The organism is Xenorhabdus stockiae, assembly GCF_002632825.1.
Taxonomy (GTDB): Bacteria; Pseudomonadota; Gammaproteobacteria; order Enterobacterales; family Enterobacteriaceae; genus Xenorhabdus; species Xenorhabdus stockiae.
In genome coordinates this window covers 115343-166549 of the sequence record NZ_NJAJ01000007.1, presented here as the reverse complement: position 1 = coordinate 166549, position 51207 = coordinate 115343, and the positions used below count along the sequence as shown (strand labels likewise).

9 protein-coding genes (1 of these 9 running past the window's edge) are annotated in these 51207 nt (G+C 48.3%); 8 read left to right on the top strand and 1 reads right to left on the bottom strand.

Annotated elements, in window-relative coordinates:
- Positions 1-312 precede the first annotated feature (312 nt).
- From fliD to Xsto_RS05065, 5 genes are all read left to right on the top strand, one after another.
- Positions 313-1776 (top strand): flagellar filament capping protein FliD, encoded by a 1464-nt coding sequence (gene fliD, locus Xsto_RS05085; protein ID WP_099124280.1) that lies wholly within the window; start codon positions 313-315, stop codon positions 1774-1776.
- A 12-nt stretch (positions 1777-1788) separates the two neighbouring features.
- On the top strand, positions 1789-2199 hold the full coding sequence (fliS, locus tag Xsto_RS05080) for a flagellar export chaperone FliS (RefSeq protein WP_086956342.1): 411 nt from the start codon (positions 1789-1791) through the stop codon (positions 2197-2199).
- Positions 2199-2576 carry a flagella biosynthesis regulatory protein FliT gene (gene fliT / locus Xsto_RS05075; protein WP_099108240.1) on the top strand — a complete coding sequence of 126 codons (378 nt, stop codon included), beginning with the start codon at positions 2199-2201 and terminating at the stop codon, positions 2574-2576. The genes fliS and fliT overlap by 1 nt, the downstream gene beginning before the upstream one ends.
- Positions 2577-2861: 285 nt before the next feature.
- A complete protein-coding gene (locus Xsto_RS05070; RefSeq protein ID WP_099124279.1) occupies positions 2862-3242 on the top strand; it encodes a hypothetical protein in 381 nt (126 codons plus the stop codon).
- Positions 3243-3338: 96 nt separating this feature from the next.
- Positions 3339-4076: a cyclase family protein gene (locus Xsto_RS05065; RefSeq protein ID WP_099124278.1), complete on the top strand. Its 738-nt coding sequence runs from the start codon at positions 3339-3341 to the stop codon at positions 4074-4076.
- Positions 4077-4157: 81 nt separating this feature from the next.
- Here the strand turns inward: Xsto_RS05065 and Xsto_RS05060 are convergent, their stop codons facing one another.
- On the bottom strand, positions 4158-6164 hold the full coding sequence (locus Xsto_RS05060) for an autotransporter outer membrane beta-barrel domain-containing protein (RefSeq protein WP_099124277.1): 2007 nt from the start codon (positions 6162-6164) through the stop codon (positions 4158-4160).
- 839 nt (positions 6165-7003) lie between these two features.
- On the opposite strand from Xsto_RS05060, the gene Xsto_RS05055 reads away from it, so the two are divergent.
- The 3 genes in view from Xsto_RS05055 to Xsto_RS05045 are tightly spaced (each overlapping or abutting the next) and all read left to right on the top strand, a layout consistent with a single transcriptional unit that may run on beyond the window.
- On the top strand, positions 7004-29953 hold the full coding sequence (locus tag Xsto_RS05055; RefSeq protein ID WP_342210364.1) for a non-ribosomal peptide synthase/polyketide synthase: 22950 nt from the start codon (positions 7004-7006) through the stop codon (positions 29951-29953).
- Positions 29953-36684 carry a non-ribosomal peptide synthetase gene (locus tag Xsto_RS05050; protein WP_099124275.1) on the top strand — a complete coding sequence of 2244 codons (6732 nt, stop codon included), beginning with the start codon at positions 29953-29955 and terminating at the stop codon, positions 36682-36684. Before Xsto_RS05055 ends, Xsto_RS05050 begins: the two co-directional genes overlap by 1 nt.
- Positions 36681-51207, top strand: the 5' portion of a protein-coding gene (locus tag Xsto_RS05045; protein ID WP_099124274.1) for a non-ribosomal peptide synthetase. Its footprint extends 293 nt past the window's final position; the window shows 14527 of its 14820 coding nt (coding positions 1-14527); it begins with the start codon at positions 36681-36683; its stop codon lies beyond the right edge, outside the window. The genes Xsto_RS05050 and Xsto_RS05045 overlap by 4 nt, the downstream gene beginning before the upstream one ends.

The following is a 51207-nucleotide window of genomic DNA, read 5'->3' as shown; positions in this document are numbered from 1 at the left end:
AACTGCTCAGTAATGTGAAAAAATTCTTGAAAAAATCTGCAAATAGACTCTTTCAGAGAAAGTAAATCGAGTGTCTCACTATTATGAAAAGTTATTTAGGAACATAGATAACCGTATATTTATAAAATCGCTGACTGGAGTGAGCGCAGCCAATAAATAAACAACCTGAAAGACGAAGAATATACCGATAACCCAAACAGCGCCTGTTCTCATCAACTATTCCATCCATCAAAAAAATCGTTTTCTCAGTAAACTTTTCGCAAATTAATCCGATAACAACTCCAGTGATGCTTTACAAATAAAGGAGTCAATATGGCTAGCATTTCCTCATTAGGGGCCGGGTCCGGGATGGATTTGGGTTCTTTGCTGGATAAACTTCAGGCAGCAGAAAGAAAACGTTTAGAACCATTAGCACAGCAACAAACAAGCTATAAAGCAAAGCTGACCGGTTTTGGCACATTAAAAGGCAGTCTGGAAAAACTTCAGACCGCTTCGGAAGAACTAAAAAAATTCGATAAGCTTAATACAACTAAAACAAGCGAAGACCATAAATTATTTACTCCAAGCACGGATTCCAAAGCCAGCCCGGGTAACTATAAGATTGAAGTTGAGCAGCTTGCCGTAGCGCAATCTTTGCAAACCGCATCTGTTCCCAGTGTAAAAGAACAGTTGGGAGAAACTTCGGCAATAAGCCGTACTATCGTTATTGAGCAGGAAGGTAAAGACGGTAAAACAGAACTCATGAAGATTGCTCTGACCGATGAGCAAACTTCTCTGGTTGAGATCCGTGATGCAATTAATAAGCAGGAAGGTAATGTTAACGCCAGCATTATTAAAGCCGACGATAAAAATAATTATCTGATTCTGACCGCTAAAAAAGCGGGTACAAAATCGATGATGAAAATCAAGGTCGAAGGTGATAATAAACTGAACGAATTGCTGGAATACCCACCAAGCGATAAAAATCGCACAGGTGTAATGCAAGAAAAAGTTCCCGCAAAAAATGCAATATTACACGTTAATGGTGTCAAAATTGAGCGCCAGACTAACGAAATAAAAGATGCGCCGGAAGGTATTACCCTGAATCTGAAAAAAGTTTCAGAAAAAGAAACTGTAAAAGTTAAAGGGGACGATGGCGAACTGAAAGAAGTAGAACAGTTCAAATCCGAAACACTGGTTGTTTCCCGTGATATTGAACCAATGCAGGAAGCAATTAAAAAGTGGGTTGATGCTTATAATGACTTACAGTCTACTTTTGATTCGCTGACCAAATTCAAAGCGGTCGGAAAAGGTGAAGCGGCGTCAAAAGATAATGGTGCTTTGCTGGGTGACGGAACACTGAAAAATATCCAGAACCAATTAAGACACCAATTATTTGCTGCCCAGAATGTTGCTGATATCGCTACCTTAAATAAATTGGGTATTAAACAGAAATTGGATGGCACACTGGAAATCAATAAAGATAAACTGGAAAAGAACCTGAAAGAGAAACCGGCCAACGTGAAGGCTTTCTTTATGGGCGATGGTGAAAAAACCGGCTTTGCAACCCAGACTTACAACCTATTAAAGAAAACGTTGGATAGCCATGAAGGGACTATCGCAACCGCAACCGAAGGCATTAATAAAAGTCTTAAAACCCTTGAGAAACAAGTGGAGCGGACAAATGACACTATTGATGCCACAATGGAGCGGTATAAACGTCAATTCACAGAATTGGATAAACTGATGAATTCCCTGAATAACACAAGTTCATCCCTATTCCAGCTTTTAAGATAATTAAAGGATAATATGTATCAACGTTCGGCAAGCCAGTTATACGCTCAGGTAGATCTTGAGAGCGAAATTATGAATGCTTCTCCCTATCAGTTGATTCAGATATTGTTCAATGGGGCGCTCAGCGCCCTACGTCGTGCAATTATTCTGATGCAACAGGGAAATATCCCGGAAAAAGGTTTAGCTATTTCAAAGGCGATAAATATCATTGATAATGGTCTGAAAGAAGGACTTGATTTCGAAAAAGGCGGAGAGATTGCTCAGAATCTTTCTGCTTTATATGATTATATGAGTCGTCGTTTACTCCATGCTAATTTACGCAACGATGAGAAGGCTATTACCGAAGTGATTGATTTACTTACCGAGATTTCAGATTCTTGGCGGCAGATAGGTCCTCATTACAACGCCAGTCAGGATATTGTTTGATGAAAAATGATCTGGATCTTTTGTCAGCTTACCAGCAGATCCTTAGTTTAAGTGAGCAGATGCTTGATTTAGCTAAAAATGAAAAATGGGATGTACTTGTCGATATGGAAATCACCTATCTGAAAGCAGTAGAAGTGGTTACCTTAATATCAGAAGATTCAGATGCGCCTATTTCATTGCAGCAGAAATTAACCAAAATTTTGCAGACTGTCTTGGATAATGAAAATGAAACTAAGCGGTTATTACAAAAACGCTTAGATGAACTCAGCGACCTGATTAAACAGGAAAGCTGCAAACAATTATTGCATGATACTTATGGGCAATTCCCTGTCAGTGATTATGAAATGGAGTTAACGCCTACGACAGAGAAAACATAAAAATAACAGCGGCACCATAATATTTTATTAATATAATAATAATGAGTGGTATCGTTTATTGATCTTATTTCAGGTGGTGTCATTTAGTCACCATCCCTTTTTCGGGGATCCTGATTCGGCATTATATTTTATGCATAATTTGCAAACAATCAATATAAAAACACAAACATTTTCAACACAAAAAATTAACGCAAAGATGATAATAACGGCTGTTTCTCGCAAAGAGAATACGGAAGAACAATCAAATTTTATTATTATTTAAAATAATATATTCAATGGAATGATATGAAAAAACTTCTCACTTTTACGATGTTATTTATCCCAGCGATAAGCATCGCTTCGACAAATGAAAATTTAGATTACTGCGCTACGACAGAATCGTGGGCAGCTTATCAGGTTATAAATGCCGCGGTCAGGAAAAATAACCAACTGGATAAGCATCAGGCAAATTCAATATTAATTAACAGACACCTTCTGGAAAAAAATAAGTTACCGATAACTTATTCAGCCTGGGGCGAACTTTATTCCCAGACAATAGAAGTTACCATTCCTTATATTGACAAGAATAAATCACCGGTGATTATTATTGCTTCATCGATTATTTCTGAAGAGGAATGTTCTTTTTCCGATCCCACCTATGTTGATATCACCCCAAAAAGTTATTAATATCCACTAACAAACGAATCTCGGTGGCTGCCCCAGTCACCGACGATTGAATATATCACCTGTCATCCTCAAAAAATTAAAAAAGATGAGGTTTTTATGACGAATAATATTTTACAGGCACTCACTTTATTAAAATCTAAAAAATGGATCGATCTGACTCACAGCTTTGATCAACATTCTCCTCATTTTTCTATGTTTCCCCCTGCTCAAATTAAAACATTATTTAGTTATCAGGATGGCTTTTTCACCCAACAATTTACTTTTGTCGGGCAATATGGCACGCATATTGATGCTCCCTGCCATTTTATTCCTGATGGTCGTTTCCTGAATGGGATTGAATTAAAAGAACTAGTATTACCATTAATAGTTATTGACAAATCAGAACGGACAGAAAAAGAACCCGATTTTTCGTTGTCCAAAGAAGATATTCTTTGTTTTGAAGCCGAGCATGGCATTATTGAAGCTGATACTTTTGTTGCATTAAGAACAGACTGGAGTAAACGCTGGCCTTCTCAGGAAAAAATGGAAAATAAAGATATTAACGGAAATAATCAGACACCCGGCTGGGGATTAGATGCACTCAAGTTTCTGTTTGAGGAAAGGAAAATAAAAGCCATCGGGCACGAAACATTTGATACTGACTCCTCGAAAGAGGCCAAAAATAATAATGGACTCCTCGGCGAACATTACGTTTTGGCACAGGATACGTATCAAATAGAAATAATGAAAAATTTAGATAAGGTTCCTACTCGTGGCGCAATTATTTTTAATATTGTCGCTAAACCAGAAAAGGCAACAGGGTTCCCGGTACGTTCATTTGCGATAATCCCGTAAGTTACAATAGGTAGTTCAAGCATAACTGACAAAAGAATGCACTAAGCTTGAACTACTTTCCTGACAAAAACTATTTAATGCTTAGAACAATACCTTAAACCCTGCTGTTGTATGTATCGGAGTTTCGATTTTATTGCCATGAAGGTAATTTACCTCAGCGTAAACAGAGATATTTTTATTCACATTAGTATTTATACCCAAACCATATTTACCGGTATTACCGGAGTAATTATTATCAAAAGTCACTTTGTTAATATTGACTTTATTGCTGCCACTAAATTCATGGGAAACAGCCAACTTAGCATATGGCATAATCTCCATACTACCTAATGTCAGATGAGTACCAAAACGTGCACCGGCTTCACTTTGTAAGCTATTTGTTCCGTGAATGTCAGTCTGCATACCATTACTGAGTGTATAATCAGCACTGCTGATGTGAGAATAACTGACTCTTACATAGGGATCAAAAGTAACACGTTGAGATATTGGCAAGGTATAGCCCGTTTCCAATGAAGCAGTGAAAGCACTCTGATTATAATCAGCCCGTCCGATATCACCGCTATTCATTCTGGTTCTAATTTGGTTTTTCAGACGATTACCTTTCAGCACTGTATCAAAATACAAACCTGATTGATCCAGATAGGTCGCATACAGACCACTACTGTAACTCTCAACATCGCCATTACCACCGATATTGAATTTAACATTAGATTTGCTGTATGACGTGAAGGCACCTGCTAATAATTTACCTCTTTCCAGCTCAAATTGTTTACCTACCCCGATTTGCAGCCCATTCATGGTATTTTTAAATGCTGCATAGTGATGAGTATTCAGGCGGCTATTATCGCTAAGATGGCGTACCCAAACCTCCATTTCACCATCATTGCTACGCAAATTGCCCTGCCGCTGGTGTAAAGTATTTAACTCAGTGTTCAGAATATGTTGTGAAGAAGCAGACATGCTCATTATATTTCGGGCACTGGAACTAAAACCAATTGGAACAAGTATACTCTTATTATCAGTCTTAGTCGGATTAGTCATTTCTGTCGGATCTTTTTTTGGTTCCTGAGGGGACGCTTTTTCCTCATTTACCAGATACCATTCCGTATGTTCGCCATCTTTTTTACTCTCTAACCGATAACGATATTTATGAATACCAATATCTACGATGCCATCTTTGTTCAGTAAATCAAACTGAGCATCACCTGCATTGATATATACAAGACGGATATTTTCTGGATGAACAATTTCCCGCCCCCTATCTTGGACTAAGATGCCAAAATTACCAGACGCATGGCCTGTTACATAAATCAGATCACCAATATTATCAGCAAGACTGGTAGATAATTCAAAATTACCTGTGCCTGATAAGCTATTTATCTCCAATTTATTATATTGTGCCCCTGACTCATACCCATCCATTATTATTTTACTACCTGGCAGCATTTCGAGATTATGGATCTGCGTCACTAAATATGGCCCAGGCTTATCAGGGAATGGGGCATCACCATCTTCTCCATCATCTTCATTCCATGTTGGAGTAATATCTACGAGTCCCGCTAATTTCAAATTTTCAATTGAAACATTAGCTGCTGGTACGGGTGTATTGAACTTCACGTTGACAAAATTCCCATCAACATTGTCAATCGTTAATACTGCATCTTTGGCTACATAGAGCCCCCCTTTTGATACAGCGTGTGCTTCCATATTAAGATATCCTCCAGGATTAATAATGGTATCCTGAACGGTTGGGGCCCCCGGCGTGTTTAATTTAGATTTAATAAGAAATATCACCGAATCCTGATTAACAATCGTGTTAATAGCAGTCCCACCTCCATCTATTTTCAATGTTGAGTCCTGATTCAATGTTACATTTTTTATTTCTTCTGAATCATGCAGATATAGCATTGATTTATTATCAAATACCGTATCTGAAGGGATATTTTTAAAATGAGGTATCCCACCATCATCACGGGAATAATCAAAAAATTTATCACCAAAAATACCAGAAATAGGATCAGCAACAGACATGCCTGAAATACCGAAAACAAACGCAGATATAGCTAAAGACAAATAGGTTCTTTTCACTCTACAACCTCTATATTACATTCTCTTTCTTTAGCACTCGATACAACTGACATAAAAAGTGCCGTAACTTAATAATGTTACATTATTTTTATTTTACCCATTCACCATTAATCAACTATTCCCACGCCATATTCACTTAATAAAAAACACGGAATATACATTAATTAACTCAATGATTCATTTAAATAATTCAATTAGAAATAATCTAGCATCATCCACGATAGCATTAACAATAAAACAGAAAATCAATATTTATAACCATCAAAATAACAATTTTTATAATTTCATAATGGGATAATCAATATAAATGGCCCATCATCAAATTTAATAACGCCTGTATTTACGAATAGTTCATCAGTAATTTTAATACTGCCTATCAAAAAATAGATAAGCCTTACCCCTTTTAGAAAGGGGATTAAAAAAATAAAGTATCTACCTTATAAAGGTTATCTGTTCAATTTCCTTCCCGAGAAACTGTATCGAATAAAAAGTATTTAATATTTGACTCATTATTAGTCTAACAAGCAGGAGTTAAGTAATGTTTATGTCGCGCTCTCGTCTCAATAACGAAAATCAGCCTGCATATGAGGTAAATTACGTATTCCTATCTTCTGATTGCAAATTTTTGATCAATTCTCTTCAGCAGATTATCTGGTTTGGCTCAAATCCTCCATCCCATCCCCATTCTACAGCCCCAGTTTAATTGCCCTCGCTCAGAGAGTATTGAAAGAAGTTTAACTATAACACATTAATTTTTATTCATTATTTTGGGTTAAATAAATCATATTCAATCATTAGGCTAATCAATAAGCCTAACAAGCAGGAGTTAAGTAATGCCTATGTCGTGCAATCGTATCAATAACGAAGCCCAGCCTTCATATGAGAATACTTCTGAATCTTCCTCTTGCACATTCTCACTCAGTTCTCCACAACAAGTTGTCTGGCTTGATCAAATCCTTCGCCCTGATAATACCTGTTACAATATCGGTTCAGTGATTCTCATTGAGGGAGAATTAGATGAAGCGCTGTTAATTCAGGCTTTTAAAAATGTTGTTGAGCGTCATGATGCACTCCGTTTACGATTGATTGATACACAAGAATTACCCCTGCAAAAAATTGATAATACTTTACCTGTTTCCATAACAGTGGATGATTTTTCCGGGTATGCCAACCCAGAAGAGCTGGCTGAACAACATTTCCGCACAACCTTTTTACGCCCGTTCGATTTAAATAATGAGTTATTCCGTTTTGAGCTGTTCCGGCTGGGTAACAAACGCTGGAACTGGCAGTTCTTCTGTCACCATCTTATCGGGGATGGAACCACTTTGGGGCTGATTACTGAAGAAATAGCCAACACTTACAGTCAATTGACCAGAGGTGAAGCAATCACTGAAAGTGCCCCCTCTTATATCGACTTTGTGGATGAAGACATCGCCTATCTGAATTCAAAACGCTATATACAGGATCTGCAATTCTGGTTGGAACGCTATGAAAATTTTCCCCCTGCATTACTCAAACCATCAAGTTCAGACAAAACCACAAAACACCAGACCCCTGAGCCTTTAATTTATCAATTTGACCGGACGCTTTTTCAGCGTATCGAAGAGCTGGTTGCGGCAAACGGGTTATCCGTGTTGCATTTTATGTATGCCGTTCTGGCCTGTTATTTTTTCCGTACAACGCATTTTTCACGCGCTGACAGCACAGAGGAAATTGTTTTTGGTATCCCCGTACATAACCGTAAAAACATCAAACAAAAACGTATGGTCGGGATGTTTACCTCAGTAATCCCGGTTGGTATTACCGTGGACCCACATGATTCTTTTCTTGATGTTATGAGAAAAGTAGCAACCGAGTTGCGACGTTGTTATAAGCGCCAACGCTTACCTATTGCAGAATTAAACCGACACTTACAGACCCGTCAGAAAACAGGTCAGAATCAGTTGTTCGATATCATCCTGTCATATGAAAAAATCGAAATGAATGCCAGTCTGCCGGAGGCTTCACTCACATGTGTCAAAATGCAACGCGGCAACCCATTTCCTCTGATTGTTGCAATCCATCATTATGCCTTTACAACGAATAGTAAAGATATCCAAAAACCGGTGACACTGGAGTTTAATTATTCTCCCGATTACCTAAGTCATACTGAGGTTACAGCACTTCAATCCCGTTTAGTCACCCTGATAGAAGCCGCGCTCTCTGCTCCAGAAACCTTGACCCGACACTTGCCAGTGCTGTCGCCGACTGAACAGCAAAAGATATTGGTAGATTTTAACGCCACGCAGAAGAATTTTACGCAACATGTCTTAATTCATCAGCTTTTTGAGACCCAGACAGCGCTGTCTCCCGATACCATTGCCGTCGAGTTTAACGGGAAAAAATTGAGTTATGACGAACTCAATCGCCGGGCCAATCGTCTGGCTCATTATCTGATTGCACGGGGTGTAAGACCAGATAAACGAGTCGCTATTTGTATTGAGCGCAGTCTGGAGATGGTTGTGGGTTTACTGGCTATTCTGAAAGCAGGCGGAGCCTATGTGCCACTCGATCCGGCTTACCCTACCGAACGACTGGCCTATATGCTGGAAGATTCAGAGCCAGTGATCATACTGACCCGGACAACACTGGCTGACAAACTGACCAGCTCCGTACCAACAATTCTGCTCGATAATATACTCGACACCGACGCTTCATTTCTGGCAGAACAACCGGCTGAAAATCCGGATGCACAGGCATTAGGGCTGATGCCGCACCATCTGGCCTATATTATCTATACCTCCGGTTCAACCGGTCTTCCCAAAGGAGTGATGGTTGAACATACCAATATCACTCGCCTGCTGGCCGCAACACAGGCGCGTTTCCGGTTTAATAACAACGATGTCTGGACACTGTTTCACTCCTTTGCTTTCGACTTCTCAGTATGGGAATTGTGGGGAGCGCTGGCTTACGGGGGCAGACTGATTGTTGTTCCACTTGAATGTGCCCGATCGCCCCAGATGTTCTATGAGCTGCTTTGCCGGAAGCAGGTCACTATTCTGAACCAGACTCCAAGTGCCTTCCGCCAGTTGATTTCGGCTCAGGATATGATGTCGCATGAGCATCACACACTACGCTGCATTATATTCGGCGGTGAAGCATTAGAGTTGCACACCCTTGCCCCTTGGGTTGACCGCAATCCTACCGAACAGACCCGTCTGGTGAATATGTATGGCATCACGGAAATTACCGTACATGCTACCTATCGTGAACTGACGGAAGCGGACATCCATGCACGGCATGGCAGCCTGATTGGACAGCCTCTGGAGGATTTACGCATCTATATCCTTGATGCCTATGGTCAGCCTGTGCCACTGGGCATTGCAGGCGAACTCTATATTGCAGGAGCAGGCGTTGCCCGTGGCTATCTGAACCGCCCTGAGCTGACTACCGAACGTTTCCTACCCGATCCGTTCTCCGGTAATCCGGCTGAGCGCATGTATAAAACCGGGGATGTAGGGCGCTGGTTGCCGGATGGTAATATTGAATATCTTGGCCGCAATGATTTTCAGTACAAGATACGGGGCTTCCGCATTGAGCTGGGGGAAATTGAAGCCAGACTTAAGCAGTGCCACGGTGTTCGTGAAGCCGTCGTTCTCCTTCGTGAAGACGAACCAGAAAATAAACGTCTAATCGCCTATTTACTGCCGCAGAATGGTGTTGAACTGGTTCCGGCTGTTCTGCGCCGCCAGCTGGCAGAACATCTGACAGAATATATGCTGCCCAGTGCGTTTGTAGTGCTTACCGCTTTTCCTCTTACCCCGAATGGTAAACTGGATCGCCGTGCCTTGCCGTTACCTGAGCAATCTGCGGTAGTCACGCATGAGTATGAAGCACCACAAGGAAGAATAGAAACGGCTTTAGCGCAAATCTGGCAAAGTTTATTAGGATTAGAACAGGTTGGTCGCCGTGACCATTTCTTTGAATTGGGTGGTGACTCTCTTCTGGCTGTCCAGATGACTGCCCGTATACGTCGGATCATGGGACGAGAACTTCCTCTGCAACAGATTTTTAGCCGACCTGCCCTGATGGAGTTGGCTCAGGTTATTACTGAAGCAGCAGTATCCACGCAGGCCGTTATCCCCTCGACTGATCGCAGTCAGCCACTACCGCTGTCCTTTGCTCAGCAGCGCTTATGGTTCCTGAACCGGCTCGATTCGGCTGCCAGCCGGGCCTACCATATTCCGGTAGCACTGCGTCTGACAGGTCGGCTTAACCATCATACCCTGACCAGCACACTCAATTATCTGGTTGCCCGCCATGAAAGCCTGCGCACTCGATTTATACTGGTTGAAGACCAGCCTTATCAGCATATCGATCATGCTGATATCGGCTTTACCTTGTCCTACCATGAGTTACGCAGCTTAGATCCGGCGCTCCGTACTGAGCAAATTGAAGAGATTACAACCCTTGAAGCTCAGACGACCTTTGATTTTATCCACGGGCCACTTGTTCGTGGCCACCTGCTGCAACTGACCGATGAAGAGCATCTGTTACTGATCACTTTGCATCATATAATTACTGATGGCTGGTCTATCGGTGTATTCATGCGTGAATTGGATATTATCTATCATGCATTACTTAACGGCCATGATATTTCTTTGCCACCCTTATCCATTCAATACGCCGACTATGCCGTCTGGCAACGTGAATGGTTACAGGAAAACATCTTCACGGCCCAACAAAATTTCTGGCGTATACAACTTGAGAATGCACCAGTATTACTGTCACTCCCGACAGATCGGCCACGTCCGGCAATCCAGTCCTACATCGGCAGTCAGGTGCCTTTCCAGCTTGATAACACGGTGCTGGCATCACTTCAGGCTCTCGGAAAACGCCACGATACCACCCTTTTTATGACGCTTCTGGCTGGCTGGAGTATCGTGTTGTCGCGGCTGAGTGGTCAGGATGATGTCGTCATCGGTACCCCCATCGCCAATCGATCACTCTCTGAGCTTGAAGGATTGATGGGATTTTTTGTTAATACACTGGCCCTGCGGATCAAACTCAATAATCATTTCTCTGTCGCTGACCTGCTGGCTCAAGTGCGGGAGCAGGCACTGGCTGCTTACGCTCATCAGGATCTGCCTTTTGAACAAGTCGTTGAAGCCTTACAGCCTGAACGTAGTCTCAGCTATAGCCCTATCTTTCAGGTTATGCTGGCGCTGGATAATACGCCGGTTCAGGATCAGACATCGCACGAGTTGCAAATCACCCGGCTTGAGCAGACGGGTCATAGTGCCCACTTCGATTTAATGCTGTTACTGACCGAAAGTGATACAGGTCTGACTGGCGGACTGGAATATGCCGCTGATCTGTTTGATGCCACAACCGCTGAACGCATGGTGGGTTATCTCATCAATGTACTGACAGCAATGGCAGAAGATGAAACACAAGCCATTACGCACTTACCCATGCTGTCCGCAGCAGAACGGCAGCAGTTGCTGGTGGATTTCAACGCCACACAAGACTCTTTTCCAGAAGTAAACAGTCCACAATCCGCCCTAATCCATGAACTGTTTGAACAACAGGTGACACAGACTCCGGCGGCTATCGCTGTCGTTTTCGAACAACAAACCCTGAGCTATGGCGCACTTAACCGTCATGCCAACCAACTGGCTCATTATCTGGTTAAGCTGGGAATAAAACCGGATGATCGAATTGCCATTTGCGTCGAGCGCAGCCCCGAAATGATTGTGGGCTTACTGGCTATTCTGAAAGCGGGCGCAGCTTATGTCCCTTTCGATCCGGCTTACCCTGCCGAACGGCTGGCCTATATGCTGGAAGACTCAGCTCCGACGGCCATTCTGACTCAGACAACACTGGCTGGCACGCTACACAGCACTGCACCAATTGTTCTGCTCGACAATATACTTGATATCAGCTCCTCCTCTCTGGCAGAACTGCCCGAACACAACCTTGACGCACAGTCACGGGGAGTGACTTCACGCCATCTGGCCTATGTCATCTACACCTCCGGTTCAACCGGGCTGCCGAAAGGTGTGGCAATCGAACACCGTAATACCGTCAACTTCCTGAACTGGGCGCGGAAAACATTCAGCCAACAAGAGCTGGCACACACCCTTTTTTCCACGTCACTGAATTTTGATCTATCTGTATACGAATGTTTCACACCTCTGCTTTCTGGCGGTACAGTGCATCTTGTCCCTGATGTGTTGTCGCTGATCAATACAAGCTCTATCGCTACAAAACAGAACCTCAGCCTGATCAATACCGTGCCCTCGGCTATCCCGCAACTGATTGAAGCGAATGCTATGCCAATGAGTATACGAACCGTCAATTTAGGCGGTGAAGCCGTGAAATCGCATGTGGTTAACCAGTTATTTGCACACACCCCTATCCCGCACATATGCAATCTATATGGCCCTTCTGAAACGACTGTTTATTCAACATGGACACGTATGGATCGGGCAACGGGTTTTCACAACCATATCGGACGTCCGATCGCCAATACCCGGATTTACATTCTTGATCCATCAGCTCAGCTTGTCCCCATAGGAACTGTTGGTGAGATCCACATTGCCGGAGCGGGTGTAGCGCGGGGATATCTGAATCGTCCAGAACTGACAATGGAACGTTTCCCCGCCGATCCTTTCTCCTCAGAACCCGATGCCCGCATGTACAAAACCGGTGATCTCGGGCGCTGGTTGCCTGATGGTAATATCGAATACCTCGGACGTAATGATTTTCAGGTCAAAATTCGCGGCTTCCGCATTGAACTGGGGGAAATTGAAGCACAACTGATGCAATGTCACGGCGTGAGTGAAGCCGTGGTTATCGCCCGTGAAGATACTTTTAATAAACAGGCTATTGAGGAAAAAACAGGTGAACAAAAACGGCTGATCGCCTATTTATGTCCACAGAAGGGTGTTGAACTCTCCCCTTTAGAACTGCGCCAGCAACTCGCTCAACACCTTGCTGAATATATGCTGCCCAGTGCTTTTGTTATGTTGGAAACCTTCCCGTTAACCCCTAATGGAAAACTTGATCGTCAGGCACTGCCTGAGCCTGATGTTTCGACAGTGATAACCCGCAGTTATCAAGCTCCCATAGGGGAGAAAGAAACCGCACTGGCACACATCTGGCAGGAGCTGCTAGGGTTAGAACAGGTCAGCCGCCATGACCATTTCTTTGAACTGGGCGGTCATTCGCTGATGATTGTCAGTCTGATTGAACGACTGTACAAATTTGGCTGGAAACTGGATGTTCGCAGTGTGTTCTCAGCGCCTGTCCTGATGGTCATGGCTCAGGCGATTGAGGGTGATGCCGATACGTTTGTTGTTCCGCCTAACCTTATTCCGGCTGATTGCACAGCCATTACACCGGATATGCTGCCACTGGTTTCACTTTCACAAGCCGAAATTGATGCGATTGTCGAAGTCACTCCCGGCGGAGCCAGCAATATACAGGATATCTATCCACTGGCACCGTTACAGGAAGGCGTCCTGTTTCACCACCTATTACAGGAACAGGGTGATATTTATTTGCTCCATTGTATGCTCACTTTCAGTAACCGAGCATACCTTGATGATTTCCTGTCCGGTTTTCAGTATGTTATCGACCGCCACGATATCCTGCGTACAGCCGCCTGCTGGCAGGGGCTGGTCAAACCGGTTCAGGTGGTCTGGCGTCAGGCACGGCTGACGATCAATGAGTTCATTCCGTCCACAACAGATGATATTCCCGCCCAACTAAGAGCGCTCAATAATCCGCGTGAACACCGTCTTAAGCTAAGCCATGCACCACTATTTTTGGTAGATATCGCTTATGATCCGGTTCAGGATAACTGGCTGCTGGCACTGCATTTTCATCATATGACCGCTGATCATATGACACTGGAGCTGATTTTCGACGAAATTGCCCTGATACAGCTTATCCAGAAACAACAAGGACAACCTGAAACATTACCTGCCGCCCTGCCTTATCGTAATTTTATCGCCCAGACGTTAAGCGTGCCACCAGCGGTACACGAGGCCTATTTCCGTGAACAACTTGCTGATATCGACACGCCCACCGCACCTTTTGGCGTACTTTCCCTATCGGATGATGAACCTGTTGCTGAAGCGCGCCTCTCTTTCGATCCGGTTCTGGCGGAGAATATCCGCCATCAGGCTCGTCGTCTGGGCGTCAGCCCCGGAGTACTGTTTCATGTCGCATGGGCACAAGTACTGGCACAAACCAGTGGCTGTAATGATGTTGTATTCGGCTCAGTGCTATTAGGCCGATTGCAGAGTGGCAAAGGAACAGCCCGAACACTGGGTATGTTTATCAATACCCTGCCGGTACGGGTTTCCCTGACAGGCCAGAGTGTACTGGATACCGTACAGGCTACCTATCGCAATCTGACCATCTTACTGGAGCACGAACAGGCACCGCTGGCACTGGCTCAGCAATGCAGCGGCGTGGCGCAGCCAATGCCACTGTTTAGTACTCTACTCAATTATCGCCATACCCGGCTCAATGAAGCTGATATTTTTGAGATGCCTCAGTTAGGTATGCGTATTCTCGCGGCGGAGGAGCGGACAAATTACCCAATCACCCTATCCGTGGATGATACGGGAGCAGGCTTCCGTCTGACAGCGCTGACAGGAGCAGGCATTGATCCGGCTCGCATTACCACTTATCTGGAAACAGCCCTTCGTAGTTTAACTGACTCACTGGCTCGCAATCCGCAGCAGCTTATTCAGACGTTATCCATCCTGCCTGCCACAGAGCGGCAACAATTACTGGTGGATTTCAACGCAGCTCAGACTACAGAAAGTGCCCAGTCGGGTTTAATCCATCAATTATTTGAGGAGCAGGCCGCACATCGCCCCGACACCATCGCTATAGTGTTTGAAGGCAATTCCTTTAGCTATGACAAACTTAATCAACGTGCTAACTATCTGGCGCATCATCTGATTGCACAAGGTGTACGCCCCGATGATCGGGTCGCGATTTGTGTCGAGCGCAGCCCTCTGCTGATTATTGGCTTGCTCGCCATTCTTAAGGCCGGAGGCGCATATTTACCCCTTGATCCGGCTTATCCGACGGAAAGATTGCAGTATATGCTTAGGGATGCTGCTCCCGTAGCCATACTGACTCATACCGCTCATGCGGATAAATTGTCGGAAAACCACATTCCGACCGTATTATTGGATGAACAGGAAACCGTCCTGATAACACAACAGGTCGATAATCCCACTGTTCATCTGACATCAAAAAATCTGGCCTATGTGATTTACACCTCCGGCTCAACCGGACAACCCAAAGGAGTCATGGTTGAGCATCGTAGTGTGCTCCACCTTATTATCAATAACAGTTTTGCGGATATCGGCCCTGATGACCGTGTTGCTCATTGTGCCAATATTGCGTTTGATGCCTCAACATGGGAAATCTGGTCAGCCCTGCTGAATGGCGGATGTTTACATATCATTTCTCAGACTGTATTACTGGATCCGGTGCGTTTCAGTCATTCACTCATTGAAGGGAAAGTGACCGCACTTTGGCTGACTGCCGGTTTGTTCAATGCCTACCTTGATATTCTTATGCCGATGTTCGGGCAGTTACGCTATCTACTTGTCGGTGGTGATGTTCTCGATCCCGGTAAGATCCGGCAGGTATTCTCGTCTGAATCTCAGCCTGCCTATCTGATTAACGGCTATGGTCCGACGGAAACCACCACGTTTGCGGCTACCTATGTAATAACATCCCCTATTGATATCACTCGCTCTATTCCTATTGGCCGCCCGATTGCCAATGCCCAAATCTATATTCTTGATCCCAAAGGACTGCCTGTTCCTGTTGGCGTTGCCGGAGAAATTTATATTGCCGGAGCCGGTGTTGCCCGCGGTTATTTGAATCTGCCTGAGCTAACTACTGAGCGTTTTCTTGAGTGCCCTTTCTCCTCAGAGCCTGATGCGCGCATGTATAAAACAGGGGATCTGGGACGCTGGCTGGCTGATGGTAATATCGAATACCTCGGTCGCAATGATTTTCAGGTCAAAATCCGAGGCTTCCGCATTGAACTGGGGGAAATTGAAGCACAACTGATACAGTGTGACGGTGTACGTGAAGCAGTCGTGATTGCCCGTGAGGACGAATCAAAGCAAAAACAGTTGGTCGCTTATTTGCAACCACACAATGGCCTATCGTTAGTACCCGCTGAATTGCGTCAGCAACTCTCACAACACCTTGCTGACTATATGCTACCCAGTGCTTTTGTCATGCTGGAAACTTTCCCGCTGACATCCAATGGTAAACTGGATCGTCAGGCGCTTCCGGTACCTGATCTGACAGCAATAGTGACCCGTGATTATGAAGCACCGATCAGTGAAATGGAAACCGCTTTGGCTCAGATTTGGCAGAAATTACTCGGCATACAGCAAGTCGGGCGTTATGACCATTTCTTTGAACTGGGGGGGCATTCCCTGCTGGCAGTTCAGTTTGTCGCATACGTTCGTCAGGAATTGGCAAAAACACTGTCATTAAAACAACTCTTTGATCAGCCAATTCTGGCTGAATTGGCACAACTGCTCACCAAAACTACAACAGCCAGCCAAATCGAGATCCCTGTTGCTGACAGAAACCAGCCATTACCACTCTCTTTTGCACAACAACGGTTATGGTTCCTGGCACAAATCGATCAGGCCGCCAGTCTGGCCTATCATATTCCCGTAGCATTACGTCTCAGCGGGCAACTCAGTCACCACGCACTGAGTCAGGCACTGAATAATCTGGTGGCTCGGCAAGAAAGCCTGCGCACCCGCTTTATCTCTGTAGCAGGTCATCCCTGCCAATACATTGATCAGGCGGATACCGGTTTCACGCTCTCTTACCATGATCTACGCCCGCTAGCGCCTGAAGAAAGAACTGACCGTATCACTGAACTGACCGCTTTTGAAACCCTGACGCCATTTGATTTCACACAGGGTCCATTGATTCGTGCTCACTTGCTGCAACTGGCTGATGAAGAACATATCTTTCTGCTCACCCAACACCATATTATTTCCGATGGCTGGTCTGTCGGTGTGCTAATGCGTGAGCTGAGCGTCCTCTATCATGCGGCTTTTGAAAATCAGGCAAACCCGTTACTGCCATTACCTATTCAGTATGCCGATTATGCCGTCTGGCAACGTGGTTGGTTGCAGGGATCGGCTCTGACTGCACAACGTGATTTCTGGTCTTCCCGGCTTAAAGATGCTCCGTCTTTATTAACGTTGCCGACTGACAGACCCCGCCCGACGGTACAATCGTTCGTCGGCGGGCGGGTTCCTGTTTATTTTGATGCCGAACTACTGGCTTCATTGAAGAAGCTGGGGCAGCGCCATAACAGCACCCTGTTTATGACTCTGCTGGCAGCATGGAGTATTGTCCTCGCCCGGCTGAGTGGGCAGGATGATATTGTCATCGGTACACCGGTTGCCAACCGGCCTCACCCTACACTGGAAGGATTAATCGGCTTTTTTGTCAATACATTAGCCCTGCGTACCAAAATAAGCGATTCCGACAGTATTACTAACCTGCTGGTTCAGATCCGTGAACAGATGCTGGATGACTATGCCAATCAGGATCTGCCTTTTGAACAAGTGGTGGAAGCCTTGCAGCCGGCACGCAATCTCAGTTACAGCCCGATATTTCAGGTGATGCTGGCTTTAAACAACACCCCTGCTCAGGTATTAAACCTGCCCGATATCCGCTGTACACCAATAGAACAGGCACACCCCAGCGCACATTTTGATTTAACCCTGTCTCTGACCGAAAACGAAAGCGGTCTGACAGGTGAACTGACTTATGCAGCGGATTTGTTCGATTCCGCAACCATTGAGCGCATGACTGGCTATTTAGTCAATGTGCTCACAGCAATGGTCACTGATGATACACAATGTATTGCTACTTTGCCCATGCTACCAGAATCGGAACGACATCAACTGTTGGTAGATTTCAATGCTATTCAGATCGGTTCTACCCAATCCGGTTTCCCACAAAATGCACTTATCCACCAGCTTGTTGAAGCACAGGTATTACAGCGTCCTGATGCTATTGCAGTGGTTTATGAAAACCAGACGCTGAGTTATCACGAACTGAACCAGCGAGCTAATCAATTGGCTCATCATTTACTGGCGCTGGGAGTAGGCCCTGATGATCGGGTTGCCCTGTGTGCTGAACGTAGTCCGGAGATGATTATCGCCCTGCTTGCTATTCTCAAAGCGGGTGGTGCTTATCTGCCACTCGATCCGGACTCTCCGGCTGAACGGCTGGCCTATATGCTTGAGGAAGCTTCTCCGGTCGCCTTGCTGACCCAGATCCAGTGGTGTGACAAACTTAACAGTACTTTACCCGTGATCCTGCTGGATGATAAATCAGACAGCTCAGCCTTGTTTCCAGTCCACAACCCTGATGTTCAGGGATCAGGACTGACATCCCGCCATCTGGCTTACGTCATTTATACGTCGGGTTCAACGGGTCAACCGAAAGGCGTCATGGTCGAACACCGGAATGTAACTTCTCTGATTCTCAATAATGGTGTTGCTGATATCGGACCAAGTGACTGCGTTGCGCACTGTGCCAACGTGTCATTTGATGCGGTAACATGGGAAGTTTGGTCAGGATTGGCTAACGGGGCACGTATTCTGCTTATTCCGAAAAAAATCCTGTTACAGCCCGATCTGTTTGGTCAATGCCTGTCATCAGGGAAAGCCAGTGCTGTGTTCCTGACTACAACACTGTTTAATCAGTATGCCAGCCTGATTGCTCCTGCTTTATCAGGTTTGCGCTATCTCCTGTTCGGTGGTGAACAAGCGGACAGCCGTACTGCCATTCATTTCCGGGAGAAATATCAGCCTCAACATTTAGTTAATGCCTATGGGCCAACGGAAACCACCACATTTGCTACCGCCTATGAAATACCACTCATGGCAGAAAAAGCCGGTGAGGGTGAAATAAAAATCCCGATTGGTCACCCTATTGCTAACACCCAAATCTATATTCTTGACTCTTATGGCCAACCTACTCCGCTTGGGGGGGTGGGCGAAATCTATATCGGTGGTGCCGGTGTAGCCCGTGGTTATCTTAACCGGCCTGAACTTACGCGGGAGCGTTTCCTGCTCGATCCTTTCTCTCCAGAACCTGATGCGCGTATGTACAAATCCGGCGATCTCGGGCGCTGGTTGCCAGACGGCAATATCGAATATCTTGGTCGCAATGATTTTCAAATCAAACTGCGGGGCTTCCGCATTGAACTGGGGGAAATTGAAGCACGGCTCAGACAGTGTTCCGGTGTGCGTGAAGCCGTAGTTCTGATCCACATGGATGAGACTCATCAGCAACGTCTCGTCGCCTATTTGTTACCCACATTGTTACCAGAAACGAAAGCTGAATTGGTTCCGGCAGAACTCCGTCAGCAACTTGCTCAGCATCTTGCTGAATATATGCTGCCCAGTGCTTTTATTATCCTTGAGACATTCCCGCTGATGCCAAATGGCAAACTGGATCGTCAGGCACTGCCTGCACCTGATCTGTCTGCTCTGGCAGTACAAGACTACCAAGTGCCCATTGGCGAAGTGGAAATAACTCTGGCTCAGATCTGGCAACAGCTATTAGGTCTGGAGAAGGTCAGCCGCCATGACAATTTCTTTGCGCTGGGCGGCCATTCGCTGATGATTATCAACCTGATTGCAGAACTGCACAACCACGGCTGGCAACTTGATGTCCGCAGTGTGTTCACGACTCCTGTGCTTGCAGATATGGCAGCAGCCACTCAGCGTGATGCGGAATTTTTTGTTGTGCCACCTAACCTTATTCCAAATGACTGTAAGGCTATTACACCGGATATGTTGCCGCTGGTTTCACTGTCCCAGTCAGAAATTGACGCTATCACCGCCAGTGTTTCCGGCGGAGCGGGTAATGTACAGGATATCTATCCGCTGGCATCGTTACAGGAAGGTATTCTGTTCCATCATCTGTTACAGACACAGGGTGATGACTATTTATTACATACCCTTATTGCCTTTGATACCCGAACTCACCTTGATAGTTTCCTGAGCGCCATGCAGCAGGTAATCGACCGTCACGATATTCTGCGCACCTCGGTTTACTGGCAGGATCTGGCACAACCCGTTCAGGTAGTCTGGCGTCAGGCGAAATTGTGTATTAAAGAATGGAATATAAACGAGTTAGCACCAGAAACAAAGGGTGATATAGCTGCTCAATTACAAGCCCATACTGATCCGCGCTGGCATCGCATTGACCTGAGCTGTGCCCCGTTATTCGCTGCTGATATAGCACACGATATCCCCCAGAATGAGTGGTTACTGGCACTGCGTTTCCATCATCTGGTCAGCGACCATGTGACACTCGATCTGATATTCGCCGAAATTGCCCGCATACGACAGGGAAATGCCAATGTTCTGCCTACCTCTGTGCCTTACCGTAATTTTATCGCTCAAACGTTGAATGTGCCTGTTTCAGTATACGAAAGTTATTTCCGCGAACAACTGGCTGATATCGACGAGCCTACGACACCGTTTGGTGTGCTTAAAATGCCGAAGCTCAGTGCATCACCTGATAATAATAAATCACGGGATAACAGTAATCCCGTCGCCAAAGCCCGCGTTTTACTTGATAACGATCTGGCAGAAGCTATCCGCTCACAAGCCCGCCGTCTGGAAGTCAGTCCCGGCGTCCTGTTCCATGTTGCCTGGGCACAAGTGCTGGCACACACCAGCGGTCGCGATGATGTGGTTTTTGGCTCCGTGCTGCTGGGTCGTTTGCAGGGCATCACCGGGGCAGAGCAAATGCTGGGAATGTTTGTTAATACTCTGCCAATCCGCATTTCTCTGGCGGGTCGTCGTGTGCAGGAAACCGTGCTGGACACCTATCACCGTCTGACCGCACTATTAGAACACGAGCAGGCTCCGCTGGCACTGGCACAACAGTGCAGTGGCGTGGCACAGCCGATGCCGTTGTTCGGTGCCTTACTGAATTATCGCCATAGTCAGATGACTCAGGCTGAAATGGATACCATCTGGGCGGGTATGCGTGTGGTCGCAGCGGAAGAACGAACTAACTACCCCATTACCCTGTCCGTGGATGACTTAGGTGACGGTTTTCAGCTCACAGCGCTGACTGTGACTGAAATTTCACCTGATCAGGTCACAAGCTATCTGATAACTGCGATTCAAGGGCTGGTTGAAGCTTTAATTGATCATCCGCAGCAACTGATTCTGGATATTCCGATTTTACCGGGATCAGAGCGGCAACGGCTGTTGGTGGATTTTAATGCTCCTGAAACGCAAAGCGCATTCCCGGAACATGCGCTAATCCACCAGCTAGTCGAAATTCAGGCATTACAGTGTCCTGATGCTATTGCCGTCACCTATGAAAATCAGACGCTGAGCTATCGTGAACTGAATCAGCGAGCCAATCGTCTGGCACATCACCTGCTGACACTCGGCATACGCCCGGATGATCGGGTCGCTATTTGCATTGAACGCTGTCCGGAAATGGTTATTGGGTTGCTGGCCATTCTCAAAGCCGGTGGCGCTTATCTGCCACTTGATCCTAACTATCCGGCTGAGCGGCTTAACTTTATGCTTGAGGATGCTTCCCCGGTTGCCTTACTGACACAGGCTCAGTGGCATGAAAAACTGAACAGCACCTTACCTGTTATCTTGCTGGACGATGAGTCAGACAGTTCCGCATCGTTCCCAACGCGTAACCCTGACATTCAGGCTTCAGGGCTGACATCACGCCATCTGGCCTATGTTATTTATACCTCCGGTTCAACCGGTCAGCCGAAAGGTGTCATGGTTGAACACAGAAATGTCATTTCCCTGCTTATCAATAACGGCTTTGCCGATATCGGGCCGGATGACTGCATAGCCCATTGTGCCAACATCTCATTTGATGCGGCAACATGGGAAGTTTGGGCTGCTCTGACACATGGTGCACGTATTCTGCTGATACCCGAAAAAACCCTGTTACAGCCTGACCAATTCGCTCAATCTCTGTCAGCAGAGAAAGTCAGTGCACTGTTCCTGACTACGGCGCTGTTTAATCAGTATGTCAGCCTGATCGCCTCTACGTTATCGGGTCTGCGTTACCTCCTGTTCGGCGGTGAGCAAGCCAACGCCCATACAGCCATTCGTTTCCGGGCGGAATATCCTCCACAACATTTGCTGCATGCCTATGGGCCAACAGAAGCCACAACGATTGCCACTGTTTATGAAATGCCGCTCATGTCAGAAAAAGCCGGTGAAGGTGAAATCAAAATTCCGATTGGTCGCCCTATCGGTAACCGGAGAATTTATATTCTGGATAAACAGGCTCAACCTGTTCCTGTCGGAGTTTCCGGTGAGATCTATATCGCCGGTGCAGGTATTGCCCGTGGTTATCTGAATCGCCCGGAACTGAACGCAGAGCGTTTTCTGCTCGATCCATTCTCTTCAGAACCTGATGCACGTATGTACAAATCCGGAGATCTGGGGCGCTGGCTGCCGGATGGCAATATTGAATACCTCGGACGCAATGACTTTCAGGTCAAATTGCGAGGCTTTCGTATTGAACTGGGGGAAATCGAAGCCAGACTGGTACAGTGCGATGGCGTACGTGAAGCGGTAGTTCTGATACGGGAGGACGAACCCAATCAGAAACGAATAGTTGCCTATCTGCAACCAGAGGAAGGCGCTGAACTCGAACCAGCAGAACTACGTAGCCAGCTTACTCAACATCTTGCTGATTATATGCTGCCCGGCGCGTTTATTATGCTGGAAACTTTCCCTCTGACTCCTAATGGCAAATTAGATCGTCAGGCACTTCCTGCACCGGATTCATCGGCAGTAGCAACCCGTGACTATGCAGCGCCTGTCGGTGAAACGGAAATCGCATTAGCCCGGATCTGGCAGGATCTGCTGGGACTGGAGCGAGTCGGACGCTATGACCATTTTTTTGAACTGGGCGGGCATTCACTACTGGCTATTCAGCTTACAGCCCGTATCCGTCAGGTACTGAAGCGGGAATTACCGCTGCAACAGTTGTTTGATCAGCCACGTCTGATGGATTTAGCTCAGGAACTGACTGATGTTGCAGCAACCTCTCAAATGACAATACCGCTCGCTGATCGTAGCCAGCCGCTGCCGCTTTCCTTTGCTCAACAGAGACTGTGGTTTTTAGGCCGACTCGATCCGGCTGCCAGCCTGGCTTACCATATTCCGCTGGTATTGCGTCTGACCGGAGAACTCAGTCACCATGCCCTGCGCCAAACATTCGACAATCTGGTCGCCAGACATGAGATCCTGCGTACCCGTTTTGTACTGGCCGCAGGCCAGCCCCGCCAACAGATTGCAACGGCTGACAGCAGATTTGCGTTGTCTTATCAGGATCTGCGCTCATTAACTGCCGATGAGCAAACCCAGCGAATGACAGAACTTGCTACCACCGAAACCAGAATACCGTTTGATTTTACTCAAGGTTCACTGATACGTGGTCAATTACTGCAACTGGCTGATGATGAACATGTATTACTGATCACCCAGCACCATATTATTTCCGATGGCTGGTCTGTCGGTGTGCTAATACGTGAGCTGAGCGTTCTCTATCGGGCTGCTCTTGAAAATCAGGAAAACCCGTTACTACCCCTACCCATTCAGTATGCCGATTATGCTGTCTGGCAGCGTGACAAACTGCATGAAGCCACGCTTAACAGACAACGGGAGTTTTGGTGTCACCAGCTCCGCGATGCGCCTGCTTTGCTGACACTTCCAACAGACCGGCCACGTCCCGCGTCACAAACCTTTACCGGAGGAAGAGTTCCCGTTCATTTTAATGCGGAATTACTGGCTTCGCTGAAAACACTCGGACAACGCCATAACAACACCCTGTTTATGACTCTGCTGACAGCATGGAGTATCGTGCTGGCGCGACTGAGTGGACAGGATGATATTGTCATCGGTACACCGGTTGCCAACCGTCAGCATCGCGAACTGGAAGGGCTGATCGGCTTCTTTGTGAATACACTGGCCCTGCGTGTCAGGCTGGATGACTCCGCCCGAATTGCCGATTTGTTCAGACAGATTCGGGAACAGACACTGACGGCCTATGCCAATCAGGATCTGCCCTTCGAGCAGGTAGTGGAAGCGTTACAACCTGAGCGCAGCCTGAGTTACAGCCCGATATTTCAGGTTATGCTGGCGTTAAATAACACACCAGCACAGGTACTGACATTACCGGATTTACAACTCACTGTGATGGAGCCGATACACCACAGTGCCCACTTCGATTTAACCCTGTCATTAACCGAAACCGATACCGGTCTGACAGGCGAGCTGACCTATGCCAGTGCATTATTTGATGCAGCAACCATTGAACGCATGCTGGGTTATCTCACCAATGTACTGAACGCCATGGTGGCAGATGAATCACAACTGGCTGCCACTGTGCCTATGTTGTCGCAATCAGAGCGGCAACAATTACTGATGGATTTCAATACCCATCAGGCTGATTTCCCACTGAATAATTTTCCCGATAATGCGTTGCTCCACCAGCTGTTTGAGGCTCAGGCAGAGCAATATCCTGATGCAGTTGCCGTGGTATTTGAAGGGCAGACCCTCAGCTATGGTGAACTCAACCAATGCGCCAATTATCTGGCACATCGGCTGATTACGCAGGGTGTACGTCCGGATGATCGGGTAGCAATTTGTGTCGAGCGGAGTCTGGAAATGGTAGTCGGTCTGCTGGCTATCCTCAAGGCCGGAGGAGCCTATATCCCGCTTGATCCGGCTTATCCTGCCGAACGACTGGCCTATATGCTGGAAGATTCAAATCCGGTAGTGATAGTGACTCAGGCAACACTGGCCGAAAAACTCACCAGTCCCTTGCCTGTAGTTATGTTGGATAATGTTATGTTGGATAATTTATTATCCGCTGACTTATTACCCGGTCATGCACAGTTCGGGAACCCGGATGTACAAGAATCAGCGCTGAAACCCCATCATCTGGCGTATGTGATTTATACCTCCGGCTCTACCGGCAAACCCAAAGGCGTGATGGTTGAACATGCCAATGTGACCCGTCTGCTGGCAGCGACGCAGGCGCGGTTCCGGTTCGATAGCCATGATGTCTGGACACTGTTTCACTCCTTTGCCTTCGATTTCTCAGTCTGGGAATTGTGGGGAGCGCTGGCTTACGGGGGCAAGCTGGTGGTGGTTCCGACTGAATGTGCCCGTTCACCACAGGTGTTCTATGAGCTACTGTGTCGTGAACAGGTCACTATCCTGAACCAGACACCCAGCGCCTTCCGCCAGCTAATTGCAGCTCAGAATATGACTCAGCACGACCTGCCACCACACATGCTGCGCTGTATTATCTTTGGCGGTGAAGCGTTAGAGCTGCATACCCTCGCTCCGTGGATTGAACGCAATCCTACTAAACAAACCCGTCTGGTAAATATGTATGGCATCACGGAAATTACCGTACATGCGACCTATCGTGAACTGACGGAAGCGGATATCCACGCAAGGCGTGGCAGCCTGATTGGGCAGCCTCTGGATGATTTACGCATCTATATCCTTGATGCCTATGGTCAGCCTGTGCCACTGGGCGTTGCAGGCGAACTTTATATTGCAGGAGCTGGCGTTGCCCGTGGCTATCTGAACCGCCCTGAATTGACCGCAGAGCGGTTCCTGTCTGATCCCTTCTCCGGTAAGACCGATACACGCATGTATAAAACCGGTGATTTAGGGCGCTGGCTACCTGACGGCAATATCGAATATCTCGGCCGTAATGATTTTCAGGTCAAAATACGCGGTTTCCGCATTGAACTGGGGGAAATTGAAGCCAGACTTGAACAGTGTGCCGGAGTCCGTGAAGCTGTCGTGATCGCCCGTGAAGACGGAACACATCAAAAACAGCTGGTGGCCTATCTGCTGCCACAGCCTGATGCCATACTGAATCCGACAGAATTGCGTCAGCAACTGGCACAACACCTTGCCGACTATATGCTGCCCAGTGCGTTTGTCACACTGGATGCTTTCCCGTTGACAGCAAATGGGAAACTCGACCAGCGGGCATTGCCTGCCCCTGATTCATCAGCCGTGGTATCACATCGCTATGTGTCGCCAATGGGTGAAACAGAAATCGCACTGGCACAAATCTGGCAACGCCTGTTAAAACTGGAGCGTGTTGGTCGTCACGACCATTTCTTTGAGTTAGGCGGGCATTCCCTGATGATTGTCAGCCTGATCGAGGAGTTACGTCTCATCGGCTGGCAACTGGATGTGCGCAGCGTATTTATTTCTCCTGTCCTTGCCGATATGGCACAGGCTATTCAGCGTGATACTGACGATACATTTATCGTGCCGCCTAACGGCATTCCTGAAAATTGCCGGCTGATCACACCAGACATGCTGCCTTTGGTTGCTCTGTCCCAGACAGAAATAGATGCCATTGTCGCTACCGTGCCCGGCGGCGCTGCCAATGTACAGGATATCTATCCGTTGTCACCGTTGCAGGAAGGGATCCTGTTCCATCATCTGTTACAGGTACAGGGTGACAATTACCTGCTGCAAAGCCTGCTCGCTTTTGACTCCCGCGAACGTCTTGATGCGTTTCTGTCCGCACTGCAACAGGTTATCAATCGCCATGATATTCTGCGAACAGCGGCATACTGGCAGGATTTAGTTCAGCCGGTTCAGGTTGTCTGGCGTCAGGCGTCTCTGAGTATCAATATTTTCACGCCAGCCACTGAAATCGATATTGTTACCCAACTCAGAGAGCATACCGATCCACGCCGATATCGTATCAATCTGGATCGTGCACCGCTGTTTACCGCAGATATTGCTCACGACCCGGCACACAATGAATGGCTGATGGCACTGCGCTTCCATCATCTGGTCAGTGATCATATGACGCTGGAGCTGATTTTTGCAGAGATTGCGCAGTTCCTGACAGGGAATACGAAAATACTGCCTGCCGTTCTGCCCTATCGCAACTTTATCGCCCGGACACTGCACGTGCCGGAATCGGAACACGAGGCTTATTTCCGCAGCCGACTTGCTGATATCGACGAACCCACCGCACCGTTTGGTATCCTGAAAGTTCAGACTGACGGCGAAACGGTGGCTGAATCCTGTCTCACTATTGCCCCAGAGCTGGCAGCGGCGATCCGAACTCAGGCGCGACATCTGGGAGTCAGTCCGAGTGTTCTGTTCCATGTGGCGTGGGCGCAGGTGCTGGCAAAAACCAGCGGTCGTGATGATGTGGTTTTCGGCTCCGTCCTGTTGGGACGGCTTCAGGGAGGAGCAGGAGCCGAGCAGGTATTAGGGATGTTTATCAACACCCTGCCAATGCGGGTTTCTGTCGGTGATTGCACCGTTCAGGAAGCGGTTCAGGATACCTTCCACAATTTAATGTTGCTGCTGGAGCATGAACAGGCACCTCTGGTTCTGGCACAACAATGCAGCGGTGTACCGCAGTCAATGCCGTTGTTCAGCTCCCTGCTGAATTATCGCCATAGTCAGACTGCTGAATCCGTTGACACTGTATGGACGGGCATTCGCATTCTGACCGCAGAAGAGCGCACCAACTACCCAGTCACGTTGTCAGTGGACGATTTAGGCACCGGATTCAGGCTAATTTCACAAACAATAACCGGCATTGACCCGAACAGAATAGCTGCTTATCTGGTAACCGCAATTAATGGCCTGATTGATGCGCTGACACATAACCCACAACATTTGCTGCGGGATATCTCAATCCTGCCCGCAACAGAACGCAAGCAGTTGCTGACCGATTTCAATGCTAATCAGGTGGAATTCCCACACAACATCCTGATACACCAGTTGTTTGAGGAACAATCAGCCCGTGCTCCTGATGCCACTGCCATTATATTTGCGGAGCAAACACTGAGTTATAACGAGCTGAACTGTCGCGCTAATCAGCTGGCTCATTATCTGATTAAGCAGGGAGTGCAACCGGATGATCGGATAGCCGTCTGCCTCGAACGCGGCCCGGAGCTGATTATCAGCCTGCTCGCTATTCTCAAGGCTGGCGGGGGTTATGTCCCACTGGACCCTGCTTACCCGACCGAACGACTGACCTACATGCTGGAAAATTCATCCCCGCAGATCCTGCTGACTCAGGCAGCACAAGCGGAAAAATTGTTCCTCTCTACATCGGTGATAACTGTCCCGATTATGGAACTGGACACTCAGGCATCGTTACTGGCGGAACAACCAACCGATAATCCGGATACCCAAGCACTGGGAGTGATGCCACACCATCTGGCGTATGTGATTTATACCTCCGGCTCTACCGGTAAACCCAAAGGGGTGATGGTTGAACACGCCAATGTGACCCGTCTGCTGGCAGCGACACAGGCGCGGTTCCGGTTTGATAACAACGATGTCTGGACGCTGTTTCACTCCTTTGCTTTCGACTTCTCAGTATGGGAATTGTGGGGAGCGCTGGCTTACGGCGGCAAGCTGGTGGTGATCCCGACTGAATGTGCCCGCTCACCTCAGATGTTCTATGAACTACTGTGTCGTGAGCAGGTCACTATTCTGAACCAGACTCCAAGTGCCTTCCGCCAGTTGATTGCGGCTCAGGATATGATGCCGCATGAGCATCACACACTACGCTGCATTATATTCGGCGGTGAAGCATTAGAGTTGCACACCCTCGCCCCGTGGGTTGAACGCAATCCTACCGAACAGACGCGTCTGGTGAATATGTATGGCATCACGGAAATTACCGTACATGCTACCTATCGTGAACTGACAGAAACGGATATCCACGCAAGGCATGGCAGCCTGATTGGTCAGCCTCTGGATGATTTACGCATCTATATCCTTGATGCTTATGGTCAGCCTGTGCCACTGGGCGTTGCAGGCGAACTCTATATTGCAGGAGCAGGTGTTGCCCGTGGCTATCTGAACCGCCCGGAGCTGACCGAAGAGCGTTTTCTGCCCGATCCGTTCTCCGGTAAACCCGGTATGCGCATGTATAAAACCGGCGATTTAGGCCGCTGGTCATCGGATGGCAATATCGAATATCTCGGCCGCAATGACTTTCAGGTCAAAATACGGGGCTTCCGTATTGAGCTGGGTGAAATCGAGACAAGGCTTGAACAGTGTCACGGTGTGCGTGAAGCGGTGGTTATCCTTCGTGAAGATAAACCAGAGCATAAACGCCTCGTTGCCTATCTGCTGCCCCAAAATGGCGCTGAACTTGATCCGGCGGTTCTGCGCCGCCAACTGGCAGAACATCTGGCGGAATATATGCTGCCCAGTGCCTATGTCGTGCTGACTACTTTCCCTCTCACACCAAATGGCAAACTGGATCGCCGAGCGTTGCCGGAGCCTGAACTCTCTGCGGTAGTGACACATGAATATGAAGCGCCACAGGGAAGGATAGAAACAGCACTGGCACAAATCTGGCAGGAATTGTTAGGGCTGACACGCATTAGTCGTCATGACAACTTCTTTGAACTGGGCGGTCATTCATTGATGGTTATCCGGCTGATAACCCATATAAAAAGTCAGTTTATGGTCAATGTTCCTCTGACCTCCCTGTTTGTTTCACCCAAATTAATGGAACAGGCAGACATCATCTTTGCAGCACAAATGAGTGCAATCGGCGACAACGACATTGAATCAATTCAAAGCGATCTTGATGCAATGTCAGCCGAAGAGTTAATGGCAATTTTAGGCGAAAACGATACTCGGAAAAACGATACCGGCGGAGATAACAAATAATGACAAGGACTACTATGAATCTCGATGATCTGAAACGTGCTGTTATGGAGAAAAGGCTTGAAGAGCAACTGAAAGCACGGGGTTATCAACAGCAGCAGTCAATGATAAAACCCGCGGATCGTAACCAGCCACTGCCATTATCTTTTGCTCAACAGCGGCTGTGGTTTCTCTGCCAGTTCGAACCGGCTGCCAGTCTGGCCTATCATCTGCCGGTAATACTCCGCCTTAGCGGTCAGCTTGACCGCCATGCGCTGAGTGCATCACTCGACCGTCTGGTTGAACGCCATGAAAGCCTGAGAACCCGTTTTGTGTCAGTGGAGGGAAAACCTTGTCAACACATTGATCCGGCCGATATTGGCTGTACTCTGTCTTATCATGACCTGAGCCAGTTATCTCCGGTTTTGCACACCGAGCGCATTACCGAGTTTATTGATACCGAAGCGCAAACTCCGTTCGATTTTACTCAGGAACGGCTGATTCGCGGCCAGTTGCTTCGTCTCAGCGATAAAGAGCATATTTTATTACTGACCCTGCATCATATTATTACTGACGGCTGGTCTACCGGTGTGCTGGTACGGGAGTTAGGCAATTTCTATCGTGCGGCTCTTGATGGTCATGATATCTCTTTATCACCATTACCTGTTCAATATGCTGACTATGCGGTCTGGCTACATGAACAAGCGCAGGAAAATAGCCTCGCGAAACAACGCGATTTCTGGTGTGAACAACTCAGAGATGCCCCGCCGCTGCTGACACTTCCTATTGATCGCCCACGCCCGGCAGTACAGAGCTATATCGGCGGCAAAGTCTCCTTTCATCTTGATGCCCCTTTACTGGCATCACTGAAGGCGCTGGGGAAACGCCATAACAGTACGCTGTTTATGACCCTCCTGACCGCATGGAGTATCGTACTGAGCCGCCTTAGCGGGCAGGATGATATTGTTATCGGCACCCCTGTTGCTAACCGTCCACACCGTGAGCTTGAAGGGCTGATAGGCTTCTTCGTCAATACGCTGGCTTTACGTATCACCTTCAATAACGATCTGAGTGTAGCTGATTTACTCACTCAAATCCGGGAGCAGTCACTGGCGGCCTATGCCCATCAGGATCTGCCCTTTGAACAGGTGGTGGAAGCGCTGCAACCTGAACGTAGTCTCAGCTACAGCCCGATTTTTCAGGTAATGATGGCCTTAAATAACACTCCGGCTCAAGAGCTCACGCTGCCGGAACTGCAACTCACGCCGATTGAGCAGAAGCATCGGGGTGCGCATTTTGATTTAACTCTATCACTGAACGAAATCGGAACAGGTTTAGCCGGGGATTTAGAATATGCCGCCGACCTGTTCGATCACCCAACTGCTGAGCGTATGGTGGGTTATTTAACCCATGTATTAACTGCAATGGTGATTGATGATAGCCAGCCCGTAAACACACTGCCGATGTTGCCAGATTCAGAGCGGCAACAAGTATTAGTGGATTTCAATGCCACACAGACAGCATTACCGCAAAATGCGCTAATCCATCAGTTAGTTGAAGCGCAGGTGTTACAGCGCCCCGATACTATTGCTATAAGCTACGAGGGGCAGACACTGAGTTATGCTGAACTGAACTGTCATGCCAATCGTCTGGCTCATCACCTGTTGGCACTGGGTATACGCCCGGACGATCCGGTTGCAATCTGTGCCGAACGCAGCCCGGAGCTGATAGTCGGTCTGCTTGCCATCCTGAAAGCAGGTGGTGCCTATGTGCCACTCGATCCGCATTACCCTGCTGAACGGCTGAGCTATATGCTGGAGGACGCCAGACCTGTAGCTCTGCTGACGCAGATAGCATGGTACGACAAACTGGACACCTTTGTGCCTGTCGTTTTGCTGGATAATTTATTGAGTGAGCAGGAAGCACCTCTGGCTGGCTATCCCACTCACAATCCGGATATTCAGACATCAGGTCTGACCTCGCATCATCTGGCTTATATCATTTATACGTCAGGCTCAACGGGCCAGCCTAAAGGTGTGATGATTGAGCACCGTAACGTAATTCGCTTACTTATCAATAATAACATTGCCGATATTACTCCCGATGATTGTGTTGCCCATTGCGCCAATATTTCATTTGATGCAGCAACGTGGGAAGTCTGGTCTGCGCTGGTACATGGTGCCAGACTCCTGCTAATACCGGAAAATACCTTGTTACAACCGGCTTATTTCAGTCAGTGTCTGTCATCAGCAGGTATCACGGCGTTATTTCTTACCACTGCCCTGTTTAACCAATATGCAGACTTACTTGCCCCAACCTTGCCGGGTCTGCGTTATGTTCTGTTTGGCGGCGAACAAGCCGATAGCCGCCCTGCTATTCAGTTATGGGCTGAGCATCCGCCACAACATTTATTGCACATGTACGGGCCAACGGAAGTCACTACTTTTTCCACCGCTTATAAGATCCCCTTTATCGATAGAGGTCATACTGAACGTACTGAAAAAGAAATAAAAATTCCCATTGGTGGCCCGATTGCCAACACTCAGATCTATATTCTTGACGCCGGCAAGCAGCCTGTTCCTCTCGGGGTAACGGGCGAAATTTATATTGCCGGTGAAGGAGTTGCCCGTGGTTATCTTAACCGTCCGCAGCTCACCGCTGAGCACTTTCTGGTGAACCCGTTTTCCTCAGTGCCTGATGCACGAATGTATAAGACCGGCGATCTGGGGCGCTGGCTGCCGGATGGCAATATTGAATACTGTGGTCGTAATGATTTTCAGGTCAAAATACGCGGTTTCCGCATTGAGTTGGGGGAAATTGAAAGCCACCTCTCCCAGTGTCATGGTGTGCAAAAAGCACTGGTTCTCGCCCGTGAAGAAGCCGGTGATGAGAAAACAGGTGCTGAAACAGGAAGTCAGAAACGGCTGATTGCCTATATACAGCCTCAGCCGGGGATGATACCGGAACCGGCAGAATTGCGTCAGCAGCTTGCCAGACACCTTGCTGATTATATGCTGCCCAGTGCTTTTATCATGCTGGATAATTTCCCGCTGACCGCTAACGGAAAAATTGACCGTGATACGCTTCCTGCTCCGGACGCCTCCGCTTTCGCGGTTCGCCACTATGAATCTCCGACAGGGGAAACAGAAACTTCGCTGGCACAAATCTGGCAAAGCCTGCTGGGGTTGGAGCGTGTAGGCCGCTTTGATCACTTTTTTGAGCTGGGCGGTCATTCACTGATGATTGTCAGCCTGATCGAAGAGCTACGCCGCATTGGCTGGCGCCTTGATATCCGCAGCGTATTTTCCACGCCGGTTCTCGCTGATATGGCGCAGGCTCTGCGCCGTGATGCTGACTCTTTTGTTGTGCCTGAGAACCTGATCCCTGAAGATTGCACTGTGATTATTCCTGAAATACTGCCATTGGTGACATTATCTCAGGCTCAGATTGATGCCATTGTCGGAACTGTGTCCGGTGGCGCTGGTAATGTACAGGATATTTATCCGTTATCGCCCTTGCAGGAAGGAATTCTGTTCCACCATCTGATGCAGGCTCAGGGAGATACCTACCTGTTACAGAGTTTGCTGGCTTTTGATAACCGCGAACGCCTTGACCAGTTTTTATCTGCTTTACAACAAGTGATCAACCGTCACGATATCCTGCGCAGCAGTGTTTTCTGGCAAGGACTGGAGCATCCTGTTCAGGTCGTCTGGCGTCAGGCACCACTGGAGATTAACGTCTTCACTCCAGATACGGAAAATAATATTCAGGGACAACTGCTGGCTCACACCGACCCACGCCAGCATCGTATCGATCTGACCCGTTCTCCGTTATTCACTGCTGATATCGCTCATGATACGGCACAAAATGAATGGCTGCTGGTATTACGTTTTCATCATCTGGTCAGCGATCATGTGACACTGGAACTGATTTTCGATGAAATTGCACTTATCTTGCACAAGCAGGAAACTGCCTTGCCTGCCGTATTGCCTTACCGCAATTTTATTGCCCGAACGCTGAGTGAGACTACCTCAGAACACGAAGATTATTTCCGTTCCCGGCTGGCTGATATCGATGCACCCACTGCGCCATTTGGCGTGCTTTCAATACCGAATAACGAAAATCCAGAAGCAGAACAGAATGACTCTATTACGGAAGCACACCTTCCGCTTTCTCCTGAATTATCGGGTTCCATCCGTGCGCTGGCACGGCAACTGAAAGTCAGCCCGAGTGTCCTGTTTCATGTCGCATGGGCGCAAGTACTGGCACAGACCAGCAATCGCGATGATGTAGTTTTTGGTTCCGTTTTGTCAGGCCGTCTGCAAGGCGGAGCTGGAGCTGACCATATACTGGGAATGTTTATCAACACTCTGCCCATTCGGATTTCCCTCGCAGATTGCAGCGTACAGACTGTGGTTCAGGATACTTATCAGGATTTAATCACACTGCTGGAACATGAACAGGCCCCGTTAACACTGGCACAAAGTTGCAGCGGTGTAGAACACGCCATACCACTATTCAGTACCTTGCTGAATTATCGCCACTCTCAGACCAGTGAAGAAAAAACGCCCAAAAACAGTTGGTCAGGTATGCGGGTTATCGCGGCTAAAGAAGGCACTAACTATCCCATCACTCTGTCAGTGGATGATTTAGGCTCAGACTTCCGTTTGTCTGTCCACGCGGTAGCCGGTATCGACCCTGTTCGCATTGCTCACTATCTGCAAACCGCCATCACGGGTTTGGTTGATGCCATGACACATCATCCTCAGCAATTAATTCTGCATATGCCGATTCTGCCGGAAATCGAACGGCAACAGCTGTTGATAGATTTTAACTCGCCTCGTGGTAAAACCGGGCAAGCGGGCTTCCCGCAGGATAAGTTGATCCACCAGCTGTTTGAAGCTCAGGTATTACAACGCCCTGATGCTATTGCGCTGACTTATGAAGATCAGACACTCAGCTATGAGGAACTGAACCAGCGTGCTAACCGGCTGGCACATTATCTGATTGCGCTGGGTGTGCGTCCGGATGATCGAGTGGCAGTTTGTGCCGAACGCAGCCCGGAACTGATCGTCAGCCTGCTCGCTATTCTTAAAGCGGGTGGGGCTTACGTACCCCTTGACCCGAACTATCCGGCTGAACGACTGGCCTATATGCTTGAAGATGCTGCGCCAATTGCCTTGCTGACTCAGGCGCCGTGGCATAACAAACTTAACAGCACCCTACCGGTGATCCTGCTGGACAATGTGTCAGACACCACTGCATTGTTGTCACACCAAAACCCTGATGTTCAGGCCTCGGAATTAACATCCCGCCAACTGGCCTATATCATTTATACGTCGGGATCAACGGGTCAACCAAAAGGCGTCATGGTCGAACACCGGAATGTAGTTTCTCTCGTTATCAACAATGGTTTTACCGATATCGGGCCGGATGACTGCATTGCACATTGTGCCAACGTGTCATTTGATGCGGCAATATGGGAAGTTTGGGCAGGTCTGGCTTATGGGGCACGTATTGTGCTATTTCCGGAAAAAGCCCTATTACAGCCCGATCAATTTGGTCAACGCCTGTCATCAGAGAGAGTGAGTGCACTGCTCCTGACTACGGCGCTATTTAATCAGTATGCCAACCTGATTACACCTGCGTTATCAGGTTTGCGCTATCTCCTGTTCGGAGGGGAGCAGGCAAATCCCCGTACTACCATGCGTTTCCGCGCGAAATATCCTTCACTGCATTTAGTTAATGCCTATGGGCCAACAGAGGCCACAACGATTGCCACTACTTATGAAATACCACTCATGGCAGAAAAAACCCGTGAAGGTGAAATCAACATCCCCATCGGGAAACCCATCGCCAATAGGCAAATCTATATTCTGGACAAACAGCACCAGCCTGTTCCTGTCGGGGTTGCCGGTGAGATTTATATTACGGGTTCCGGCGTTGCCCGTGGTTATCTGAATCGCCCCGAGCTGACTGCGGAACGCTTTATTACTGATCCATTCTCTTCTGATCCTGATGCCCGTATGTACAAAACCGGTGATTTGGGGCGCTGGCGTGCTGATGGCAATATCGATTACCTCGGTCGCACTGATAATCAGATCAAACTGCGTGGTTTTCGCATTGAGCCAAGCGAAATTGAAGCCGGACTGATGCAGTGTCATGGTGTGTGTGAGGCAATTGTCCTGAGTCGCGAAGACGGTGCCGGACAGAAACAACTGGTTGCCTATCTGGTTGCTCAGGATGGCATTGAACTAACTCCGGCTGAACTGCGCCAGCAGCTTTCCCGACACCTTGCCGAGTATATGCTGCCCAGCGCTTTTGTCACGCTTGAATCTTTCCCGCTGACTCCCAATGGCAAACTGGATCGTCAGGCTCTGCCAGCACCTGATATGTCAGCTATTGTGACGCGTCCGTATGAAGCACCGAACGATGAAGAAGAGGCCACATTGGCAAAAATCTGGCAAAGCCTGCTGGGGTTGGAGCGTGTAGGCCGCTTTGATCACTTTTTTGAGCTGGGCGGTCATTCACTGATGGTAGGTCAGCTCGCAACCCGCATTCAGAATGAATTTTTGGTTGAGATCCCCATCGCTTCACTGTTTCTTTCCCCCAGACTGGCGGATCAGGCAGAAATCATTTTCGCAGCACAAAAGGAAGCGGTAGGACAAAACAATATTGACTCCCTTCAGGACACACTGGATTCAATGTCCGCAGAGGAATTAATGGCAATGTTAGGTGGAGAGAGTGACAAATGATAAAGAGCGATATGAATCTTGATGATCTGAAACGGGCTGTTTTGAAAAAGAAACTTAAAGAGCAATTACAAACTCAGCAGCACCAGAAACGACCGCCTGTTCAGCACGCTGATCGTGATCTGCCCCTGCCATTATCTTTTGCACAGCAACGCCTGTGGTTTCTTCATCAGCTCGAACCGGCGACCAGTCTGGCTTATCATATCCCCATGTCACTGCGCCTGACCGGGCAGTTGAATCATCATGCCCTGACAGCCGCCCTCAATCTGCTGGTCGCCCGCCATGAAATTCTTCGTACCCGTTTTATGCTTACCGAAGGCCAGCCATACCAGCATATTGACCCTGCTGACACTGGCTTTAACCTTACTTATCAGGATCTGCGTACGCTGGATTCAGAAACGCATATGCAGCATATTGCCGACATTGCCGCACTTGAAGCCCGGACTCCCTTCGACCTGACACAAGGGCCGCTGATCCGGGGTCAGCTCTTACAATTAGCTGATGACGATCATGTCTTATTATTCACTCAGCACCATATTATTTTTGATGGCTGGTCAATTGGTGTACTGGCACATGAACTGAGCGCCCTTTACCGCATCGAATGCGACCCAGATAATAATGACTCCGATAATAATGACCACGAAAATAATAGTGATACATCACTCCCGCCACTGCCCATTCAGTACGCCGATTATGCGCTCTGGCAGCGGAATTGGTTACAGGGTGATGTTCTTGCGGAACAACGTGATTTCTGGAGCCGTCAGCTTAAAGGTGCGCCGGCTTTACTGTCACTCCCCACCGATCGCCCCCGTCCTGCCAGTCCGGGTTATACCGCCGGACAGGTACCGATTCAGTTTGATGCATCCCTGTCAGAAGCGCTGAAATTATTCGGGCAACGCCATCAGGCTACTCTGTTTATGACGCTGCTGGCAGGCTGGAGTATCGTTCTATCCCGAATGAGCGGGCAGGATGATATCGTTATCGGCACACCGGTCGCCAATCGGCCGGGAAATGAGCTTGAGAGTTTAATTGGGTTCTTCGTCAATACACTGGCGTTGCGGGTCACATTCAGTGAATCCCCGACAGTTGCAGAGTTACTCACGCAAATCCGTGAACGGTCACTTGCTGCCTATGCCCATCAGGAATTGCCCTTCGAGCAGGTGGTAGAAATAGTACAACCCGAGCGTAGCCTGAGTTATAACCCGATCTTTCAGGTTATGCTGGCCCTGAATAATACACCGGCAAAAACATTAACCCTGCCCGGCCTGCAACTGACGCCGGTGGAACAGGTACGTTACAGTACTCATTTCGATCTGACTTTATCGTTGACTGAAACCAAAGCCGGATTATTGGGTGAACTGGAATATGCCACTGATCTGTTCGATGCTGCCACCATTGAACGTATGATCGGTTATCTGAAACAGGTACTGATGGCAATGACAGCAGATGCCATACAACCTGTTGCCAGATTGCCAATGCTGTCCGCTTCAGAGCAACAGCAATTGTTAGTGGAGTTTAATGCAACACAAACGTTTCAAACAGAAAACCCTCAAAATGCTCTCATCCACACGCTTTTTGAAGCTCAGGCAGAACAGCACCCTGATACTACAGCTATCATTCACGGGGATCAGGTAATCAGCTATGCAGAACTGAATCAATACGCCAACCGGCTGGCTCATCATCTGATTGCCCTGGGTGTACGTCCGGATGACCGGGTTGCTATCTGTGTAGATCGGAGTCTGGAAATGGTGGTGGGATTACTGGCTATTCTTAAGGCGGGTGGTGCTTATGTGCCGCTTGACCCGACGTATCCGGCCGAACGACTGGTTTATATGCTCAAAGATTCCGCTCCGGTCGCATTACTGGTTCAGCCGTCAACTTGTCAGGCCATTCATTCCGATACCGTGCCCGCCATCATGCTCGATATCCAGACACCGTTTCTGGAAGAACAACTAGAGCATAATCCAGAGATACCCAGCATAACGGATCAGCATCTGGCTTATATCGTTTACACCTCCGGTTCAACGGGCGTTCCCAAAGGCGTAATGAGCAGCCACCATGCACTGGGTAATCGGCTGTCGTGGTTTGTACGCGATATCGTGACATTCCCGCTTATCACAGCACTGAAAACCAGTATCAGTTTTGTGGATTCGATAACAGAAACTCTGAGTACATTACTGGCGGGAGGACGGCTGGTGGTTTTCGACAACCACGAAGTGAAAGATCCTGCCCGCTTCTGCGCAGGTCTAGAACATTATGGTGTGAATTCACTGGTTGTTGTTCCTTCCTTTTTACAGCTCTTAATACGGGATCGTAATGAACATGCCCTGAAATCAGTCAGGATATTGATTTGCAGCGGAGAACGGCTGGCACCCGAACTGGCACGACAAGTAGTCACAAATTATCCGTGGCTCCGATTGTTCAATTTTTATGGCTCAGCAGAAATTAATGGTGATACAACATGGTATGAATACGATGCAGCGCGTGGTGTGCCGGATGTCTCCGTCATCGGACGCCCAATCGCCAACACCCGCTGCTATATTCTGAATCCTGACAGGCAACTGGTTCCGTCTGGTGTCACTGGCGAAATTTATATTGCCGGAGCCGGAGTGGCTCGTGGATATTTGAATCTTCCGGAACTGACGGCGGAACGTTTCCTTGCCGATCCATTCTCCCCTGCTCCGAATGCGCGTATGTATAAAACCGGTGATCTGGGGCGCTGGTTGTCAGATGGCAACATTGAGTATCTCGGTCGTAATGACTTTCAGGTGAAAATACGGGGTTTTCGTATCGAACCGGGAGAAATCGAAACACAATTAATGCAATGTGATGGTGTACGCGAAGCGGTGGTTATTGCCCACGAAGGAGGTTATGCGGAAAAAACAGGCAACCAGAAACAATTAGTTGCTTATCTGCTGGCTCAGGATGGCATTGAACTGACTCCAGCACAATTACGCCAGCAACTCGCTCAGCATCTTGCTGATTATATGCTGCCCAATGCCTTTGTCATCCTCGATGCCTTTCCGCTGACGCCCAATGGTAAGCTGGATCGTCAGGGGCTTCCTGCTCCAGACCAATCAGCGGTAATCACCCGAAGTTATGAAGCCCCCACAGGCGAAATGGAAATTGCGTTAGCCCGGATCTGGCAGACGTTGCTGGGGCTGGAAAAAGTTGGTCGGCATGATCACTTCTTCGAACTCGGCGGGCATTCCCTGATGATTGTCAGCATGATTGACCAGTTGCACAATATTGGGTTACGACTTGATGTACGGAATGTATTTGCAACTCCTATCCTGAGCGAACTGGCGCAGGCGATTTTAGTCTATCAGCGCGATACTCCGGCTTTTTTAGTCCCCCCTAACCTCATTACCGCAGACTGCACAGAGATTACTCCTGATATGCTGCCACTGGTTTCCCTGTCACAATCAGAGATAGATGCCATTGCCGCAACCATTCCCGGCGGGATCAGCAATATACAGGATATTTACCCACTGGCACCGCTACAGGAAGGAGTTCTGTTCCATCATTTATTACAGACTCAAGGGGATGATTACCTGCTGCAAAGCCTGCTGGCCTTTGACTCCCGTGAACGCCTTGACACCTTTCTGGCCGCATTGCAGCACATCATCGAGCGCCATGATATTCTGCGCACCTCTGCTTACTGGCAGGATCTGGCTCAACCTGTTCAGGTAGTCTGGCGGCGGGCACCACTGCATATTCATCACTTCATACCGACAACTGAAAACGAAGTGCTATCACAGCTAAGTGCTCACACTGACCCGCACCATAATCGCCTCAATCTGAACCTCGCGCCGTTATTCTCTGCTGATATTGCTTATGATGCAGCACAGGATGAATGGCTGCTGTCGCTGCGTTTTCACCATCTGGTCAGCGACCATATGACACTGGAACTGATTTTTGCCGAAATCGCTCAGGTATTGCAGGGGCAGGCGGAATCACTGCCAGTAGCTCTACCCTACCGGGATTTTATCGCCCGAATTTTAAATGTGCCTGTTTCAGTACATGAGGACTATTTCCGTACCCGGCTTGCCGATTTTACTGAACCCACTGCGCCATTTGGCATCGTCAGAATACCAAACGATAACCGTGTTATTCATCAGTCTCATCTATCGGTTGATCCGGCTCTGGCAAAGCATATCCGTACTCAGGCCCGCCATCTGGGTGTCAGCCCCAGTGTACTGTTCCACGTCGCATGGGCTCAGGTGCTGGCTCATACCAGCGGTCATGACGATGTTGTTTTTGGCTCTGTATTGCTGGGCCGTTTACAGGGGATATCCGGGGTTAAGCGCATACTGGGGATGTTTATCAATACCCTGCCAGTCCGGATTTCCCTGACTGATCGCAATTTGCAGAAAACAGCAAGTGTTCAGGAAGTCGTACAGGCCACTTATCGCAATCTGACTCATCTGCTGGAACATGAGCAGGCTCCGCTATCACTGGCACAACAATGCAGTGGCGTGGCTCAGCCGATGCCCCTGTTCAGCGCCTTACTGAATTACCGGCATAGTCAGAGTAATGAAACAGAAACAGTCAGTACAACCTGGGAAGGCATACGGGTTCTGGCAGCGGAAGAACAGACTAACTACCCTGTCACACTCACCGTGGATGACTTAGGCGAAGATTTCCAGTTGAAGGCACAGACCGTAACCGGAATCAATGCTGACCGTATACTCCAGTACCTGCTCACTGCGGTCAGTAGTCTGGCTGATGCTCTGTCTCATAACCCTCAGCAACCAATTTTACCGTTGCCGGTCATTCCGGCTTCGGAGCAACAGCAATTATTGCTGGATTTCAATCAGACTCAGGCTCTTTTCCTGCCAACAGACAGCCCACAAAGCGGGCTTATCCACCAGCTCTTTGAAACCAAAGCCCTGCATCACCCCGATGACATTGCGGTGGTACACGGTCAGCAATCACTCAGTTATGACGAGCTGAATCGCCATGCTAACCGCTTAGCTCATCATTTAATTTCGTTGGGTGTGCGCCCGGATGACCGGGTTGCTATCTGTGTCGAACGGGGTCTGGAAATGGTGGTGGGATTACTGGCTATTCTCAAAGCAGGTGGGGCTTATGTGCCACTTGATCCGGCCTATCCGTCTGAACGACTGGTTTATATGCTCAAAGACTCTGCTCCGGTCGCATTGCTGGTTCAGCTATCGACCTGTCAGGTTATTCACTCCGATGTCCTGCCAAAATCTGCGGGATCTTTGCCGAAAGTCCTGCTCGATATTCAGACGCCGTTTATGGAAGAACAGCCAGAGCACAATCCGGAAATATCCGGTATGACGGATCAGCATCTGGCCTATGTTGTTTACACGTCCGGTTCAACAGGTGTGCCTAAAGGTGTCATGAATAGCCACCATGCCCTGAGTAACCGGCTGTTGTGGTTTGTGGACGATATAGCGACCTTCCCGCTTATCACCGCGCTGAAAACCAGCATCAGCTTTGTGGATTCGATAACAGAAACACTGGGAACATTACTGGCGGGAGGACGGCTGGTGGTTTTCGACAACCATATGGTAAAAGATCCTGCCCGCTTATGTGCTGGTTTACAGCATGCTGAGGTGAATTTACTGGTTGTCGTTCCTTCCTTGTTGAAACTCTTAATACAGGATAGTCATGAGCATACCCTGAAATCAGTCAGGATACTGATTTGCAGCGGAGAACGGCTGGCCCCCGAACTGGCACAGCAGGTAGTGACAAATTATCCGTGGCTCCGATTGTTCAATTTTTATGGTTCATCTGAAATTAATGGTGATGCGACATGGTATGAGTACGATGCTGGGGGTGGCGTACCGGATGTCTCCGTAATCGGGCGTCCAATCGCCAACACCCGCTGCTATATTCTGAACCCTGACAGGCAACTGGTTCCGTTTGGTGTCACTGGCGAAATCTATATCGCCGGTGCCGGATTAGCCCGTGGTTATCTGAATCTTCCGGAACTGACGGCGGAGCGTTTCCTGCCCGACCTCTTTTCTTCCCAACCGAACGAGCTGATGTATAAAACCGGCGATCTGGGTCGCTGGCTGCCGGACGGAAATATCCAGTACCTCGGGCGCAATGATTTTCAGGTTAAGCTGCGTGGTTTCCGCATTGAACTGGGTGAAATTGAAGCGCAGTTATTACAGTGTCACGGCGTACGGGAAGCCGTCGTTCTGGTACGTGAAGATGAACCCAATCAGCAACGTCTGGTGGCTTATCTGCGTTCACATGAAGGAGCTGTACTGATCCCGGCTGAACTGCGCCAGCAGCTTTCTCTGCATCTTGCTGAGTATATGTTGCCCGGTGCTTTTGTCACGTTAGAGACATTCCCACTGACACCGAATGGTAAGCTGGATCGTAAAGCTTTTCCTGCACCGGATAGTACCGCGATGGTGACCCAGAATTACGTGGCTCCGGTTGGTGAAACTGAAATTGTTCTGGCGCAAATCTGGCAGGAACTTCTGGGGCTGGAAAGAGTCGGCCGCTATGACCATTTTTTTGAACTCGGGGGGCATTCACTGCTGGCTGTTCAGCTTGCTGGCCGGATTCGTCAGATGCTGGGGCGTGAGTTACCCATACAGAAGATATTTGACCAGCCAGTGCTGATGGCATTAGCACATACCCTTGCTGATGCGGCAACGACCACACAAGTCATTATCCCCAGTGCTGACAGCAATCAGCTTCTGCCGCTCTCTTTTGCTCAACAACGGCTGTGGTTTCTGGGGCAACTCGATCCGGCTGCCAGCCTCGCCTACCATCTTCCGGCGGCACTGCGTCTTACCGGCTTACTTAATCGGCAGGCACTGACTAGCACACTCAATCATCTGATTGCCCGCCATGAAAGTCTGCGTACCCGTTTTATCTCCATCGACGGGCATCCTTACCAGCATATCGATCCTGCTGGTATGGGTTTTTCCCTGCCCTGCCATGACCTGCGCCAGCTTGATCCGGCTTTACAGCGCAGCCGGGTTGCTGAACTTGTCGAGCTCGAAACCCGGACACCTTTTGATTTTGCGCAGGGCTCTCTGATACGCGGACAGTTAATTCAGCTGGCTGATGACGAGCATATATTGTTACTCACTCTGCATCACATCATTACTGACGGCTGGTCGCTGGGTATACTGGTGCGTGAACTGGGCGATTTTTACCTGTCTGCTCTTGACGGTAGTGATAACCCCTTACTGCCATTGCCTATTCAGTATACCGACTATGCTGTCTGGCAGCGCGATCAACAGCAACAAGTGGCCCTGAATGCACAACGCGACTTCTGGTGTCGCCAGCTTGCTGACATTCCGGCTCTATTGACACTGCCTACTGATTACCCACGTCCGGCAGTACAAACCTATGCCGGCGGGCAGGTTCCTCTCCACCTTGATATCCGCTTACTGACATCGCTTAAGGAATTAGGCCAGCGCCACAGCACCACGCTGTTTATGACCCTTCTGAGCGCATGGAGCATCGTACTTGCCCGCCTGAGCGGACAGGATGATATTGTTATCGGCACGCCGGTTGCCAACCGCCCGCATAAAGAACTGGAAGGTCTGATTGGTTTTTTTGCGAATACACTGGCATTACGTGTCAAATTCAGTCGCGAACTCAAAGTGACAGATTTGCTGGCGCAGGTTCGTGAACAATCGCTTGCTGCCTATGCTAATCAGAACCTGCCGTTCGAGCAGATCGTGGAGGCCTTACAGCCCGAGCGCAGCCTCAGCTACAGCCCGATCTTTCAGGTAATGCTGACGCTGAATAATACACCACCTCAGAAGCTGGTACTGCCCGGTTTACAGCTTTCATCGGTTGAACAGTCTCATCATGGTGCTTATTTTGATTTAACCCTGTCACTGACAGAAACCGAATCTGGTCTGGCAGGAGCTTTAATCTATGCTGCTGATTTGTTTGATCACACCACGGCTGAACGTATTACGGGTTATTTCACTAATATACTGGCAGCGATGGTAAGCAATGAAAACAGAACCATCGCTACCCTGCCGATCATATCGGAACAGGAAAAACGGCAGTTACTGGTGGATTTTAACGCTACACAGGTAAGTTACCCACAAAATGCCTTAATTCATCCGCTGGTTGAGATTCAGGCAGAACAATACCCTGATGCAATCGCAGTAGAATTCGAAGATCAAACCCTGAGTTATGGCGAACTGAATCGCCGTGCCAATCAGCTGGCGCACTATCTGATGACACAAGGTGTTCGCCCTGATACACGTGTAGCAATCTATCTTGAACGCAGCCCGGAGATGGTAGTGGGGTTACTCGCCATTCTTAAGGCCGGCGGTGCTTATGTCCCCCTTGACCCGACTTATCCGGCTGAACGGTTGGCCTATATGCTGCAAGATTCAGCTCCGCTGGTTTTACTCACCCATACAGTTTTACTCACCCGAACAGTTTTACTCACACGAACAGCACTGGCAGAGACATTAAACCCTGCGCCATCCTGTACTATCGTGTTGCTTGATGAACCGCAGTCTTATCTGGCTGGGCAGCCAGATCATAATCCAGATACACAATCAATGGGGTTGAAGCCTCACCATCTGGCTTATGTGATTTATACCTCGGGATCAACCGGATTACCTAAAGGAGTAGAGATGCCACTGATGGTGCTGTCAAATTTACTACAATGGCAGCGTCAGGCTGATTCATGCCTCTCCAGAAACGGTAAAACCCTGCAATTTGCGGCACTGGGATTTGATGTCGCTTTTCAGGAAATCTTCACTACGCTAAGTGAAGGCGGTTGTCTGGTGCTGATTGATGAAACCCTGCGTCGGGAGCCTCTGCAACTCCTGCGACTGATTCAGCAAAAGCAGATTAACCGCATTTTTCTTCCTTTTATTGCGCTTCAGCACCTTGCCGAAGCGGACAGCCATCGCGCAGGCAATAGTCATGAGAGCGATATATCCTGTCTGGCCCATATTATTACTGCCGGTGAACAATTGCGTATCACCCCGACCATCCAGCGTTTTCTGCAACGTGCGGGACATTGTCGGTTACATAATCATTATGGCCCGACGGAAAGTCACGTTGTCACGTCCTATACCTTAGACAAGGAAATTGAACACTGGCCAGTTCTGCCGCCTATCGGGCGCCCGATCGCCAATGCTCAGATCTATATTCTTGATGAATATTGCCGTCCTGTGCCTCTTGGTGTCGCCGGTGAGCTTTATATTACGGGCATAAGCATTGCCCGGGGTTATCTGAATCGTCCGGAGCTTACCGCCGAACGCTTCCTGATTAATCCGTTCTCAACGGAACCTCATACCCGTATGTATAAAACCGGCGATCTTGCCCGTTGGTTACCCGACGGCAATATTGAATATCTCAACCGTAATGATTTTCAGGTGAAAATACGCGGTTTTCGTATCGAGCTGGGTGAAGTTGAGGCTCAGCTGATGCTGTGCCACGGCGTACGGGAAGCTGTCGTTATCGCCCGTGAAGAAGTTGAAAATAACCAGAAACGGCTGGTCGCTTATCTGTGCCCACAGGAAGGCGTGAGTCTGAGCCCTGCTGAATTACGCCAGCAGTTGGCCCGGCATCTTGCGGAATATATGCTGCCCACGGCTTTTGTGATATTAGATGAGCTTCCGTTAACGCCTAACGGCAAACTGGATCGTAAAGCACTCCCTGCTCCGGATTCATCGGCTATTGCTACCCGTGATTATGTGGCTCCGGTTGGTGAAACAGAAATTGTTCTGGCGAAAATCTGGCAAGAGTTACTCGGGCTGGAACAAGTTGGGCGATATGATCACTTTTTTGAGCTGGGTGGGCATTCGCTGCTAGCTGTTCGACTGGCTGCCCGCGTGCGTCAAATGCTGAAACGCGAGTTACCTCTGCAACAATTATTTGCCCAGCCAGTCCTGATGGATTTAGCACAGGCTATTGCTGAGGCTGATACGACCAACCAAACTATGATAGCCGTAGCAGATCGCAGCCAAAGGCTGCCTTTATCCTTTGCACAACAACGGTTATGGTTTCTTGGTCAGCTCGATCCTGCCGCCAGCCTTGCTTATCATCTTCCGGCGGCATTACGCCTGACCGGCAGGCTGCATCATCAGGCGTTATGCTCCGCGCTTGATAATCTTGTAGCCCGTCATGAGGGATTACGCACTCGGTTTGTATCAAATGAAAACCAGCCTTATCAGCATATTGATGCGGCCGATATCGGCTTTGACTTATCCAGCCATGATCTTCGCCTGCTCGATACAGACGAGAAAAACCAGCGGGTTGCCGAAATTGCTGAACGTGAAGCACAAATGCCTTTCGATTTTGCCTGTGGACCACTCATTCGTGGTCAATTGCTGCAACTGGCTGATGAAGAACACATTCTTCTGATCACCTTGCACCATATTATTACCGATGGCTGGTCAATCGGGATACTGGTACGGGAATTAGGGGTTTTCTACCGTGCAGCGCTCAATGGACAGACTGCCGTTTTACCGCCACTCCCCATTCAATACGCTGACTACGCCGTCTGGCAACATCAATTATTACAGGAAACTGTCCTTGCTGAACAACGTGATTTCTGGCGTAAGCAACTTAAAGATGCTCCCGTTTTACTGACACTACCGACTGACCGGCCTCGCCCAAAAGTACAAACCTATGTTGGTAGTCAGGTTGCTTTCCACCTCGATAACCGCGTGTTGTCTTCACTGAAAACCCTTGGAAAGCGTCATAATACGACCCTGTTTATGACCGTACTGGCTGGCTGGGGCATTGTCCTTGCCCGACTCAGTGGTCAGGATGATATTGTCATCGGCACCCCCGTTGCGGGTCGTCCGTACCCTGAACTCGAAGGATTAATGGGTTTCTTTGTCAATACACTGGCATTGCGTATTCAGTTTGATGAAAAACTTAATGTCGCGGATTTACTGGCACAGGTCAGAGAAAGTGCGCTAGCAGCCTTTGCTCATCAGGAATTACCTTTTGAACAGGTGGTGGAAGCCTTACAGCCTGAACGCAGACTCAGCTATAGCCCTGTTTTTCAGGTCATGCTGGCCTTAAATAATACGCCAGCTCAGCAACTGATTTTACCTGAGTTACAGTTCACTCCACTTGAACAGACACAGCACACCACCCATTTTGATTTAATGCTATCACTGGTTGAAACTGAATCTGGCCTGGCAGGCGCACTATCCTATGCCACTGACCTGTTTGATCATTCAACCATTGAGCGTATGGTCGGTTATTTCACAAATATACTGACAGCAATGGCGGCTGATGAAAAGCAAGCGGTTATGACACTACCAATGCTACCAGAATTGGAACAGCAGCAACTATTGGTAGATTTTAATACGACTCAGGCTACTTTCTTCCAAACAGACAATCCGCAAGGTGGCCTGATCCACAAACTGTTTGAAGCTCAGGCAGAACAATTCCCTGATGCGATTGCGGTAGTATTTGACGATCAGGCCATAAGTTACAGTGAACTTAACCGCCGGGCTAATCATCTGGCTCATTATTTGATTGCATCGGGTGTGCGCCCTGATGATCGAGTCGCGGTTTGTCTTGAACGCGGCCCAGAAATGGTTGCTGGCTTACTCGGTATTCTTAAAGCGGGAGGAGCTTACGTTCCGCTTGATCCGGCCTATCCGGCAGAGCGGCTGAAGTATATGCTCAAAAACTCTGCTCCAATAGCCTTGCTGACTCAGTCTGAAATCTATCAGACCATTTCTCTCGATATATTATGCGATTTAGAATCTGCGGATACTCTGCCAATCATCCTTTTAGATATCCAGACACCGTTTATGGATACACAACCAGAACATAATCCGGCAGTATCCGGTATAACAGATCAGCATCTGGCCTATGTTGTTTACACGTCAGGTTCAACAGGGGTTCCTAAAGGTGTCATGAGCAGCCACCAAGCCCTGAGTAACCGGTTATTGTGGTTTGTGAACGACATAGTGACACTTCCGCTTATCACAGCACTGAAAACCAGTATCAGCTTCATTGATTCAATAACAGAGACGCTGAGTACCCTATTAGCAGGAGGGCGACTGGTGGTTTTCGATAACCATGAGGTGAAAGATCCTGCCCGTTTCCTTGCAAACCTACAGCATACTGGTGTGAATTTACTGGTCATCGTTCCTTCCCTGTTGAAGATCTTAATCCAGAATAATGATGAACACATCCTGAAATCTATCAGGATATTGATTTGCAGCGGGGAGCAACTGACACCCGAACTGGCTCGGCAGTTAGTCACTAATTATCCGTGGATCCGGCTGCTTAATTTTTATGGTTCATCTGAAATTAATGGGGATGCGACATGGTATGAGTACGATGCTGCGCGTGTTGTCCCGGATGTTTCCGTAATCGGCCGTCCCATTGCCAATACCCGCTGTTATATTCTTAATCCTGACAGGCAACTGATTCCCGTTGGTGTCATTGGTGAAATCTATATCGCCGGTGCCGGATTGGCCCGTGGTTATTTGAATCAGCCAGACCTGACGGCTGAGCGCTTCCTGCCCGATCCTTTTTCTACCAATCCGAATGAGCGGATGTATAAAACCGGCGATCTCGGGCGCTGGTTGCCGGATAGCAATATCGAATATCTTGGCCGTAATGATTTTCAGGTTAAGCTACGAGGCTTCAGAATTGAGCTCGGTGAAATAGAAACCCGGCTGGCAAAATGTGATGGAGTACGTGAAGCGGTAGTCATTATCCGTGAAAACCCTGTTGATGAACAAACAGGCGGACAAAAACGTCTGGTTGCTTACTTATTACCGCATATGGGCGCTAAGTTAGTCCCGGCTGAACTTCGTCGGCAACTTGCCCAACATCTTGCTGAGTACATGCTACCCAGTGCTTTTGTGACTTTGGAGGCTTTCCCATTAACCCCTAATGGTAAACTTGATCGGCAGGCACTACCTGCTCCTGATTTATCCGCAATGATAGTACATAATTATGCCGCCCCGATAGGCGAAACTGAGATCGCGCTGGCACAGATTTGGCAGGATCTATTGGGACTGAAGCGAGTTGGCCGTTATGACCATTTCTTTAAATTGGGCGGTCACTCATTACTCGCCATACAACTACTAAACCGAATGAAGGAACAGGAAATGGAAGCTCCACTGACCGCTTTGTTTGCTCACCCCACACTATGTGAGCTGGCTACCGCTGTGGATAAACACCTTGCCGTACCAGAATCTCCGTTTGATGCAAACCCAGTACCGTTAAGCCCGTCTGGCTCTTTACCTCCACTATTCCTGATACACGAGACTTCCGGCGATCCGCTGGTTTATTCTCCACTGGCAACGCTACTGCCGGCTGAGCTTCCCGTTTACGCACTACAGGCGCTTGGCATTCATACACTGAAACAGCAACCCACCTCCATTGAAGAACTTGCCGCCTGCCATATTCAGGCAATCCGCCGTATTCAGCCTCAGGGGCCGTATCGTCTGGCTGGCTGGTCTATTGGTGGCCTGATTGCTTATGAAATCGCTCAACAGTTAATCAATGACAATGAAGTCGTGGAATTCCTTGGCATGATTGACACCTATAATTATGTCAATGACGATACTGATAACAATACGCTTAATGAAGACAGGGAAAGTGAAGATAAAACAGCTGTACAAATCGGGTTAATCATTGATTCACTGCGTACTCAGAAGAATATTGATGATGAGCAGGCGCTGGAAGCACTGTACAAACTCAGTAGTCTGGAGCAGGTTATTGATTACTGCATTGAGCATCAATGGGTACCGGCGAATATCACGCAGAACGATATCCTTACACGTACTCATACCGCTGAACTGATCACCCGGCTGGGACAAGACTATGTTCCGCCCAAGTCATCCCTGCCTGTTCATCTCTATGCCGCAGATGAGTCAAACAATCGTGACCGCTGGCATGGCTGGCACGATATCGCCGGGCACCATTCTGTACTCTGCCCCATTGGCGGAACACACTTTTCTATTATGCAGCCTCCTTTCCTTAATCAGATTGCAGATTCAATTACTGAGCAGATACAGGCCGTTCCGGCTTTCGACCCGCGTGTGATCATTCAGCTGGGTTCTAAATCAGTCTCCCCGCTATTCTGTCTGCCCGGAGCTGGAGCCAGCCCGTCCAGCCTGCTTGAACTGGCGTTATCATTCCCATCGCAACTGCCTATTTATGCTTTACAGGCCCGTGGTTTTACTGCTGAGCACAATTATCCGCATACCAGCGTTGAAGGGGCTGCCCGGGCTTACATCCGGACTATTCGTGAGATTCAGCCTCACGGGCCTTATCATCTGTTGGGCCACTCTTTTGGTGGCTGGATCGCCTTTGAAATCGCCTTACAACTACAGGCAGAGGGCGAACAGGTCGCTGACCTCATTCTTGTTGATACAGACGAACCCAACCAACAAGGCTCTATCCATAAGCCTGTCAGCCATACTGAGACGATAATGGAGTTGATTGATATCTACGATATGATCTTAGATCAGCCGCTTTCTCTCACCCGACAGGATTTTGAAAACCTGACACAGAATGAGCAGCACCAGCTTTTACACAATGCCTTAATAAAAGCCGGCC

Excerpts from the sequence above, each read along its gene's own strand:
- fliD (WP_099124280.1), top strand. The coding sequence starts at position 313 with ATGGCTAGCATTTCCTCATTAGGGGCCGGGTCCGGGATGGATTTGGGT.
- fliS (WP_086956342.1), top strand. The coding sequence starts at position 1,789 with ATGTATCAACGTTCGGCAAGCCAGTTATACGCTCAGGTAGATCTTGAG.
- fliT (WP_099108240.1), top strand. The coding sequence starts at position 2,199 with ATGAAAAATGATCTGGATCTTTTGTCAGCTTACCAGCAGATCCTTAGT.
- Xsto_RS05070 (WP_099124279.1), top strand. The coding sequence starts at position 2,862 with ATGAAAAAACTTCTCACTTTTACGATGTTATTTATCCCAGCGATAAGC.
- Xsto_RS05065 (WP_099124278.1), top strand. The coding sequence starts at position 3,339 with ATGACGAATAATATTTTACAGGCACTCACTTTATTAAAATCTAAAAAA.
- Xsto_RS05055 (WP_342210364.1), top strand. The coding sequence starts at position 7,004 with ATGTCGTGCAATCGTATCAATAACGAAGCCCAGCCTTCATATGAGAAT.
- Xsto_RS05050 (WP_099124275.1), top strand. The coding sequence starts at position 29,953 with ATGACAAGGACTACTATGAATCTCGATGATCTGAAACGTGCTGTTATG.